This window comes from Pseudomonas sp. MDT2-39-1 (assembly GCF_054898085.1).
Genome location: NZ_CM142716.1, coordinates 6,338,033 through 6,388,641, shown reverse-complemented (window position 1 = coordinate 6,388,641; position 50,609 = coordinate 6,338,033). Strand labels below are relative to the sequence as shown.

Genomic DNA, 50,609 nt, shown 5'->3' with positions numbered 1-50,609 from the left:
CCATCCGACTATTCCTATTTTCAGCGACAAAATGTTTCGAGACTGACCCGGTTGTACGCAGATTTTGAAGCCCTCAATTCACCCCAGCTCCTCATTCTTGTGTCAGCACTCCAATCAGCTCCGAATACTCTGGAAACTGTACGCTGAGCTTCTGCCGATGACCCAACTCCATGTCGGCATAATCAAACCCAGGTGAAACCGATTCACTGATCAATCCGTATCCCGCCAATCCATCTGTCAGCCGCGAAGCTTTCCAGACACCGCCCGGTACGTGCAGCTGCAATTATTGCCCGGCAATAACGTCGCTGCCCATCACCACAGTTTTCCGCCGTCTGGAAAAATCAGGCTGTACTGAATTGCGTCTCCCAAACGGTAGTAATGCACGATGTCTGATTGGTTGAAATGAAAATGACCTGCCGGCGCATCTTTGGTCAGCAAATAGTAAATGGATGTCATCAGGTAACGCGGGCCGCTATCGGTTTCAACCATGGAATGGTGATCCGATTGGAAGGTTCTGCGATAGAAACCACCTTCCGTATGAGGCTCCAAATCCGGTGCTGCAATCAATCCTTCAGCGCCAGGAACAAGGGTTTTAAACACATTGCTGGTCATCTGGATTTAAGTTCGCTCAGGTAGTCCTTGCTGGACATCTTCGAGCTTGCGGCGGAATCATTTTTCTTTGTGCCTTTCTTGTCCTTTGCCATGGCCCAAACCTCACAGTCGCTGTGATCGCTGAGTTTAGTCCATGGTTAAAATTTTACAGGCGCCGAGGAAGCCGCTGAGAATTTGAAAAGGCAACGCAAAAAATGTGGGAGCAAACTCGCTCCCACAGGGATTGCATCAAACCGGCTGTTGCATCAACAACACTTCGGCCCGGCCTTGCTCCCGTAACGCGCTTCCTGGCGTTCCCGAAAGAACACTTCGTAGCTCATCACCGGTCTGTCCGGATGTTTGTTCTGCATATGTTCGACGTAGGTGTCGTAATCCGGCATCCCCACCATCAGGCGTGCGGCCTGACCGAGGTATTTGCCGAGGCGACTCAGGTCATTGAACATTGGCGCCCTCCTCCATCACGCTTGCGGCAGCGCCTGGAATGGCGCTTCTTTATCCGTACGCTCCTTGCTGCCCCAGGCGGCAATGCCGACCTTGAGCGCAAAGAACAGGATGCTGAAGACCACCAGCAGGAACAGCGCGGTGAGCGTTGCGTTGGTGTAGGCGTTGTAGATCACGTGATGCATCTGGTCGATGCTCTTCGCCGGAGCGAGGATCTGACCGTTGGCCAGCGCGTCGCTATATTTCTTGGCCAAAGCCAGGAAACCGATCGCCGGGTTGGCATCGAACAGCTTGATGAAGCCTGCGGTGGTGGTGCAGATCAGCAGCCATACCGCTGGCAGCATGGTCACCCAGACGTAGCGCTGGCGCTTCATTTTGATCAGCACAACAGTCGCCAACATCAGCGCGATACCGGCCAGCATCTGATTGGAAATACCGAACAACGGCCACAAGGTGTTGATGCCGCCCAGTGGATCGATCACACCCTGGTACAACAGATAACCCCACATCGCCACACAACCGGCGGTTGCGATCAGGTTGGCAGTCCAGGACTCGGTGCGCTTCAGGGATGGCACGAACGAGCCGAGCAAGTCCTGCAGCATGAAGCGTCCGGCACGGGTGCCGGCGTCAACCGCCGTCAGGATGAACAGCGCTTCGAACAGGATCGCGAAGTGGTACCAGAACGCCATGGTGTTTTCACCCGGCAGAACGTGGTGCAGGATCTGCGCGATGCCGACTGCCAACGTTGGTGCGCCACCGGCACGAGCCAGGATCGTGGTTTCACCGATGTCCTTGGCCACCGCTTGCAGCGCTTCCGGAGTAATTGCAAAACCCCAGCTGCTGACGGTCTGAGCAACCGAAACAGCATCCGAGCCGACAAGCGCCGCCGGGCTGTTCATGGCGAAATACACGCCCGGTTCGATCACCGAAGCCGCGACCATGGCCATGATGGCGACGAAGGACTCCATCAGCATGCCGCCGTAACCGATGTAGCGGGCATGGCTTTCGCTGGCCAACAGTTTCGGCGTGGTGCCGGAAGCGATCAGCGCGTGGAAACCGGAGACCGCGCCACAAGCGATGGTAATGAACAGGAACGGGAACAGCCCACCTTTCCACACCGGGCCGGTGCCGTCGATGAACTGGGTCAGTGCCGGCATTTTCAGGTCGGGCATGGTGATCAGAATGCCGATCGCCAAGGCCACGATGGTGCCGATTTTGAGGAAGGTCGACAGGTAGTCACGCGGTGCCAGAATCAGCCACACCGGCAATACCGCAGCGACAAAGCCGTAGCCGATCAACATCCAGGTGATCTGAATGCCAGTGAAGGTAAAGGCCTTGGCCCAAACCGGATCAGCGGCAATCTGCCCTCCGAGCCAGATCGAACCCAGGAGCAATAGCACGCCGACAATGGAGATTTCACCGATGCGGCCCGGACGGATGTAGCGCATGTAAATGCCCATGAACATCGCGATCGGGATGGTTGCCATCACCGTGAAAATGCCCCATGGACTCTCGGCCAGGGCTTTCACGACGATCAGCGCCAGCACCGCGAGGATGATGATCATGATCAGGAAGCAACCAAACAGCGCGATGGTCCCGGGGATGCGGCCCATTTCTTCACGGACCATGTCGCCCAGCGAGCGACCGTTGCGGCGGGTGGACATGAACAGGACCATGAAGTCCTGAACGGCGCCGGCCAGCACCACACCGGCAATCAGCCACAGCGTGCCGGGCAGGTAGCCCATCTGTGCGGCCAATACCGGACCGACCAAAGGCCCCGCGCCAGCGATGGCAGCGAAGTGGTGACCAAAAAGCACGTGTTTGTTGGTCGGCACGTAGTCCAGGCCATCATTATTGATGACGGCGGGCGTGGCACGATTGGGGTCGAGTTGCATCACCTTGGTGGCGATGAACAGGCTGTAGTAGCGGTATGCGACGAGGTAGATAGCGACTGCTGCGACTACGATCCAGAGGGCATTGATCGCTTCGCCGCGGCGCAGGGCCACAACACTTAGCGCAAACGCTCCCAGGACAGCCACGGCAAACCAGGCGAGGTGTTTAGCCAGACGGGGCATAGCGTGTCTCCTGCCGACAGCCAGTGACTGCGGCGGTAATTTTTATAATTGTGTCCGCGGTGCGGAGCTGGCCCAATATCCCCGCATGCCATCTACAAATAAATCCGCGTTACTACGTACGTGGCATCTACGTAGTTCTACGTAGATGCCCTGATATCCATGTGGGAGCGGGCTTGCTCGCGAAAGCGGTGTGTCATTCAGTATTTTTGCTGGCTGACACACCGCTTTCGCGAGCAAGCCCGCTCCCACAGGGTTTTGCATGTTGGCTGACAGACGTGACCGCCGCAGGTCATTCCGTCCAGCACCGCTACTGGACGCGCGTATCTTTGGCATATGATGCCGGGCCTTCGCCTTCCCTCGGTCCGGTCAGGAGCCAAGATGCAGCTCAAACACAAAATCGTCGCGCTCGGGATTCTGCCGCTGGTGTTGGCGATCGCCGTGATCTGCGCGCTGGTGATTTCCCTGAATCGCCAACTCGGCGATCAACAGGCGCAGCTGATCGAAGACAGCATTCTGGCCAGCAAGCGTGCCGAGCTGAAAAACTACGTGGAAATGGCGCAAAGCCTGATTGCACCGCTGTACGACGACGGCCACGGGGACGAGCACGCCCAGCAACAAGTGCTGGAGGAACTGCGCAAGCTCAGCTTCGGCATCAATGGCTACTTCTTCGTCTACGACCGCGAGGGTCGCAGCCTGATGCATGCGCGCCAGTCAGAGCTGGTGGGCAAATACCTGTGGGACATGAAGGACCCTCACGGTTTGCCAGTGATCCAGGCGTTGCTCAAAAGTGCGCAATCCGGCGAAGGTTTTCAGCGCTACGCCTGGAACAAGCCCTCCTCCGGCCAGGTAACCGACAAACTCGCTTATGTGGTGATGCTGGATCGTTGGGGCTGGATGCTCGGCACCGGCATCTACCTGGAAGACGTTGAGCGCGCCACCCAGCAGGCGCGTGACGAAGTAGCTCAAGGCATTCGCAAGACCATGTTGGCGATTGCCGCAGTGGCCCTCGTGGCCGTGCTGTTTGTCTTCGCCAGTGGCATGACGCTCAACGTCAGCGAGCATCGTCTGGCGGACAAAAAGCTGCAGCGCCTGACCCAGCGTATCGTCAGCTTGCAGGAAGAAGAGCGATCACGGGTTTCCCGCGAGCTGCACGACGGCATCAGTCAGGTGCTCGTCTCCATTAAGTTTCAGTTCGAACTGGCCAGTCTTCTGCTGGAGAATGACCAGGCGCAAGACAAGGGGTTGAGCACGCTAAAAGACGCCACGGCACGCCTCGGCGACGCGATTGGTGAAGTTCGCAGCCTCTCCCACGACCTGCGTTCGTCGCTGCTCGACACCTTGGGTCTGCCGGCGGCGATCGGCCAACTCGCCGCAGAATTCGAGCAACGCAGCGGGCTCACCGTGACTTACGACGATAATGAGTTCGACTGTGACCTGGTCGATGGCGCAGCGGTGTCGCTGTTCCGGATTGTGCAAGAAGGCCTCACCAACATCGAACGCCACGCACAGGCGAAAAACGTTTCGATTACCCTGCACGGGTCGCAAGAAACTGTGCGGTTGACGGTGGTCGACGATGGTGTCGGATTCAACGTCGCCCAAGTTGAACGTCGCCATGCGGGCATTGGCCTGCGTAATATCCGTGAGCGTGTCGAACATTTTGGTGGACGTTTCGACCTGATTTCGATACCCGGAAGAAGTGAGCTGGACGTGCTGCTGCCGATGAAAATGCCCGGCGCAAAACGCTGACTCAGCCCATTACAACAAGAGTGAATACCCGCGATGAACCTGCCCTACCCGATCCGCGTCGCCCTGGTCGACGATCACTCCCTGGTCCGCGACGGGATCAAAGCGTTGCTCGCGGTCATGGCGCCCCTGGAAGTGGTAGGCGAAGCCGAGAGTGGCGCGGATGCCATCGATATGGTCGGGCGCTGCCAGCCAGACTTGTTGCTGGTCGACATCAGCCTGCGCGACATGAACGGGCTTGAGCTGACCCGTGTGTTGCGCAGCCAGTACCCGTCGCTGAAGGTCTTGGTGCTGAGCATGTACGACAATTATGAATACGTCAGTGAATCGGTTCGCGCCGGCGCCAGCGGCTATGTGCTGAAGAACTCACCGTCGCGGGAAATCATTGCGGCGATCGAAGCCATCGCCAGTGGCGGCACGTTCTACAGCGCCGAAATCGCCCAGCGGCTGATTTCCGATAAAAGCACCGACAACGAGCTGACACCCCGTGAAAGCCAGGTGTTGTACAAGATGGCACAAGGGCTGAACAACAAGGAAATGGCCCGCGAGCTGGACATCAGCGTGCGCACGGTCGAAACCCATCGCCTGAGCATCCGCCGCAAACTCAACATCGACAAACCCGCGGCCCTGGTCAAATACGCGATCGATCACGGGATCATCACGCGCTAGCGAACAGCCTCACACCGTACCTGGAATGACGACCTTTGCCGTGCGGATAAACAACGCCCGCACCTTGTCCCAGAAGTTGCCCCCCAGCACAAAAAAGCTGCCGATCAGCATGGCGTCGCCCAGCACCTGCAACTGCCACAGGTTCGGTCTGAACCCAGCCCAGAATGTGTCGATGTAGGGTTCAAGAAAGGCCGAGATCAGCGGCAAACAAAACATCACGATACCGAGCCGATGACGAATCGGCCCTACTTCGGCATCGACAGACGGCGCAAGGCCGGACACGTAACCGAACAGCTTGCTTTTCAACTGCTGGAACCCGGCCTTGCCCATGACAGCAATGACGACGATCAGCAGGACTTTATTGCTGATGAACAAAACGCCGGTCAGCGCGGCGATTCTAGAGCCTGGAATGTCGAGCGCCGCGGCGATCGGCACCATCAGCCACGAGCCCAACATCAAGCAAATAATTGCGATGCCCACTTTGAAGCGCCAACCAGCGGAGTGGGGTTCAGCCTGACCTTGGGGGTTACTCATGAGTGTCCTGCCTATAAGTGATCGCAGAAGGTTTGAGGGTGCTTGAGAAGCTTAGCAGCCGGTTGCTCATTTGGACGGCTATGCTCCAGTGACCTTCCCTGGTTGGACGATACCCAATGCATCGAGGCCGTTCCCTGCTGAGGCTGCCAGGCCACCTCCTCTTGCTCGGCGTACTTGGCCTGAGTGGCTGTGTGAGGCTGGGACCGGACTTCCAGCCGCCGGGGGAAACCTGGGTCGAACAGTGGAACACCGCCGCCCTTGAACACGCCAGCCAACGCGGGACGAACCCGGATATTCGCCAATGGTGGCAGGTCTTCAACGATCCGCTGCTCAATCAGCTGATCGCCGAGTCGGATGCTCATAACGCCAGCCTGAAAATCGCCGGCCTGCGCGTGATGGAAGCCCGTGCCCAGTTGGGCATTGCGCAAAGCGGGCTGTACCCGCAGTTGCAGCAAGCCAGTGCTGACAGTCTGTACTTCAACCGCCGGCAATCCGGTGGCACCAATCCCCAGGACAGCCATTTCTGGCAATACAGCGCCGGCTTTGACGTTGGCTGGGAGCTGGACTTCTGGGGCCGTTTCAGCCGAGCCATCGAATCGTCCGACGCCAGTTACTTTTCGGCCCAGGCCAACTATGAAGATGTGCTGGTGTTGCTGCGCGCCCAGGTCGCAGACACTTACTTCTCGTTGCGCACCACCGAGGCGCGATTGCGCGTCGCCCGGGAGAACGCCAAACAGCAAAAACGCAATTTCGAGATCACCGAAAAGCTGTTCAACAGTGGGCAGCAAGCCGAACTGGACTTGCAACAAGCCAAAACCCAATACCTCGGCACGCTGAGCACCATCCCCAATCTCGAAGACCAGCTGCAACGAACCCGCAATGCCTTGGCCGTGCTGATCGGGCAACCGCCCGGCACGTTGCCGCAGGTGGCGGAGAACCAAGGGCTGATCCCGCTGGTCGATCGCGTCGTACTCCAGGATGTACCGGCCAATCTGCTGCTGCGCCGGCCCGATGTGCGTGCCGCCGAGCTGAGTGTCGCCGCCCAGTCCGCAATGATTGGCGTGGCTGAAAGTGATTTCTATCCGTCATTGACCTTGCTTGGCAGCATTGTCTGGTCGGCCGACACGCTCAACGGCACGTCCAGAAGCCTGGACCTGCTCGGCGGCCCCAGCCTGCGCTGGAACCTGTTCGACCATGGCCAGATCAGCAACAACGTGCGCGTCCAGGATGCGCGGTTGCAGCAACTGATCGAGACGTATCGCGACAAGGTCCGCCAAGCCGCGCGCGAAGCTGACGATGCCGCCACGGGCTTGATCAAATCGCTGGAGCGCGAGCGCATCCTGAGCGAGGCCGAAGTCGCCGCGAAACGCTCATTGGTACTGGCCAGCGCGCAGTACCGCGAAGGTTACTCAGACTTTCAGCGCGTGCTGGATGCGCAGCGCGCACTGCTCGAACAGCAGGACAACTACCTGGTCGCCCGCAGCAACGCCGTGAGCAATCTGATTGCCCTGTACAAATCCTTGGGCGGCGGTTGGTACAGCGCCCAGCCAAAAGTCGATGATGCCACCCGACAGCAGATGGAAAAACGCAGCGACTGGGGCGACCTGTTGAGCGAGCCCGTCGCCCCTCTGCCCCACAAGGTAAACAGCCATGAGTGAAGCCGCGCAGCCTGTCCCCGAGGCGCCCGCCCCCAAGCCTCCCGCGCCTGCCGCCGACCCGGCGAAAAAAGGCATCAAATGGGTGCTGTTCCTGATTCTCCTGAGCCTGGCGTGGTACCTGGCGGCCGATCGTTTCACACCTTATACGCAACAAGCGCGGGTGGGTGCCTTTGTCATTCCGGTCGCCTCGGAAGTCGCTGGCCGGGTGATCCGCGTCAACGTGCGCAACAATCAGGACGTCCAGGCCGGCGACGTGCTGTTCGAGGTGGACCCGCAGCCGTACCAGATTGCCGTGGATCGGGCGCGCGCAGACCTTGAATCGACACGTCGGCAGATCGGCGCCAGCACCGCCGGCATCGCCTCGGCGCAAGCCAACTTGCGGGCCGCGCAGGCCAATGAACTCAAGGCGAAACAAGACAACCAACGCCTCGAAGGCTTGTACCGCGAAGACCCTGGCACCATTTCCGTGCGCTTGCTCGAAGTGTCTCGCGCCAACCGTGAACAGGCCGTCAGTCAGGTCGCGGCCGCCCGTGCCGAAGTGCAACGGGCGCGCGAACAAGAAGGCGGCAGCGAGGAAGACAACGCTCTGCTGCGTAGCGCCGCCACGGCGCTGTCAAAAGCCGAGCTGGATTTGTCCAACACGCAGATCCGCGCACGTTCGGCAGGGCTGATCACCGATCTGCGCACCGACGCCGGGCAGTTCGCCGCGGCCGGTGGCCCGGTCATGACCCTGATTGCCATCCATGATGTATGGATCAGCGCGGACATGACCGAAAACAACCTCGGTCTGGTGAAAGTCGATACCCCGGTGGCGATCGTGCTGGATGCGCTGCCGGGCGAAGTGTTCGAGGGACGTGTGCGCAGTGTCGGTTACGGGGTCAGCGTCGGGCAGACACCCGCGCCAGGCACCCTGCCCGGCGTGCAAAACAGCCGCGACTGGCTGCGACCGGCCCAGCGTTTTCCGGTGATCATCGAGTTCTCCGACGACGCCCGAAAAGCCTTGCGCGACAGCCGTGCCATCCGGGCCGGCGGGCAGGCCGAAGTCATGGCCTTCCCCACCCAAAGCAACCCGCTGAACCCGCTGGGCCACGTGTTTGTGGGGTTTATGAGCTGGCTTTCGTATGCCTACTAAACACACGCCCCGGGAACAGCGCGCATTGCGACTCGCCACCGGTACGGCGTTGTGCCTGGCCGCCAGCTTCGGCCTGGGATTACCGATCCCCTTTCTGGCGCCGGTGCTGTGCCTGATCCTGCTGGCTTCGATCAATCGTCCGCTGCCGTTCAAGGCGGCCGTAGTGCTCGCTCTGACCGCGATGTTGACCACGGGCCTCGGCCTGTTGTTGATCCCGATCCTGCGTTATTACCCCGTCACTGGCGTACTGCTGATCGGCCTGAGTCTGTTCCTGGTGTTCCGTTTCGGTCTGCGCGGCGGCAATGCCCTGATCGTGACCTTCCTGGTGATTGGCCTGACCATGATCTCCTCGGCAGGCGTGGCCGAATTCGATCTGGCGGCGATGGTCATCGGTGCCCTCGTCAAGGGTTTGCTGCTCGCCGCTGCGGTAGTGGCGCTCAGTCACGGGTTGTTCCCGGATCCACCGAACGCCCCTTCCCCGCCGCCCGCGCCCCCCTTGCCCGCCGAAGAAGTCAGTCGAGTGGCGCTGCGTGCAACCCTGATTGTGTTGCCGACATTCCTGCTGGCGCTGGTCGACCCGGCCGGTTATCTGCCGATCATCCTCAAGGCCGTCAGCCTGGGTCAGCAAAGCTCCACGACCAACGCCCACAATGCCGGTCGTGAACTCGTCGGCTCAACCTTGCTCGCAGGCCTGTTGGCGATCCTGTTCTGGAGCGCCCTCAGCCTGTTTGTGCATCTGTGGATGTTCTATTTGTGGATGCTGCTGTTCAGCCTGGTGCTCGCGCACAAACTCTATGCCCTGAGCGCGACCCGGTTCCCCCCGGGGTTCTGGCTCAACACGCTGATCACGTTGATTATCCTGCTGGGGCAGTCAGTTCAGGACAGCATCGCCGGCAAGGACGTGTACACGGCGTTTGCAGTTCGGATGGGGTTGTTCCTCGCCGTCACGTTGTATGCCTGTTTGATGGTTCATCTGCTCGAGCAGCGGCCGCAAAAAGCTCAGGGATTAAACTGATAGCCCTTGCCTTGCAGGCAACTGCTGTACGCCGTTGAGGTGGTCGCGGCACTGGTTTTCTCTTGTGCCCGACGCTCCTGGCGCTGACGCGAACCGCCCACCACCGAGCCCGCCACCGCCGTCTCTTTGGCACGATTCTGCCGATAGTCCTGCTTCGTGTCGTCATCGACGCGATCATAAAACTCGTCATGCTGACGCCCGCGGACTTGGGCCCCAGCCGCTCCGGCGGCAGCACCCGCAACAGCACCGCGCACTCGCCCTCCGGAAGCAGGCTGCGCGGTCGACGCGGCCTGACTGGACGCGATGCTATTGCATTCATTGATGTCCAGCTGGGTCTGTTGCGAACTCTGCCCTTTCATCGGAACGACCGTTGCAGCCCAACCCTGGGTGCAGGCAACCGCCAACGCGATGCTCAGGCTGATGGATGACACCTTGCTCATAATGACCTCCAACGCAGCCTGTCACTCGGCAAAAAAAACTGGGTGGTAGACCGCTGATGACTGCTTCCGGGCTTGATTTGGCAACAAAGAAGTGTAGATCACGCGGCATCCACTCAGCGCGGTATTGCCTGATCCGGACGGTGAACAGGATTCTTTCCGATCGTTTTGGCGTGATGGCCTAACCTCATAGGTTGAGCGACCCACAACAAAGTCGAGCACTCCCATGCGTAATGCATTGAAGTTAATGATGTTCGTCGTGCTCACGCTGCTTGGAACCAATGGCGGAGCGCTGTCGGCCGCCGACCTGCCGGCGATGCCAACCCCTATGTCAGGCACTGCGCCTGTTGCAATCTCCCCAAGTGATCTGCAAGACCTGCAAATCCGCCTTGATCGAATCAAGCAACAGATTTCGCTGGCCAATAACCTGACCCAGATGGTCGGCCTGCAAGACTCCGTTCAGTTGTTTATCAATGACGTGAACAGCCTGCAGTCTTCTCTGCTGCCCGAGCAGAAGCAACTGCAAGCGCAACTGGATGTGTTGGGCCCGGTATCGCAGGAGGATGTCGCGTCCGAGAAAACGGATATTGCGACGCAAAGAGCCTTTCTCTCCGAACAAAAGACCAAAGTCGACTCCAATCTGAAAACTCTGGCGGCGCTCAGAAACAATGCCGCCGGCCTGATCATTCAAATCGCCGGCATTCGCCGCAGCCTGCTGGAAACCGAAGTCACGCTGCGCAGCGGCAGTATCCTGGGGCCGGGTTTCTGGGCGCCTTTGTTCAATCCGCTCAAGGAGGACCGCCAACGGCTGAGCGATTTCATCCAGCAGGCCTCCAGTGCAATCAAGGCCGCTTGGCAACCCGGCGAGCGCCTGTTTTCCGTCTTGTTGATCGTACTGGCCGTGGGCATCTGGTCTTGGGGCCGAAGAATCGCGGAGCGCGGGCTGACCTGGGTGTGCATTCATCGAATGCCGGAAGGACGTTTGCGGCGAAGTTCGCTCGCATTGGCTTCCGTCGTGGCCACGGTATTAGCCACCGCTTTTGCGATGCAATTGCTGTTTTATGCGCTGACTCGACAACTGCCGTTGACGCCCCTGATTCAGAACTTTGCCGATGAATTCGAAAAAGTCATCTTCCTCTGCATCCTGATTACCGGTCTGAGCCGGGCGCTGCTGTCGACGAAACATCCCTCCTGGCGACTGCCTGCGATCGCCGATCCCGTGGCACTGGCGATCCAGCCCTTCCCGAGGATATTGGCTGTCACGCTGCTGATTCTGGTAGGCCTGGCACAAATCACCAACGTCACTGGCATGAGCCCGCCCGCCATCCTCTTCGGCCGGGGTTTGATTGCGCTGGTGGTCACGCTGATTATCGGTACGTTGTTCCGGCGTGCCAGCAAAGTCCGCAGAGCCGTCGCTGCCACCGGAGAAGCGCCCGAATCGAGTACCACCGTCGCCGGCCTGATTTATTCATTCGCCGGTATCGCAATTGTTGTAGCGATGATTGCACTGCTGATCGGCTACATCTCTCTGGCACGATTCATCACCTACCAATTGGTCTGGGGTTTTATCATCCTTTCCGGCTTCTACTTGCTGATCCAGTTGTTCAGAGACAGCTGTGAGTACCTGTTTTCACCCAAGAGCCCCAGCGGCAAGGCGCTCAAACAATTGCTCGGGATCGGCGACGTGCGCCTTGAGCAAGTGTCGATCATTCTGTCCGGAGTCGGTCGCGCCGGTTTATTGCTGCTGTCGGTCATTTCACTGTTTGTCGGTGGCGTCGGCACAACGCTTGGGCAATTGTTCACCCAGACGTTCGCCATCCTCGGCGGCGATGGCCTGCGCAAACTGAACATCATTCCGGGCCACTTGCTGAATGCGCTGCTGGCCCTGTTCATCGGTATCTACCTGATTCGCTCACTGCGCCGATGGCTGGATAACGAGCTTCTGCCCAAGACAGACATGGACCCTGGCATGTGTGCCTCCCTCAGCACTCTGTTCGCCAATATCGGCTACGCCTTGGTGATTCTGCTGACGTTGTCATCCCTGGGCATCAAGTGGACCAACCTGGCGTGGATCGTTAGCGCCTTGTCGGTGGGGATCGGTTTCGGCTTGCAGGAAATCGTCAAGAATTTCGTCTCCGGGCTGATTCTCCTGACCGAACGCCCGGTCAAGGTGGGCGACCTGATCAGCATCAGCGGCGTCGAAGGCGACATCCGCCGCATCAACGTCCGGGCCACGGAAATACAACTCAGTGACCGCTCGATCGTCATCGTGCCCAACTCACAACTGATTTCGCAAAACCTGCGCAACGTCACCCTCGGCGGAAGCGCACAAGGGGTGGCGACACTTGAACTGGTGTTCCCGCTGGACATCGATCCCGAACAGGTACAAAACCTGCTGTACAGCACCTACGCCGAGCACGAAACCATCCTCGATAAACCGGCGCCGTTCGTTCGATTCAGCAAGCTGAGCCCCGAAGGCATCACGTTGACGGTCACCGGTTACGTCAGCAGCCCGAGAATCGTCGGCACGACCAAGAGTGATCTGTTGTTTGAAATTCTCAAACGGTTAGGTGCGGCTGGCATTGAACTGGCAAAACCGGCGGCTACGGTCTGAGATCAAAAGATCGCAGCCTCGTTTCACTCGACAGCTCCTACAGGGGAACGCGCACACCTGTAGCAGCTGTCGAGTGAAACGAGGCTGCGTTTAATGGCCTAGTTGATCATCCTGCTGTTGTAATCCCCCGCCAGCCCTTCAAGATGATTTTTGTATCGTGTCAGGAGCCTGGCCAGCCCGGCCTGGTTATACTCCAGGTTTTTCAGTGTCTCAAGGTGCATTGAAAACCCCCGCCACACACCCGCCACGACGATGATCTCTTCACCCGCGATCCTGCGTCGGCGGCATATTTCCACGACGGCGCTGATGTCGGAAAAGAGATCTTCGGCGGCCTGAAGCTCGTTATTGAGCCCTTCGACCAACCGCGCAATTGACTCAATCTCCAGGTCCAGATTGTTTCGCGAAGTCGCAAGCTGAGTGTATTTGATCCCGTCAGAGACAACTCCCAACACCTTCCTGACCAGTTCAATGCCCTGTTTGACGGCTTCCTTTTTCGGATTGGACATGTCCAGATCGTCCAGTGCTTTTGCGTCCGGAATGTAATTCTTGTACATGTCGGCCAGGTTGAACTCGCGAATCACGTCCTGCGCCTTGATCAGCGTGTCCCGCTGTTCCTCGCACGTCGCTTTATTGAGGTGGTGATCATTGAGTTGGGTCAGAATCCGGGCTTTGCGGTCTCGTGCGACCTTCAGCGGTTCATCCGCGCGCTCACCGATTTCGATCTTGTAAAGGCTTTGTACTTCACTCTCAAGCAGCCGCGAGCGCGCGATAAATTTCGCCTCGACGCCCTCCAGCATCGTATTGATGTTGCCTTTGACATTGGCCAGTTCGTCGGCCACCAGCGCCCGATCTTCCGGTGTCAGGTCATGTCTGGCCAAGGCGCCATTCAACTCATCAAGCACTTCAAACCCGTGTTGCCCGAAAGCGCTATTCAGTGCGGTCAGCAAGACCGGAAATGATTCACGCAGGGCGGTATCGATATTGTTCAAATACGCGACCACACGGTGGGCTCGCTCTTGCAGCACGTCCGGCCGTTCATTTCTGAAGTTCGCCAGCCTGGAGATGTCACGGATGGTTTGAATGATGTTTTTTAAGTCAATGACCGGAATAACCGGCGCGTCGATCGGCGTCACGTTGCTCATGGCAATAATCCTTTTGTCCGCTGGCAAATCAGTTGAAGGTTTTTTTGTATTCTTCGAGGGCTTCGTTAAACACCGACACCAAGTCACCAGCGGTGTTTTTGACGTCACGCCACGGATCGATCACCTGCGCGAATTCGGCGACAAATGAGGTCAGGCGCAGGGCGTTGTTGATGCGCCCGAACTGATCGGCTGATGAATCAACCTTGCTCAGAATGGTTTGCCACATCGTGTTCAAGATATTGAGTGCCGCTTCAGCGCCGGCCATGCGGATGCCGATATCACCGAAGTTGGACATGGAACTTTCGATGGCGCTCTGCAAGTTCTCTTTGCCACTGACGGCCAGCTCCAGCGCGTCGATTTCGGTTTTCAGGGCATTGCGCTCTTTACGGGCAGTCTCGGCTTTCGGGCCGAAGATCGAACCTGAAATCGGCCAGAAAATCGGCAGGCCTCCCGAGAACGACATGCCGACGTAATAGTCGTAATCCTTGTCGAGCTGGGTGATCCGTTCCTTCTTTTCCTTGATCGTTTCTTTGGTACTGGCGATGGACTCGAGCAAGTTGTTGCGTTCCATCAAGTCGTACTTGCCCTTCACTTCGGACTGCAAGCCAAAGACCCGTTTACCGCCGGACAACTCTCCGCCCGACAGCTCGATCTTGAAATTGGACAGGCGATCTTTCAGTTCCTGGGTCGCACTTTGCTGGCGTTTGATATCGACCTTCATCAGTTCGATGATTTCGGTTACGGCGGACGCCACTTCACCGTCGTCAGACGTATAGCGGATGCCTTCGAGATCGTTTTGGCTCATCTCGCCCAACGTCGTTCTGACGCGGTCCATGATGGGCATTTCCTTGATCACGGAAATGATTTCGCTACCACTGCTGACGATGTTTTTGGCAGCGGAACTCAGATCGATACTTTGCTGAACGATCTTGTTTTCCACCGCATCCCAGCTGGCGGCATGAATTCTGATTTTCTTGAACAACACCTGGATATCGCTGGGCTCCAGCCCGGCGATGTCCACGTGGGTGTACTTCAGGTATGACTCAACCTCCGGCAACTCGCTGGGCAGCGCGAGGCCTTTCTTTACATACTGTTTTATCTTGATCACGTCTTCTTTGGTAAAGATCCCGGCGCTGCGGGCCACGCCCGGAAACTCACCCGAGATAAGTTGAAGTACCGCTTTGGGAAGGTCATGGCTACTTTCTGATTCATTCAACTGCACAGTCATTTTGTTTGCCTCGGTTCGTTCAAATCGATACACAACTTGTATCGACGAGCAGAAACCTAGATGACCCTTGCGCGTGACTCAAATCAGCTTAAATACAATACAGATAGCGTAACCAATTGATTTTAAACAAATTAAAATCAGAAATGAAAAATCCTGAAACATCGAGCGACACTTGCAGGAAATGGACTACAGACGAGGATTATAGAAAACACCTGAACACGTACAAGAATTACAAGTTTGCAATAACCGCCTCTTTTAATAGTGCGATCAGCACTGACTATTGCGCTTGAGTGTTTCGCTCGGCAACGCTTTGAACAACGCTCGATAGCTGCTGGAAAACCGCCCCAAATGCCAGAACGACCAATTCATCGCCACTTCGGCAACGGTGGTGTCATTCGGTGTTCGAGCGAGCAATTCGCGGTGGGCGCTATTGAGTCGTCGCAGGCGCAGCCAATGGGTCGGCGTCATCCCGGTGAAGGCCTTGAACGCGTGCTGCAACTGACGCAGAGAAACCCCGGCCACCTGTGACAGTTCCAGCAGGTTGAGGGTTTCTTCCGGTGAGTCGGCGGCCCACTCACCGATGCGTTTCATCACCGCGCGTTCTTCGGTGCGGCGCTGCAGGCCGCCCCGATCGAGGCACACGCAGGCGTTGTCGAGGATGTACAGGCAGTCTTCGAGCAGTTGCTGAGTCAGCGCTTCTTTGCTGGGCGGGTCGAGTGTTCCGGCGAGCCGGGTCAAGGTGCCGCTCAACCAGCGGCTGAACAATGCGTTCTGCCCCGAGTTCAGCGGTGACATGAACAAGCCTTCCATCCGCGCGACATTCAAACCGTGACGCTGAACGAACTCCGGCCCGAACACCACAGCGATTTCCTGGTAGTTCTCCGGGGTGATCCAGATGTTGCGGCTTTCGCCATTCAACACGTACAGCGCGTTGTCGCTGCGATCGAAACAGAACGCCAGCGAACCCTGGGGCGCGCTGAAGTTCTGCTCGACCCGGGTGTTCATCTGCTCTTCGTAAATCTCCACGCCTTGCAGGTCGAGGTAGCGCACGCGCCCGGCGAAATGCCCCGGCGACATCTGCTGATAATGCTGGACCCAACCCGGCGTGGCGCGGATTTGCGCGGCGACATCGTCGGTGTTGAACGCTTGAACCTGGATCGGACTGGACGCTGACATGAAAGACCTTACGCACTCGTTTGGTGCGTTTTGGTGCTGCTTAAAGTGGATAGATGGAACCGCAAGGCTCGCCCAAGATAGTCGTCAACGCGTCTCAGGGGAAGTGTGTGGTGGATGAAACCGCCCTCCCCGGCGTTAATAAAACCAATAACGAGGTCTTTATGAATGCCCCTTTCGATCAGCTGTTCACGTGGCTGAAAGATCACAAGATTACCGAAGTCGAGTGTGTGGTCAGTGACTTGACCGGCATTGCACGCGGCAAAATTGCACCCACCAACAAGTTCCTGCATGAGCGAGGCATGCGCCTGCCGGAAAGTGTGCTTTTGCAAACGGTAACCGGGGACTTTGTCGACGACGACATCTACTACGACCTGCTCGACCCGGCCGACATCGACATGGTTTGCAAGCCCGTCGCGGATGCGGTGTACGTAATTCCATGGGCCATCGAGCCGACCGCCATCGTGATCCACGATACCTTCGACAAGTTCGGCAACCCGATTGAACTGTCGCCGCGCAACGTGCTGAAGAAAGTGCTGCAGCTGTACACCGACAATGGCTGGCGGCCGATCGTCGCGCCGGAAATGGAGTTCTACCTGACCCAGCGCTGCGAAGACCCGGACTTGCCGCTCAAGGCGCCGCTGGGTCGTTCGGGCCGTGCGGAAAGTGGTCGCCAATCGTTTTCCATCGACGCCGCCAACGAATTCGATCCGCTGTTCGAAGACGTCTACGACTGGTGCGAACTGCAAGGCCTGGACCTCGATACGCTGATCCACGAAGACGGCCCGGCGCAGATGGAAATCAACTTCCGTCATGGCGATGCGCTGGACCTGGCCGACCAGATCACCGTGTTCAAACGCACGATGCGTGAGGCGGCGCTCAAGCACAACGTCGCGGCGACCTTCATGGCCAAGCCGATTGGCGATGAGCCCGGCAGCGCCATGCACATCCACCAGAGCGTGGTCGACATCGCCACCGGGCAACCGATCTTCGCCAATGCTGACGGCACGATGAGTGAGCTGTTCCTGCACCACATCGGCGGTCTGCAAAAGTACATCCCGAAAGTGCTGCCGATGTTCGCGCCCAACGTCAACTCGTTCCGCCGCTTCCTGCCGGACACCTCGGCACCGGTCAACGTCGAATGGGGCGAAGAAAACCGCACCGTCGGCCTGCGTGTGCCGACCTCCACGCCGGATTCGATGCGCGTGGAAAACCGCTTGCCGGGGGCTGACGCCAACCCGTACCTGGCGATTGCGGCCAGTTTGTTGTGCGGTTACCTGGGCATGGTCGAACGCATCGAACCGAGTGCGGCAGTACAAGGCCGAGCCTACGAGCGCCGCAACCTGCGCCTGCCGATCACCATCGAGGACGCGCTGACGCAGATGGAAGAGTGCGAAACCATCGAGCGGTATCTGGGCGACAAATTCGTGCGGGGTTACGTCGCGGTCAAGCGTGCCGAGCACGAGAACTTCAAACGGGTGATCAGCTCCTGGGAGCGTGAATTTCTGATGCTCAGCGTCTGAAAACCACGCGAGATCACGCGTTCCCCTGTAGGAGCGAGGCTTGCCCGCGAAGAGGCCGGTACATTCAACATCACCGTTGACAGTCAGTCCGCCTTCGCGGGCAAGCCTCGCTCCTACACAGTCTAATAACAAAAGAGGTGTCGCTATGCGTCTATTGAAATCCATGGTGCCGGCCGCGCTGGCCGTGTTGTTCAGTGCCGTTGCCCAGGCTCAACCCACCGTCAGCGTCTACAACTGGACCGATTACATCGGCGAAACCACCCTCGTCGATTTCCAGGCCAAATCCGGGATCAAGGTGATCTACGACGTCTTCGATTCCAACGAAACCCTTGAGGGCAAATTGCTCGCCGGCCGCACCGGGTATGACGTAGTCGTGCCGTCCAACCACTTCCTGGCCCGTCAGGTGAAGGCCGGCGCGTTCCTCAAGCTGGACCGCGCGCAGTTGCCCAACTTCAAGAACCTCGACCCGAAACTGTTAGCTCTGCTGGAGAAAAACGATCCGGGTAACGCGCATTCCGTGCCGTACCTGTGGGGCACCAACGGCATTGGCTACAACGTCGACAAGGTCAAGCAAGTGCTCGGCATCGACCACATTGATTCATGGGCTGTGCTGTTCGAACCGGAAAACATCAAGAAACTCAGCCAGTGCGGTGTGTCGATGATGGATTCGGCCGATGAAGTATTTCCGGCGATCCTCAACTACATGGGCATGGACCCGCGCAGCGAGAACCCCGAGGACTACAAAAAAGCCGAAGCCAAACTGTTGAGCATCCGGCCTTACATCACCTATTTCCACTCCTCCAAGTACGTGTCGGACCTGGCCAACGGCGACATCTGCGTGGCTTTCGGCTACTCGGGAGACGTGTTCCAGGCCGCGAACCGGGCCAAGGAAGCCAAGAACGGCGTTAACATCGCCTACGCAATCCCGAAGGAAGGCAGTAATTTGTGGTTTGACCTGTTGGCGATTCCCGCCGATGCCGGCAACCCGAAAGAAGCCCACGCCTTCATCAACTACCTGCTGGGTCCGCAAGTGATTGCCAAGGTCAGCGCCTCGGTCGGTTACGCCAACCCGAACCCGGCCGCCAAGGAATACATGGACGCGGAGCTGGTGAACAACCCTGAGGTTTATCCACCCCAGGAAGTCCTCGACAAACTCTACATTTCGACCACCCCGCCTCAGGCGATCATGCGACTGATGACCCGTTCCTGGAGCAAAGTGAAGTCCAACAAATGAATAACGAACACGCACATTCCTATTACGCGGCGACAGCCAATAGCCTGACGCCCTACCCCACACTGGCCTTGGACCTTGTGGCCGATGTCTGCGTGATCGGCGGCGGTTTCACCGGCGTCAACACGGCGATCGAACTGGCTCAGCGCGGGCTCTCGGTGATTCTGCTGGAGGGCCGGCGGATCGGCTGGGGCGCCAGCGGGCGCAATGGCGGGCAACTGATCCGCGGCATCGGGCATGACGTCAGCGGTTTGACCCGGTATGTCGGTGAGGACGGCGTGCGCTATCTGGAGCGTGCGGGTATCGAATCGGTTGAGCTGGTGGGCAATCGCATCCGTGAACACGGGATTGAGTGCGACCTGCGCTGGGGATTCTGCGAGCTCGCAAACACCAAGGTGCAGTTCGCGGCGTTCAAAGCGGAGCGGCAAGGTCTGGCCGAGTCAGGTTACGGCCATGAAACCCGCCTGGTCGGGCCGGAGCAAATCCGCCAGCAAGTGGTGAATTCAGGCGTCTATGCCGGTGGTCTGATCGACATGGGCTCGGGCCATTTGCACCCGCTCAATCTGGTGCTGGGCGAAGCAAGATTGGCGCACTCCCTTGGCGTGCAGATCTTCGAGCAGAGCCCGGTACTGGAGTTGATCCATGGCAGCACGGTGCAGGTTCGTTGTGCGGGCGGCACGGTGCGCGCCGGCAGTCTGGTGCTGGCCTGCAACGCACACCTTGAAGAGCTCGAGCCGAAACTCAGTGGCAAGGTGCTCCCGGCAGGCAGCTACATCATCGCCACCGAGCCTCTGGCGCCTGAGGTTGCAGCGCAGTTGATCCCGCAGAACCTGGCGTTGTGCGACCAGAAAGTCGGCCTCGATTACTACCGGCTCTCGGCAGACCGGCGCTTGCTGTTCGGTGGGGCCTGCCACTATTCCGGGCGCGATCCGGCGGACATCACCGCGTACATGCGTCCGCAGATGCTCAAGGTCTTCCCGCAACTGCGTGACGTGCGCATCGACTATCAATGGGGCGGCAGGATTGGCATCTCCGCCAACCGTTTCCCGCAAGTCGGGCGCTTGAGTCAGCACCCGAACGTGTTCTACGCCCAGGGTTACTCGGGGCATGGGCTGAACGTGACGCATTGGTGCGCGAAGCTGTTGGGCGAAGCGATCCATACCGGGCACAGTCGAGGGTTCGATGTGTTCAGCGCCGTGCCGCACATGACCTTTCCGGGTGGGCCAATGTTGCGTTCTCCGCTGCTGGCGCTTGGGATGTTCTGGTATCGCTTGCGCGAACTGGTTGGCTGAGTTGATCGTTCCCACGCTCTGCGTGGGAATGCCTCTTCGGACGCTCCGCGTTCGGCTCTCGATGGGACGCAGAGCGTCCCGGGCTGCATTCCCACGCAGAGCGTGGGAACGATCACGATGACACGGTCTATCAGGCGATTGAGTCTTTCGATTTGCTCAATCGCGAGGCACTTCTATATTGAGGAGGTGCTCTGACTTTCCTGCGTCCTGGCGAGTGCGGCCTATGGCTACGACTGACCAACTGATCATCTGCGAGCACTGCGACTGCGTGTATGAAAAAGTCACGCTCGCCAAACATCAAAAAACCCTGTGCACACGCTGCGGCGGCGTGCTCCAGCGCTATAACGGCCTGACGGTGGAGCAACGCCTGGCGTTGACCTGGACCGCGTTGGTGTTATGGATCTTCGCCAATTTCTACCCGGTCATGAGCATCAGCCTCAAAGGCCTGAAAAACAGCGCAACACTCTGGGATTCGGTAATGGCCTTGACCCTGGGGCCGATCACGTTCATCGCCATGGTGGCGGCGATCGCGATGATCATCGCGCCGATTTTCCAACTATTGCTGCTGATTTGGGTGCTGAGCTTCGCCCTCGCCTCCCGACGCTCGCCCGCTTTCAAATTTTGCATGCGCTGGCTGGAAACCCTCAGGCCCTGGAGCATGCTGGAAGTCTGTTTGCTGGGGGCGATGGTCGCGGTCATCAAACTCGCCGGGCTGCTGGATGTACTGCCCGGCATTGGCCTGTTCGCCCTGGCCGTGCTCAGCCTGATGATGATCCGCATCGCCGGGCGCGATGTCCGCGACCTGTGGGACATCTTATGACAACGCCTCCGGTCGCCAGCGAACTCAACCTGTGCCTGTGCCATAGCTGCGGACTGGCCTGTGACATGACGATGGAACCCCACGAATGCGAGCGCTGCGGCGCGCCGTTGCATCGGCGCAAAAGCAACTCGCTGACACGCACCTGGGCCTACATGGTCACGGCCCTGGTGTTTTACATCCCGGCCAATCTGTTGCCGGTGATGAATACCAAAATGGTCGGCAACGGCGCCGATAGCACGATCATGAGTGGCGTGCTGGAGTTCTGGCAGCACGGCGCCTGGGATATCGCCCTGATCATTTTTATCGCCAGCATCGCGGTGCCGGGCATCAAGTTCGTCGCCCTGACGTTGCTGCTAGTCACGGTGCATCGCGACAGCCTTTGGGCGCGCAGGGAGCGATCGAAGCTTTACCGTTTTGTCGAGGTCATCGGTTACTGGTCCATGCTCGACGTGATCGTGGTGGCGCTGGTGGCTTCGCTGGTGAAATTTCAAGCCCTGGCCGATATCGAACCGCGCCCGGGCATTCTGTTTTTTGGTCTGGTGGTGGTGTTCACCATGCTGTCGGCGATGAGCTTCGATCCGCGAATGATCTGGGATAAAGAGCCGTCGGATAAACCACACAACGAGGAGGCCATGGATGAAGTCGCAAGTCACTGAAGGGACGCAAGCCCCCGGACAGGCCCCAATCAAGACTCGTCGTTTCAGCGTTTCGCTGGTCTGGATCGTGCCGATCATCGCTGTGCTGGTGGGCCTCTCTCTGGTGGTCCACAGCATGCTGCAGGAAGGCCCGACCATCACCGTCACGTTCAAGACCGGCAACGGCCTTACCGCCAACAAGACCGAGGTCAAATACCGCAACGTAGTGATCGGGCAGGTCTCGGACGTGGAGCTGAGCGGCGACCAGAAGAGTGTCAACGCCACGATCAAACTGGCCAAACAGGCTGAAAGCTTCACCCGCGAAGACTCGCAATTCTGGGTGGTGCGTCCGCGTATCGGTGCTGGCGGCGTGTCGGGCATCGACACCCTGCTTTCCGGCGACTACATCGGCGCCGATATTGGCCAGGCCAACAACCGCGCGAAGAACTTCAAAGGGCTGGAAAACCCGCCACCGATTACCTATGGCGAGCCGGGCAAGCGCTTTACCTTGCATACCCAGAACCTCGGGTCACTGGACATCGGCTCACCGGTTTACTATCGAAAAATCCCGGTCGGCCAGGTGGTCGCCTACGCCCTCGACCCTGACGGCAAAGGCGTGAACATCGACCTGTTCATTCACTCCCCCAATGACGCCTACGTCACCGAAAACACCCGGTTCTGGAACGCCAGCGGCATCGATGTCAGTGTCGGCGCCAATGGATTTGCGGTGAAGACCGAGTCGTTGTCATCGCTATTGGTCGGCGGCATCGCCTTCCGCGCGCCGGAATACAGCCCCGACGATAAACCGGCGGCTGAGGAATATGCCTACGAACTGTTCGCCGACCAGCAAACGGCCCTCGCCCCGCCCAGTGGCAAGGGGCAATACCTGAGCCTGCGTTTCGACCAGGCCTTGCGCGGGCTCAGGGTTGATGCACCGGTGGAATTCCTCGGCATGGAAATCGGCAAAGTGGTGGCGATCAATCTGGATTTCGACGCGAAGAAACGCAGCTTTCCGGTTAACGTCGGCATTGTGATCTATCCGCAGAAATTGGGTCAGGCGCACACCAAAATGCTCAAGGCGCTGAATCATGATCCCAATGATGAAGCCGCTGGCGTGCGGTTGATGGGCACGTTCATCGAGAACGGTCTGCGCGCCCAGGCCCGCAGCGGCAATCTGTTGACAGGCCAACTGTACATCGCGCTGGATTTCTACCCCAAGGCCGAGAAAGTCGCGTTCGATCCGAGCGCCCGTCCGGTCAGTATTCCGACCGTTCCCGGCAGCCTCGAACAGTTGCAGGAAAAACTCGAAGGCATGGTCAACAAGATCAACCAACTGCCCATCGAGCGGATTGCCGGCAATCTGGACAGCAACCTCGTCGAACTGCGCAAAGGTCTCGCCCAGTTCAACGCCAAGACCCTGCCGGGCGTGCAAACCACCCTGGCCGACGTCAGCAAGACACTGCAATCGGCCAGTTCGACCCTGGCCGAAGACTCACCGCAACGTGAGCAGTTGACCCAGACCCTGGACGAGCTCGGGCGCATGTCGCGCTCCTTGCGTGAGCTCTCGGATTACCTCGGGCGGCATCCGGAATCGCTGATTCGCGGCCGACCCAACAACGCCGCACCGATGGACCTGCAGGCGCCACCGCGCAATTGACCACAGGAGCAACACCCATGGCTTTTTCGCTGAAGATCACCTTGGCCACCGCGCTGCTGCTGCTCACCGCTTGCCGCAGTGATCCGATCCAGTTTCACACCCTGATGCCGGCGCAACTGAGCGCCAATTCGAGGAGCGGTGCCGCGGAGATTCAGATTGAAGGCATCAGCGTTCCGCCCCAAGTCGATCGGCCGCAGATCGTTATCCGCCAAGGCAACAGCGGCCTGGCGATTCTGGAAACCGAATGGTGGGCGGCCAGTCTGGTGGATGAGTTGCGCAGCGCCATGGTGGATCAACTGGTCAACAGCAATCCTGTGCGCAAACTGTCCGTGCGCCTGGATGTGCAGCGCTTCGACTCGATTCCGGGGCAATACGCTTTGATCGACGTCAAATGGCGCCTGCGCAATTTTGGCGAAAGCGATACCACGCTGGTGACCTGCCGCAACACGCTGCAGACACCTTCAGGGCCCAGGGTTGATGAATTGGTGGCCGCTCATCAGAACAACGTGAAGCGTTTGGCTGCTGCGATCAGTCAGGCCGCCGCGGGTGCTGCGAAAGGCTGCCCATCCAGTCAATGACGACATCGTTAGATTCAGATCCATCGGGCAAGGGGCCGAGGTGCTGCTAATCTGAATGAAAATGACATGTGTTAACGGTTTCTTTGACGTTAATTTCTCATTTCACGCTCTACATTCCCTGCGACTTGTACCATGCAAACGGTTCGCTTGATTTGCCAGCGAATTGACGTGCATGCCTTCTAAAAAGAACTGGAGCTGCCGACAGAATGGTCACCCCTACCCCTTCATTCCTCAAAATGGCCTTGCTGGCCACCGCACTGCTCAGCGCCGGACACGTATTTGCAGCCGACACCGACGGCATCGTGGTCTACAACGCGCAACACGAAAGCCTGACCAAGGCTTGGGTCGAGGGCTTCACCAAGGAAACCGGGATCAAGGTTACCGTGCGCAATGGTGACGATACCGAGATGGGTAACCAGATTGTGCAGGAAGGCGCCGCCTCCCCGGCCGATGTGTTCCTGACCGAAAACTCCCCGGCCATGGTGCTGGTGGACAATGCAGGGCTGTTTGCACCGGTCGCGCCGGCCACTCTGGAACAAGTCGATGCCGCTTATCGTCCGGCCCACGGCCAATGGGTTGGGATCGCTGCGCGCTCCACGGTGTTTGTCTATAACCCGAGCAAACTGCCTGAAGCCGACTTGCCAAAATCGCTGATGGATCTCGCAACTCCTGCCTGGAAAGGTCGCTGGGGCGCGTCGCCGGCCGGTGCCGATTTCCAGGCGATTGTCGCGGCCGTGCTGGAACTCAAGGGTGAAGCCGCAACGCTGGAGTGGCTCAAAGGGATGAAAACCAACTTCACCGCCTATCGCGGCAACAGCTCGGTGCTCAAAGCGGTGAATGCCGGACAGGTCGACAGCGGCGTGATCTATCACTATTACAGCTTCGGCGACCAGGCCAAGACCGGCGAAAACAGCAAGAACACCGCCCTGCACTACTTCAAACACAAGGATCCCGGTGCGTTTGTCAGCATCTCGGGCGGCGGCGTTCTGGCGTCCAGCCAACACAAGGAACAGGCCCAGGCGTTGCTGAAATGGATCACCGACAAGGACGGCCAGGACATTCTCAAGACCGGCAAATCGTTCGAATACGCCGTGGGCAAAAACGCCCAATCCAATCCAAAACTGGTGCCTTTGCAGCAGCTCGACGCCCCTGCGGTCGATGCCTCAAAACTCGACAGCAAAAAAGCCGTGGAGCTGATGACTCAGGCGGGACTGCTTTAAGTGATGCCTGAAACCCTGCCAACGGGTATCCCTGCCGCGATACCCGACAACCTGCGACGCCGCGCCCGTGGCGCCTTCGCCGGTCGCGGCGGCGCGTGGGTGATCGGTTTGTCGGTGCTGGTTTCGTTGCTGGCGCTGATGCCGATTGCCTTCGTCATCGGCGTGTCGATACAAACCGGCTGGGCAACGCTGGTGCCGCTGGTATTGCGCCCACGGGTCGGCGAGTTGCTGATCAACACGGTGTTGCTGGTGGTGATCACGATTCCCCTGTGCGTTGCCCTTGGCCTGGCCCTGGCCTGGCTGACGGAACGCACCAACCTGCCGGGTCGACGTGGGTGGTCGTTGCTGGCCACCGCGCCGCTGGCAGTACCAGCGTTCGTTCACAGCTATGCCTGGGTCAGCCTGATTCCACCGATTCATGGGCTGTTTGCCGGGGTGCTGGTCTCGGTGATCGCCTACTTCCCGTTCCTGTACCTGCCCATTGCCGCCACCCTGCGCCGGCTCGATCCGGCGATCGAAGACGTCGCCGAATCGTTGGGGTTCAAGCCCTGGGCGATCTTCTGGCGTGTGGTGCTGCCGCAACTGCGCCTGGCCATCTGTGGGGGTGCCTTGCTGGTAGGCCTGCACTTGCTGGCCGAATATGGCCTGTACGCGATGATCCGCTTCGACACCTTCACCACGGCGATCTTCGATCAGTTCAAATCCACCTTCAACGGCCCCGCCGCCCACATGCTGGCCAGCGTGCTCGCGCTGTGTTGTCTGGTCATGCTGACCGCCGAATCCGCCGCTCGCGGTACAGCGCGTTACGCCCGGCTCGGCTCCGGCAGCGCCCGTAAGCAGCGGGTGGTGCGTCTGGGCGCTCAAGCCTGCGTGCTTGGATTGATGCTGCAAATCACCACCTGCGCCCTGGCACTGGGTGTACCGCTATTCACTTTGGGCAAATGGTTGATCGCAGGCGGCACGCAAGTCTGGGACCTGGCCGAGCTCATGCCGGCGCTGGAACACACACTGCTGCTGGGGATCTGCGGCGCAGTCCTCACCACCTGCGCCGCCGTCCCAATTGCCTGGCTGTCGATTCGCTCACCGGGCCGGCTGCAACGATTGCTGGAGAGCTGCAACTACATCACCAGCTCGTTGCCCGGGATTGTCGTGGCGCTGGCCTTGGTGACCGTCACCATCCATTTCGCACGGCCGATTTACCAGACCACGGTCATGGTGCTGCTGGCGTATCTGCTGATGTTTCTGCCCCGCGCGTTGGTGAGCTTGCGTGCAGGTATTGCGCAGGCGCCGATAGAACTGGAAAACATGGCGCGCAGTCTCGGCCGTTCGCCTGCCCGGGCCTTGTGGCTGATCACCCTGCGCCTCGCCGCGCCCGGAGCTGCCGCCGGCGCCGCGCTGGTGTTTCTGGCGATCACCAATGAGCTGACCGCGACCCTGCTGCTCGCCCCCAACGGTACGCGCACCCTGGCCACCGGTTTCTGGGCCATGACCAGCGAAATCGACTATGCCGCTGCGGCGCCCTATGCCTTGCTGATGATTTTGCTGTCGCTTCCGTTGACCGGACTTCTTTATCACCAATCCAAACGAACGGCTGGCCGATGAACGCTCTAGAACTCGATTCAATCTACAAATCCTACGGCGCTCACAAAGCCCTGGAGAACATCAGCCTGTCGGTGCCCAGCGGCAGCCGAACGGTGATCGTCGGCCCGTCCGGTTCCGGCAAAACCACGTTGCTGCGGATGATCGCCGGTTTCGAGTTTCCGGACACCGGCAAGCTGTCGCTCAATGGCCAGACGCTGGTTGACGACACCCACGAAATCCCGGCGCATCAGCGTTTGATTGGCTATGTGCCCCAGGACGGTGCTTTGTTTCCGCACATGACCGTGGCCGCCAATATTGGTTTCGGGCTTTCGACCAAGGGCGAGGCCAAACACCAGCGAGTCGCCGAGTTGATGGACAGCGTCGCCCTGGATTCGAGCATGGCCAAACGTTGGCCCCATGAATTGTCTGGCGGCCAGCAACAGCGTGTGGCACTGGCGCGAGCCCTGGCGCAGCAGCCGCGACTGATGTTGCTGGACGAGCCGTTTTCGGCGCTCGATGCCGGCCTTCGGGGCGCTATGCGCAAAATGGTCGCCCGCCTGCTGACCGATGCCGGTGTCACCACCATTCTGGTCACCCATGACCAGAGTGAGGCGTTGTCGTTTGCCGATCAGCTGGCGGTGATGCGCGACGGTCGGCTGGTGCAGTCGGGGCATCCGCTGGATCTTTATCGTTATCCCGACGACGAACAAACCGCGCTGTTTCTCGGGGATGCCGTGGTCATGCCCGCCCGGATCGAAGCGGGTTGGGCCCATTGCGATCTGGGTCGCATACCGGTCAACAACCACCGGAACAACAAATCGGCGCAGATCATGCTGCGCCCCGAGCAGTTGCAACTGGTCAGCATCCAGCCCAGTCCGACCGAAGTCGCCGGGTGTCGCGCCGTGGTGACCGAACGGGATTTCAGCGGCAACACCTGCACCTTGACGGTGGAGTTGCAGCCTACCGCCGCAGGCGATCCGCACGGCCGATCATTGATGGTGCGCAGTTCGGGCATGTACGCGCCCCCCGCCGGCAGCGCGGTTCACGTTTCGACCATAGGCCATGCCCATGTGCTGAGCGAACCGTGAACGTCAAAGATCGAAACGGTCCACTGCCCGGCGCCGTTCGTTGTCGTCGCGTACATCGTAGTTGGCCGTCGTCTGGATGTTGCTGTGGTGAGCGAGCTTCTGCGCGATCGACAGGTCGTGCTCTTCGATCACCCGGGTAATGAACGAACGCCGAAAATCATGCGGCATGATTTTCAACCCGACCTGCGCACCGCGCTGCCGGGCGATGTGATAGATCGCGTGTTTGGTGATGCGCTCGCGGGTGATGTGGCTACCACGACGGATACGGTTGAACAGGAACGGGTCGTCCACCTCGCCTTCCTTGAGGTGCGAACGGCGCAGTTCCAGCCAAGCCTGCAGTTTTTCAAAGGCCCAGGCCGGGGCGTATTTGATCAACTGCTTGTTGCCCTTGGCGGTGACGTTTTCCTGGGCAACTGACAAACTTCACTCCGGCGTTGATCATGCTCGGCACGCTGCAAGTGATCGGCCTTACCGTGCTTTTCCGATCCCGCTGGCGCGCGCAAACATTGGCCTTTGGCGCGGTTCTGGCGCTTTGGTCGTTTGACATTCTGGTGTTCGAACCGGTTGAACGTCAGCTCTACGACGCTCAGTCTTTCAGCCGTGCAGCGTTAGCACGGGTGCAGAAAGACCCGGCGCCTCTGGTTCTGCATGGCATGGGCAAGGACGCTAAGGCGATCAAGTTCATGGTCAACATCGATCAGGATCTGCAACCGGTGTTTACCGAGTCAATCCACGAACTGGAAAGTCTTCAGGGGCCGCAGTGGCTGATGATGGATAAAAGTGACTACCGCACCCGGCAGGGCACGCCTTTGGGTGCGTTGCCGCCCGTGTTGAGCGGGCGCTTCGACAAAAACGATTACGTGTTGCTGCATTCCACTCTGTAGCACGTTACGCCCGCAGATTCGCTCTCGTCCTACCGGATACCCGGAAACGCCCTACATATACCCGAAGGCGTTTTCAATAAGGTGCCCCATCGACAAAAGGAGCGACACCTAAATGGCTAATCACGGCTATATGACCATCACAGGAAAGACTCAAGGACTGATATCGGCGGGTTGTTCAACTCAAGACTCAATCGGCAATAAATGTCAAACAGCGCATACTGATGAAATCATGGTGCTGTCTTACAGTCACAACATGTCCAACATAGGAAACATTAATAAGCCTACACACCGCCCGCTTGTCATCACAAAAAATGTCGACAAGTCATCTCCTTTACTCGCGCAAGCGCTATCCAGTAGAGAGGAAATTAGCTGTGCGATAAGTTTCTACCGAATTTCTTCGTATGGTCTTCAGGAGAAATTCTTCAGTATTGAAATTGAAGGCGGCATTATTGCCGACCTGACACTTGACATGCCCCACGTAGTTCTACAGAACGATGTCGAGCCTCAAGAGCACGTTGCTATTCGCTATCGCGAAATCACGTGGAGGCACCATCTGGCAGGAACCAGCGGATACGGATCCTGGGGAAATAACGAATGACACCGTTGAAGGATCGCTGCGAAGACAGTAGTTGCGATTACTGGGCCGTTAGTAAGGCGGCGGGCAATTTGACCAACCAGGCCTGTACGCTGGCTTCTCGACACCTGAAAGATGGCACGCTGCGCTTACAGTTCAAACGCGAAGTTTCTTATTACGCGAGAGGTATTGTTAATGATGTAGCGCAGGGGCGGAAAAGTGCTGAGCAGGGTCTCAAGGAGATCAAGAACGAACAGAGTAGTTTGCTGAGCCAGTCGTGGGAAGTTGCCAAAAAAGGCGCGGGCGCGGTTGCGGGAGGGATGCAGATATTGACAGGTGCTGGGATTTGCTACGGCTCAGCGGGTACTTTGTGCCTTTTTCTTGGTGGACCGATGATGCTCCATGGTGCGAATAATGTTTATGAAAATGGCCGTAACCTATTGGAGGACCGCACTGATACGGAGGGGCCGACCCGCAAGGTTTATCAAGCGATAGCTATGGGTGTTGGACAGACTGAAAGAGAAGGCAATATTGCGTATGGGTCGTTGGATATTGGGATGTCAGTGTATGGACTTACTCGAACTGTACTAAAACCGGATGCTTGGCGATTGTTTAGATATATCAAAACGGACTACATACGCGCATACAAAACCATGGCACCTCAAGCACTGATACTGGAAGGGCAGACCACCCTTCAGACAGGAAGGCAAGTATATGAAGAGCTGGAAAAATGATTGTTTGGCTTTTTCCATTAATAGCAGTCTGCTCCGTTAGCGCAGCCTATTCTCTAAAAAAACGCTTGTCTGGCGAAGACTTAAATCATACAAAACTGTATGCAGGTCTTGCATTCAACGGCCTATTCGTAGTGCCTTATATAGATATCGTTCAAGCTAACGACTTCCCACTTCTAGGTTATCGACCAGACATAATTTCGGAATATCCGTTTATTGGCTGGATTGCATTTACATGTATTTTTCTTCACTCATTTGCATGCCCCGTGAAGTGGAAGATTAAATGTTGACTCTCGAAAAAGTAATTGCTGCAGCGACAATGTATTTATTTATTCTTGCCTGCTCCGGCTTTCATACAGCATGGATCTCACTATTAATAGTTTATTTTTTCGAAATGGACGTTTTTGCGGCAAGAGTAGTGGTAATTATGTGCTTTGTTGTTGTGTCAGGCTTCGGCTTGAAAATTATGCCAAAAAAGCTTCGAAAGCTTGACGGAAAATAAAGTCTTTACTCCCAGTAGCCCCTCATCCGCCCCCCTCAAATCGACCTTTAACGCTTGTGCGCAAACGCCTTCACCAACGGACTGCGCAGGGTGTTATGGCGCAGGATCAGATGGAACGGCGTGTCGAAGTGAATCGATGCGGGGCGAAGGGCGCGCAGTCCTTCCACGACCATGGCGGCGGCGTAATGCTGCGGAAGGAAACCGAGAAAGCGTCCGGTCTCAATCAGCAGCGCCACAGCTTCGACTGGGGTTGCCGAGGCGGACAAGCCGCCGTACACGGCAAAGTTGAGCTTGTCGCGGTGGATCGCATGGCGGTGGTTGATTCACTCGTAATCCTTGAATACGTCGCCGCCAATTTATGCGTCTGGCACCGAGAACAGCGGATGACCGAACGCGCAGTAAACCTGCGAGCGTTCTTCGTACAACGAGTAATAATCAAACGCTTCGCGCTTCTGATAAACCGGGACAATCCCTGCCACTAACCGCCCCTCTACAACGCCTCGTTCCACTTCATCCAGTTGCGACGCCTGAAGTTGAAACCTTACTTGGGGCGACGCGGTTTGTTCGCAGAACTGGGGGTTTCCAGCAGCTGGTTTATTCCCGGCATCGTCGCCGAGGAAAACCCCGAGCACATTCGGACCATCCAGGCTGGCGGGCATGAGATTGCCTGCGCAGGCTATCGCCATCAGAACTACGACACCCTGAGCCTCACTGAGCAAAGCGCCGAGATTGCCAAAGGCTGCGAGGCATTAACCGCGCTGACGGGCCAGCGGCCGACGGGGTTTCGCATCCCGGCCGGTAACGGTGCGCCGGGTTTCATCGAGGCATTGAAGGATCACGATATTCGCTGGTCCTCATCCTGGCGCGGCGATGATTTGCCATTCGCTCATCCGACGGCACCCGACGTCATCGAGTTGCCGTTGCACTACGAACTGGAAGACGAACCCTACTTCGCCTTCAACCTCAGCCCGGCCGTACCGCCGACGCAATCGCGGATCGCTTCTTACAGCCACACCTTGGGCAACCTGCAAATGGACTTCGCCGGATTTCACCGCTTTGGGCTGTGTTATGTGCTGCGACTGCACCCGGAGATCATTGCTACGCCTGGGCGGATTGGCGTGTTGCGTGGGTTGCTTGAGGGGATTCAACAGCACGATGACGTGTGGATTGCACAGGTGCCGAGGTCGCTCAATGGTGGGGTGAATCGGCGCTGCCTGTGACCGAGGACCATCCGGCGGCCGTGTATGAGTGGCATTACCGGGATTACCTCGTATGAATGAGCGGATGCAGCGACTATCTGGCTCTACGATCAGCTCTGAGATCATTAAATAAGGACATTTGCACCACCGTGGCCACTTACTCGCTCGTAATCCGCCGGTTGATGATCGTTTCGCTGACCATCGTCGTCAGTCGCGCCATCACCAGCCCGCTGCTCACGTTGTTCCTGAGCAACAAGCTCGGCCTCAACCAACAGGACGTCGGCTTGCTGCTGGGCATCGCGGTGTTCATCGCCACCCTGCTCGCGCTCTACGGCGGTTACATCATCGACCGCCTCGAGAAGCGTCGGCTGCTAATCCTCGCCATGCTCTCCAGCGCCATCGGTTTCGTGCTGCTGACCTTCGCCGAAAACCTCTACCTGACCACCGCCACCCAGGTGATCACCGAAACCGCCTCGGCGCTGTTCCTGATCGGCTCGAAAGCGATCCTCAGCGAAAACCTGCCCATGGGGCAGCGCGCCAAAGCCTTTTCGCTGCGCTACACCCTGACCAACATCGGCTACGCCACCGGCCCGATGCTCGGCGTGGTGATTGCCGGCGTGTACCCGATCGCGCCGTTCCTGATGGCCGGCGGCATCGCGTTCTTCAGTATTTTCCTGATGATCGGGGTCCCCAAGGACTCGGCCCCGACACCCGTGATCGGCCAGCCCCAGAGTTTTCTCAAGACGCTGATCACCCTGAAGAACGACCGCACGCTGATCATGTTCACCTGCGGTTGCCTGCTCAGCACCGTGGTCCACGGCCGTTCACCCTGTACCTGTCGCAATACCTGCTGGTGACCCATGACTCCTAGCGCGCTGGAAACGATGGCCGCCCTGCTCGCGTGCAACGCCATCAGCGTGATCCTGCTGCAGTACCAGATCGGCCGTTTCCTCAAGCGCGAACAACTGCGTTACTGGATTGCGGGCGGCACCAGCCTGTTTATCGTCGGGTTGATCGGCTTCAGTTTGGCCGACAGCCTGGTGAGCTGGTGCGTGGCGATGTTCATTTTCACCCTCGGTGAAATGATCATTTACCCCGCCGAATTCCTCTTCGTCGACACCCTGGCCCCTGAAGAACTGCGCGGCAGTTATTACGGCGCACAAAACCTCGCGGCCCTCGGCGGTGCGCTAAGCTCGGTGATTTGCGGATTTCTGCTGATGCACACGCCCGCACCCACGATGTTTTATGCCTTGAGCGCGCTGACGGCCATGGGCGGGTTCCTGTGTTTCATGAGTGGTCGCCGAATCGCCTTACAGCAAAAATAATGCACTCAAACTGCATTTATATGAATTTGTCAGCATCGGGAATGAATGGCACACTGTGCCCCGTTCCTCCCCCAATAGTTGGAACACCTTCAAAGGCTTTCTGGGTTTCCCAGCTAAGCCTTTTTTTTGCATAGCTTTTTGCCAACGGATCGTCTGCCTCATGTTCGCTCGCTGGTTACCTGCCGCCATCAACACCCGTCCATCCGAATGGAGCCGCGCCGCCATCGGCATGTCCCTGGGCACGATGCTCAGCGTCTGGATTTGCGCACAGGTGTTCGGCATGGAAGTGGCCCAGCATTTGATCGGGCCGTTGGGCGCATCGGCCGTGTTGCTGTTCGCGGTCTCCTCCGGCGCGCTCGCCCAGCCGTGGTCGATTCTTGGCGGATATTTGAGCGCCGGCGTCGTGTCGCTGCTGGTCGCTCACGTACTCGGACGAACCCTCGGCAGTGCATGCCTGGCGGCGGGCATGGCGCTGGTTCTGATGTGCTGGTTGCGTTGCCTGCATCCGCCAGCCGGAGCACTGGCGCTGCTGTTGGTATTGGCAGATCCGGCGACCATCGCGCTGGACTGGAAAGCCCTCGGCCCGGTGATGCTCGCTGCAATGACCATGCTGCTCAGCGCCCTGGCGTACAACAACCTGACGCGCATTCGCTACCCCAAACGTGCCAGCGAACCGGTGGCCGTGGTGCCGGCCGATCAACCGCCGATCGAAAGCCAGGCCATCACCGCTCAGGACTTGAAACTGGCCTTGGCCGACATGGAAGCGTTCTTCGATGTCACCCCGCAAGACCTAGAACAACTGATCCATATCAGTGAGTTGCATGCCAAACGTCGCAGTATTGGTGAGGTGTTGTCGCGTCGCACATAGCGTTCCTGGGATCGACGCGGATGCCCTGGCCCGAGTCAACTAGCGAACTTACAGGCACACCGCGTAATCCGGATTTACGACTGCTGCGCAGCCGAGCGGGAGCAAGCTCCCTCGCCACAGGTAAGTGCACCCGCACAGGTAAGTGTTCTTCTCTGAATTTACGCTAACCCTGCGGGCACGTTATCCAGCACCCGATTCGCCGTGATCTCCGCCATCATGATGCTGTTCGAAATACCCAAAAGCGCGTAACGCGATTCACCCTCCAGATGATCCACCAACTGGTGCACCATCACATCGACCGAGGCCAGCGTCTCGACCAGGTAAACCGCCAGGGTTTCGGTCGTGGCTTCTGTGTCTACGGAAAACAGGGTACTGCGTGTTCGCGGGGTGGCTTTGATGTCGGCGTGGGACGGGAAGTGGAAGTCGAGCGCACGCTCGGCGGCCTCGTTGAGTTTTTTGGAATCGGTGGATTCGTAGGGGGAAACGTCGTCCGTTTCGGGTGGGTTGGGTGTTGGTTTGAACATTGGTGAAACTCCTCTCATCGTATATGGGAGCCTTCAGCCTTTCGCTACCAAACGAATGGGTGGTGGCCATGCACAGGTTGGTAGACCGGGATGTGAGGAGACCGGCGCGCCCGAAGACGCCCTGTGCATGACCACCATAAAAAAGAGACGAAAAAACGCCGTAAATGGTGATGCTTAGCACCTCACATGAAACCCGGGGCTACCAAACCCCCATCGCTGTTCTTCAGCAACGGGGAAACGATAAAACCCTGGCCCAAGGCGCACAAGCCGGCGGATTCTGGCGCAGTCGTAGGTAACGGCGCAAGGATGTGTAGCCTGAGAGAGTGTCTGGAGATGTCTATTAAACATCTCCGTTTAATAAACCCCTGGGCTGAAACAGAAGCGTTCTTCGATGTCACCCCGGAAGACCTTGAATAACTGATCCATATCAGTGAGTTGCACGCCAAACGTCACAGTATTGGTGAAGTCCTTAGCCAAAGTTCCTCGCGGCACAAATCCCTGTGGGAGCGGGCTTGCCCTCGAAGAGGCACTGTCAGTCAACATTGATGCTGGATGACACTCCGTCTTCGCGAGCAAGCCTGCTCCCACATTAAGCCATGCAAATATGCAGGAAGCACCTGCACATATCCCGGTTGTACATCACAAATTTGCACTGGTACGATCCGGGATCGCTCGCGCGCGAGCTTCTCTATAAAGAACAATAAAAGCAGGGAGTTAGTGATGACTGCTCAGGTTTCATCGAAGGGGACTTCGTCCATGGATGCCACGCAAAACGAAGTGCTGGCCGAGGTTCGCAACCACATCGGTCACCTGACCCTCAATCGCCCCGCCGGCCTCAATGCCATTACCCTCCACATGGTCCGCCACCTGCAGCGTCAGCTCGACGCCTGGGCGCAGGATTCGCAGATTCACGCCGTAGTCTTGCGCGGTGCTGGCGAGAAAGCGTTCTGTGCCGGCGGCGATATTCGCTCGCTGTATGACAGTTTCAAAAGCGGCGACACGTTGCACGAAGATTTCTTCGTCGAGGAATACGCCCTCGACCTTGCCATTCACCACTACCGCAAACCAGTGCTGGCCTTGATGGACGGCTTTGTCCTGGGCGGCGGCATGGGCCTGGTGCAAGGCGCTGACTTGCGAGTGGTCACCGAGAAAAGCCGCCTGGCGATGCCGGAAGTGGCCATCGGTTATTTTCCGGACGTCGGTGGCAGCCACTTCCTGCCACGGGTCCCCGGTGAACTGGGGATTTATCTCGGTGTCAGCGGCGTGCAGATCCGCGCGGCCGATGCGCTCTATTGCGGTCTGGCCGACTGGTACCTGGAAAGCGCCAAGCTGGGCACCCTCGACGAGCAACTTGATCAGCTCGAATGGCGCGAAACGCCGCTCAAGGACCTTCAGGGCCTGCTGGCGAAATTCGCGGTGCAACAACTTCCCGATGCACCGCTGAGCGCCTTGCGCCCGGCCATCGATCACTTCTTCGCCCTGCCTGATGTGCCGAGTATTGTGGAGCAACTGCGTGAAGTAACGGTCGCCGACAGTCACGTGTGGGCCACGACCACCGCCGACCTGCTGGAAAGCCGTTCACCGCTGGCCATGGGCGTGACCCTGGAAATGCTCCGTCGTGGTCGGCACTTGAGCCTGGAAGACTGCTTCGCCCTTGAGCTGCACCTGGACCGTCAGTGGTTCGAGCGCGGCGACCTGATCGAAGGCGTACGCGCCTTACTGATCGATAAAGACAAGAAACCGCGCTGGAACCCGCCGACCTTGCAGGCGCTGGACGCCGAGCACGTCGCGAGTTTCTTCAGCGGTTTTGACCAGAGCGGGAACTGAGCCATGCACGATATCGAATTGAGCGAAGAACAAGTCATGATCCGCGACATGGCCCGGGACTTTGCCCGCGGCGAAATCGCGCCCCACGCACAAGCCTGGGAAAAGGCCGGCTGGATCGATGACGGTCTGGTGGCGAAGATGGGCGAACTCGGCCTGTTGGGCATGGTGGTGCCTGAAGAATGGGGCGGTACCTATGTCGACTACGTCGCCTACGCCCTGGCAGTGGAAGAGATTTCGGCCGGTGACGGCGCCACGGGCGCACTGATGAGCATTCACAACTCCGTGGGCTGCGGACCGGTGCTCAACTACGGCACTGAAGAACAGAAACAGACCTGGCTGCCGGATCTGGCCAGCGGTCAGGCCATCGGCTGCTTCTGCCTGACCGAACCCCAGGCCGGTTCCGAAGCCCACAACCTGCGCACCCGCGCTGAACTGCGCGACGGCCAGTGGGTCATCAACGGCGCCAAGCAATTCGTCAGTAACGGCAAACGGGCGAAGCTGGCCATCGTGTTCGCGGTGACCGATCCGGATCTGGGCAAGCGCGGAATCTCGGCATTTCTGGTGCCGACGAACACTGCGGGTTTCATCGTTGATCGCACCGAACACAAAATGGGTATTCGGGCGTCCGATACCTGCGCGGTAACCCTGAGCAACTGCACGATTCCCGAAGCCAACCTGCTGGGTGATCGCGGCAAAGGTTTGGCCATCGCCCTGTCCAACCTCGAAGGCGGACGCATCGGCATCGCCGCGCAGGCGTTGGGGATTGCTCGTGCCGCGTTCGAAGCGGCGCTGGCTTATTCCCGGGATCGGGTGCAGTTCGACAAGCCGATCATCGAGCACCAGAGCATCGCCAACCTGCTGGCCGACATGCACACCCGGCTGAACGCGGCGCGTTTGCTGATCCTGCACGCCGCGCGGTTACGCAGCGCCGGCAAGCCGTGCCTGTCAGAGGCCTCGCAGGCAAAGCTGTTTGCGTCGGAAATGGCCGAGAAGGTCTGCTCGTCAGCGATGCAGATTCATGGCGGGTATGGGTATCTGGAGGATTACCCGGTGGAGCGCTATTACCGGGATGCGCGGATTACGCAGATTTATGAAGGGTCTAGCGAGATACAGCGGATGGTGATTGCCCGCGAGTTGAAAAATTATCTGGTGTAAGCCCTAAAAGCTTCGCGGGCAAGTCGGATCGCCGCCCGCTCGCTCCTACAGGGGAATGCATATCCCCGTAGGAGCGAGGCTTGCCCGCGAAGGCGTCGGCGAGAACGCTGAATTACTTACCCTGGAACTCGGCCTCACGCTTGGCAATAAACGCCGCCATCCCTTCCTTCTGATCCTGCGTCGCAAATGCCGCATGGAACACCCGACGCTCAAAGCGCACGCCTTCGGACAGGCTCACTTCAAACGCGCGGTTGACGCTTTCCTTGACCATCATCGCAATCGGCAGCGACTTCTTGGCGATCAACGCCGCTACTTTCAGCGCTTCTTCCAGCAACTCATCCGCCGGTACGATCCGCGCGACAATCCCGCAGCGCTCGGCTTCTGCCGCATCGATCAAGCGCCCGCTCAGGCACATTTCCATGGCCTTGGCCTTGCCCACGGCGCGGGTCAGGCGCTGGGTGCCGCCCATACCCGGCAATACGCCGAGGTTAATTTCCGGCTGACCGAACCGGGCGTTGTCACCGGCCAGGATGAAGTCGCACATCAGCGCCAGTTCACAGCCACCACCCAGGGCGAAACCGTTGACCGCGGCGATGATCGGCTTGCGGCGGTTGGCCACGCGATCGCTGTCGCTGAACAGGTCGTCGAGGTAGATCTGCGGGTAGGTCAGCTCGGCCATTTCCTTGATGTCGGCACCGGCGGCAAAGGCTTTTTTCGAGCCGGTCAGCACGATGCAGCCGATGTTCGAGTCGGCTTCCAGGCCATCGAGGGCGTGGTTCAGTTCGCTGACGATTTGCGCATTCAACGCGTTCAGCGCTTGCGGACGGTTGAGGGTGATCAGGCCAACACGACCGTGAGTTTCCAGCAAAATCGTTTCGTAACTCATAACTAACTCCTGTTTTGCAAAAAGCTCGATCTCTGTAGCAGCTGTCGAGTGAAACGAGGCTGCGAGCTGTCGATCTGGCTCATTAAAACAACAACAAAAGATCGCAGCCTCGTTTCACTCGACAGCTGCTACAGGTTTCTTTCAGAGGTTGCGCGAAATGACCATGCGCTGAATATCGCTGGTGCCTTCGTAGATCTGGCACACCCGCACGTCGCGGTAGATCCGCTCCAGCGGGAAGTCGTTCAGGTAACCGTAACCGCCGAGGGTTTGCAACGCAGAGGAGCAAACCTTCTCGGCCATTTCCGAGGCGAACAGTTTGGCCATCGACGCTTCGACCAAGGCCGGTTTGCCACTGTCCCTTAATGCCGCTGCGTAATGCACCATTTGCCGGGCAACGGCGATTTGGGTTGCCATGTCTGCCAGGCGGAACGCTACCGCCTGGTGTTCGATGATCGGCTTGCCGAAGCTCTCACGCTCACGGGCGTAGTCGCGGGCCGCTTCAAACGCAGCGCGGGCCATGCCCACCGATTGCGAGGCGATGCCGACACGGCCGCCTTCAAGGTTAGCCAGGGCGATCCGGTAACCTTCGCCCTCCTCACCCAACCGATTGGCCACCGGGACTTTCACGTCTTCGAACAGGATCTGACAGGTGTCGGAGGCGTGCTGACCGAGTTTGTCCTCGACCCGTGCGACTTTGTAGCCCGGCGAATCAGTCGGCACGATCAGCGCCGTGATACCACGCTTGCCGGCACTCGGGTCGGTGACGGCAAACACTATCACCACCCCGGCGTTCTGCCCGGAGGTGATGAACTGCTTGCAGCCGTTGAGCACGTAGTGATCACCGTTCAACTTGGCGCGGGTTTTCAGGCCGCTGGCGTCGGAGCCGGCCTGCGGTTCGGTCAGTGCAAAGGCCCCAAGCATCGCGCCACTGGCCAATGGCTTGAGGAAGCGTTCTTTCTGATCGTCGTTGCCGTACTTGAGAATCGGTACGCAACCCACTGAATTGTGCACGCTCATGATGGTCGAGCAGGCGCCATCACCGGCCGCGATCTCTTCCAGGGCCATGGCGTAGGCCAGGTAGCCAGTGTCGCAACCGCCCCACTCTTCTGGCACCAGCATGCCGAAGAAACCCAGTTCGGCCATCTCGCCGATGGCTTCCTTGGGAAAGCGATGCTCGCGGTCCCACTCGGCGGCGAACGGTTTCAGCCGTTCCTGGGCAAACTGCCGGGCCGCGTCGCTGATCTGAAGTTGTTCGTCATTGGGAATCATGCCAAATCCTTAAAATTTGAGCCTGCATGCGAGGACCTGTGGGAGCGGGCTTGCTCGCGAAGGGGCCCTGTCAGTCAACCTTGATGTTGAATGACACACCGCATTCGCGAGCAAGCCCGCTCCCACATTGGGATATGCGTCAGCCTTAGTAGAGGCATTCCACGGCCATGGCCGTGGCTTCACCGCCGCCGATGCAGATCGCCGCAACGCCGCGTTTCAGGCCTTTCTGGCGCAGGGCCGAGAGCAAGGTCACAAGGATCCGCGCGCCAGACGCACCAATCGGGTGGCCCAAGGCGCAAGCGCCGCCGTGCACGTTGAGTTTCTCATGGGGAATTTCCAGGTGAGTCATGGCAGCCATGCCGACCACGGCGAAGGCTTCGTTGACTTCGACCAGATCGACTTCGTCCAGCGACCAGCCGGTTTTCTTCATCAGCCGCTTGATCGCGCCGATCGGTGCCACCGGGAACAGGCCCGGCGTGTCGGCGAATGCCGCGTGGCCATGGACCACCGCCAGTGGTTTGAGGCCGCGTTTGTCGGCTTCGGAACGACGCATCAACACCAACGCCGCCGCACCATCGGAAATCGAACTGGAGTTGGCCGCTGTCACGGTGCCGCCTTCACGGAACGCCGGTTTCAGCGAGGCAATCTTGTCCAGTTTGGCTTTCGGTGGCTGTTCGTCGTTGCTGATCAGCACCTGCTCTTTGCCGACAGTCACGGTCAACGGAACGATTTCGTCCTTGAAGCTGCCGTCCTTGATCGCCTGCTGCGCGCGGGTGGTCGAAGCGATGGCGAACGCGTCCTGGGCTTCGCGGCTGAAACCGTTGGTTTCGGCGCAATCCTCGGCGAAGGTGCCCATCAGGCGGCCTTTATCGTAGGCGTCTTCCAGGCCATCGAGGAACATGGAATCGAGCACGCGGCCATGGCCCATGCGGTAACCGCTGCGGGCGCGGTCCATCAAGTACGGCGCGTTGGACATGCTTTCCATGCCGCCCGCCACCACCACATCGGCGCTGCCGGCGACGAGCATGTCGTGGGCCAGAATCGCCGCTTCCATGCCCGAGCCGCACATCTTGTTCAGCGTGGTGCAACGGGTCGATTTATCCAGCCCCGCACCCAATGCGGCTTGCCGCGCCGGGGCCTGACCGAGGCCTGCGGGCAGTACGCAGCCAAACAGCACTTCTTCGACCGATTCAGGGGCGATACCGGCGCGCTCGACCGCTGCTTTAATCGCCGCCGCACCGAGTTGCGGTGCGGTCAGGCTTTTCAGTTCGCCCTGGAAAGCGCCCATCGGGGTGCGGACGGCGCTGACGATTACGATGGGATCGTTGACAATAGTCATGACAAATCTCCTTACTTGGCGGCCATGCGCAAGGCACCGTCGAGACGGATCACCTCGCCATTGAGCATGCTGTTTTCAATGATATGCCTGACCAGCGCGGCATACTCGTCCGGTTTGCCCAGGCGCGGCGGAAATGGCACGCCGGCCGCCAGGGACGCGCGGACTTCCGGGGTCATGCCGGCCATCATCGGGGTTTCGAAAATGCCGGGGGCGATGGTCATCACGCGGATGCCGAAGCGCGCCAGTTCGCGGGCGGCGGGCAAGGTCAGGCTGACGATCGCGCCTTTCGACGCGGCGTAGGCAGCCTGGCCGATCTGGCCATCGTACGCCGCCGCCGAGGCAGTGTTGATGATCACGCCGCGCTCGCCGTCGGCATCTGCTTCGGTTTCGGCGATGGCCGCCGACGCCAGACGCAGCATATTGAAGCTGCCGATCAGGTTGACGTTGATCACCTGGCTGAAACTGGCCAGCGCGTGCGGGCCGTTCTTGCCGAGGATCTTCTCGCCACGCACGATGCCGGCGCAGTTGACCAGCCCGTTGAGGCCGCCGAAGGCTTTCACCGTCGCCTGTACCGCGGCTTCGGCGGCGGCTTCGTCGCTGATGTCTGCCACCACGCTTTGCGCGCCGAGACGTTCAGCCTGGGCCGCAACGGCTTCGGCGTTCATGTCCACGAGCATCACTTTGGCGCCGGCCGCGACCAGCATTTCAGCGGTGGCTGCACCGAGGCCCGACGCACCGCCGGTGACGAGAAAAACCTTGTTTTCGATCTGCATCATTGTGTCCTTGATTCAAGCTTGAACGTTCTTCGCGGCGGCCTCTTGAGCCTTGGCGATTTCCTGGTTGCGCAAGATAAAGCGCTGCAATTTACCGCTTGGGGTTTTCGGCAACTCGCTGACAAATTCGATTTCACGCGGGTACGAATGCGCCGCCAGACGCTTGCGCACGTGTTGGCGCAGCTCTTCGGCGAGTTCCGGCGCGGCGCGGTATTGCGCGCTGAGCACGACGAAGGCCTTGACCAGCTCGGTGCGCTCCGGATCGGGCTTGCCGACCACCGCCGCCTCGACCACCGCCGGGTGTTCGATCAGCGCGCTTTCCACGTCGAACGGGCCCACTCGATAGCCGGAAGTGGTAATCACGTCATCGCTGCGGCCGACGAAACTGATGCTGCCGTCCGGGTTCCACTCGACGGTGTCGCCGCTCAGGTAATAGTTGCCGACGAAGGCTTTGGTTGGCGCGCCTTCATAACCGGCGAACCAGCACATTGGCGACTGGGTGCGGTCGATGGCCAAGATCCCTGGCTGGCCGACGCCGAGTTCTTTGTATTCGTCGTCGAGCACCACGATGCGGTGGCCCGGCGAAGCAAAACCGGCGGCGCCCATGTGGATCGGGTGTTCAATGCCGTGGTGATTGCACAGGACCATGCCCAGTTCGGTCTGACCGTAATGGTCGTGAATGACCACGCCGAGGTTGTCGGCGAACCAGCGGATCACTTCCGGGTTCAGCGGCTCGCCGGCGCTGCTGACAATGCGCAGCTTGCCTTTGATCGACTTGGCGAATTCGTCGCCACCAGCAATCAACAAGCGGTAGGCCGTCGGTGAGCCGGTGAGGTTGGTGATCCCGTATTTGTTGATCACCCGGCAGGTGCTTTCGAGGGTGAACGGGCCGTCGTAGAAGGTGATCGGATGCCCCATCGCCATCGGCCCGGTGACGCCGAAATAGATGCCGTAGGCCCAGCCCGGATCCGCCACGTTCCAGAACGCGTCTTCGGGACGCAGGTCCACGGCGTCGCGTGTGTAGCTCTGGAAGGCGACGATGGCCTTGAGCGGAACGGACAAGGCTTTCGACGGGCCAGTAGTGCCCGAGGTGAACATCAGCAGGAACGGGTCTTCGCCGGTCAGCAGCACCGGTTCGCACTCAGTGGAATAATTGGCCAGTTCGGCCCAGAAGCTGTAATCGCCACGGACAATGCCTTGGCCCTTTGGACCGGCGACGGTAACGATAGTCGGACAGTCCGCGACTTCAGTGAGTTTTGAGCGATTAACCGCGTCGGTGACCACCACTTTGGCCCCGGAGCAGGTGAGGCGGTGCTCGATGGCTTTCGGGCCGAAGGCGGTAAACAGCGGCTGATAGACCGCGCCGATGCGCCAGGTGGCGAATACGGTGATCAGCAATTCGATGTTACGTGGCAGCAGGCCGGCCACCTTGTCGCCTTTCTTCACGCCTTGGGCCAGGAGGAAATTGGCAAACCGCGCGGCTTTGTCTTGCAGCTCGCTGAAGGTGTACGTCGCGCTGGCGCCATCGCGGCCTTCCCAGAACAGCGCAATGCGCCCCGGCAAGGCGTGCCGGTCGCAACACTCGACGCAGGCGTTGAGGGCGGTCAAATCACCCGCGAGTGCGGCGTCGACGGTGTGCTGATAATTGAACTGTGACGTGGCAGACAAGTAATCACGCATTGCCAGAATCCCTCTGTATTTTTATTAGGTTGGGGGAACCGTAAAAACCACAGAAATACTCGCCCCGCGCGGGGATCGGGGCAATGGTCAAAGCTATCAAGTTGTCTGACTGGTTTGGCCAAGGTTTTAGAAGTGTGTCGTCTGGACTGGCGCCTTCGCGGGCAAGCCTCGCTCCTTGTATGTTGACCCTGATTCCAACGAGAGAGGTTACGCTTAAGGATTCATACAACAGCAAGTGCGTTTCTGGGGGAGGCCGATCGCTCCTGAAGGCAGGATTTGCTCCTGACCTTGTCTGTAGAGAGGCCCCCCCGCCTCATTGCCCACCACGAAGAGTATCGAGAAGCCGACAAGTCGGACTTCGCATTACAAGGTTGCAGTGGCATGAAGTTCGAGGTCGGGGGAACCAGGAGCAATCTTACCGAAAATCAGGGAAGTGAAAACCATGAATACTCATGTCGGCATAGACATTGGTGCCCGCACGTCTGCTATGGGATGGCGGCAGAACGGTAAAACATCAGGCCAGTGGGACATTCAGCACACCCCCAAGGGGCGTAAGGCTGCCGTGACCAAGATGTTGGGCCTCAAACCGCTGAGCGTGGTCATGGAGGCCACCGGCATTTACTACCTGGACCTGGCGATAGAGTTGCATGCCGCCGGCTTACCGGTCTCGGTGATCAACCCCAAAAGCTTCCATAACTTTGCCAAGCTGATGCTGCAAAACAGCAAAACTGACCAGATTGATGCTCAGTTGCTGGCCGAGTATGGCGAACGTATGGCGCCAAGACTTTGGGTGCCACCTACCGCAGATCAACTGATGCTGCGTGCGATTGGGCGCCATATCAACCGGCTGATTGGCCATCGGACCCGAGCCAAGAACGAGTTGCACGCACTACAAGCGACGCAAACGAGCGTTGAGCTGCTGATCGAGGATGAAAAAGATGCGATTGCAGCGCTAGACACACGGATTGATCGTTTGAAGAAGGCTGCACGCGAGGCCATCGCCAAATGCCCGGATCTGAGTTTGCAGTTTCGCTGCATGATGGCTGCACCCGGCGTGGGAGAGGCCTCGGCCATCGCAGCACTGGCTGAGTTGACGACACTTCCTGTGACGCTTAAATCGGCGCAGGTAAGCCGTTATGCAGGACTCGATGTAAGGCTGACCCAGTCAGGCACCAGCGTGAACCGGCCAGGGCGAATGTCCAAATGCGGCAACGCGTATTTACGGGCAGCGATGTTCATGCCGGCAATGACGGCAATTCGCTGTGATGAGAATGTGAAAGCCTTTTACGAGGCGCTGGTAGCCCGCGGCAAGAAGAAAATGCAGGCCATCGGAGCAGTGATGCGTAAATACCTGACCGGGTTATGGGCATGCATGCGTTCTGGAGAAGAATTTAATACGGCCAAGCTTTTTAGCGAAAAACATCTCGCGAAAGCTTGACCGTGAACAGAGTATCTACAGGTTTTGTGTTGTTCACTAAAACCACACACCCTCCTGTAGGAGCGAGGCTTGCCCGCGAAGAGGCCCGCCCTATCAACACAATCCCCGGATCAGTGGGCCTCGTTAAGGATCAAACTCCGGTAATGCCCAGGATTGGACCCCGACCACTTGCGAAACGCCTTATAGAACGAGCTGGCATCAGCAAACCCCAGCCGCGTAGCGATTTCGGCAAAGCTGATGTGTGGCTCGGCCAACCACACAATCGCCAACTCCTTGCGCACGCTGTCCTTGAGCCCCTGATAAGTCTGCCCTTCTTCCGCCAAACGCCGGCGCAAGGTCGAGGCCGACATGCACAGCTGTTGCGCCAAGGGCTCGGTCTCTGGCCACTGCTCGGCGGGCAACTGGCGCAAGTCATGCTTGATCCGGCTCGCCAGGCTCTCCGGGTCGCGGTACTTGACCAGAATATTCGCCGGCGCGTGGGCCAGGAACCGCTTGAGCTCTTCAGGGCTGCGTTTGATCGGCAGGTCCAGGCAATCAGCGGAGAAAATCATCCGTGTGCGTGGCCGGTCGAAACGCAGGTTCTCGGAGAACATCACTTGATAGTCATCGCAGAAATCCGGTGCCGGGCAGCGCAACTCAATGGCCAGGATCGGAATCCGCCGCCCTGCCAGCCAACAGGCAACGCCGTGAACGATCATCCAGTAGGTGAAATAGGTGAAGGCGCGGCGCGGGTCCTGATCGTCTTCCAGCAACACGATCTCCGCCAGGCTTTGCTGGTGAACCAGCTGCGCGGGCATGCGTTCAAGCATCAACGACAGAAAACTCAGGCCAGACGTCAGGCCGGCCGCCAGGCTCGGCTGGATCATCGAGCTGCGACAGAGAAACTCAAGACTGCCGGATTTTAGCTTGCGAGGGTCCATGCCAAAAAACTCATCATCCCCGCGCCGGGCGAGCAAGCGCCATAACCGCGCATACGCCGTGGCCGGCACTCGGGCGTCGCTGGTTTGCAGCAGTGCCGGATCGATACCGACCTTATTCAACACCTCGTCGGTGGCGGCTCCGGGGGCGCAACTTTGCAACAGTGCTTCGCGCACCAGTTGAATGGCGATGGTGTCTTTTTCCGACATTGAGCGGGGCTCGGCTTTGCTGTTTGATCTGCCGGCCATCTTAGGCAGCACAGGATAAAAAGCCAGTCCTGCCGCACTTTGTGGCTCAATTACGCGCTTCAGCGGCCGATAGGAAGAGCCTGCGTATTGATTGAAAAGGGAGCTGGACGGGTTATGACGGTTGCATTGAGCTGTTGGGATGTACTCGGCCTTGAGCCGGATGCCGATTTGCGCAGCGTCAAACGCCGCTACGCACAACTGCTCAAGCAAAACCGCCCGGACGACGATCCTGATGCATTTCAACGCCTGCGTGAGGCCTATGAACAGGCCATTGACTGCGGTCGCCCGGCGCCCTCGGTCATCATCCCTGCCGAACACAGTCCTGTAGCCGTTAACCACGGGACTGGGTGGCAGTGTGCTGCGCAGCTACTGGAAGGCCTGACGCTGCAGGGGCTTGATGAGGCGTGGGCCAAGGCCGGCAACGCCGAGTGCGCGGGGGCGTTCGAAGAGCAATTACTCGAGCATTGTCTGGAACCGACACCGTTGGCCGAATCTTTGACCGAGTGGGCGCTTGAACACCTGGATTGGCTGACACCCTGGCAAAGCCCCGATCTGCCACAGCGTTCGACCCTGCGCTTGTTGGATCTGGTGTTCGCGCGTACTGAAAAGTCTCTTGCACGACAGTTGCGCCCGGGCAACGACCCGCAATTCTGTCAGCACGTCTATGTCCTGAGCCTGGCCCCGTGGATGGAGTCGCTCGAGCGCCGCGAGCGTTTCAATCAGTTGCTCGCGGCGGTGCTGCTGGGCAACGATTACTTTTCCTGCGAAGTATTCGACGCCGTCTGCAAAATGCAGGACTGGAAGGACAGCGGCACTTTTGAGCAACGCTGCCCGCCCATTTACTGGTCAAGGCTGCAGGAACGCAACATCGCCCAGATCTTTCTCGAGGAACAGCAACGACTGGCACGGCAGACCGACCAGACGCCACGCAGTCGTGCTGCGCGGTTACTGCTGACGCCGATGTCATCGGAGCAGAGTCGTCAGTTCACCCGGTATTTCCTCAAGGATGACTGGACCGCTTGTGAGGATCTGAGTGAAACCCTGCGCGATCAATACCCTCGGTTGTACGGTCAGCTGCCAGCGGCAATGCCATCTATTTGGCGTGCGCTGAAAAAACGTTTCGGCCCAGGCCTGATCAGCTATGTGCAAATGGAGAACCTGAAATCTATCGGTCTGGTACTGGCGATCATCCTCGCCATGCTCGTCCCGACGTTCTACTTCAACGCACAGATGGTCGGCCGGAATCAAGGATTGCAACCTTTCCCCGAGAGGTTGTGCAGCGGCCTGCCCGTGCCGGTGGAACACTGCCGACTGCCAGAGACGAAAGCGCAGTGGTACCCAAAAATCCAGGCGACAGATAAATGAAGACCAGAACTCAACTCATCATCCTGGGTCTTGTTGTCGTGGGTCTCTCTGAGTTTTTAAAGCCGATTGATGCTTTGGTCCCCTTGCAAACCCGTTTGCGTGGTCAGTCGGTGGAGGTGCTGAATCAAAGTCGCAGCCTGGCCTCGCTGGTCGAGTGCATCAATCAGGTCGATGAGCCCTGGCGTCGAAGCTTTTGGGCCTATCAGGCACGTGACGCCACGTCACAGGCTTCGCTGCTGGAACTGCAGCGTCGATACCCGGCCTTGTTCAATCCTCGTTACGGTGACGACCTGTCGCGCGACAGTGACGGTCATAAACTGCGCTTGGCGCCATGCTTGCCGCAAGCGAAGGCGCGACTTGCATTGCACGAACATCTACCCGAAGAGGAGCGTGCCGCGCTTTATTACGCCGAGGCGTTAAACGCGATGGACCAGCAAGTAATCAGGCTCGACTTTGAACATAGTCTGTTCATTCGCAACAACTGGAAGCCGACCAATATCAAGGATACGTTTCTGCCAGCCGCTGAACGTTTGACCGACGCCTCTGACAAGCTCCGCCCGGTTGTTGAGCAAAAGGACCGGGAGCTACGCACGGTTCAGCTGACGCAACTGTACGAACGTTTTGGCAAGGATGCTCACTGGCATGTCCTGCGCTTTATGCTCGAAGTGCGGGACACCTTCAGCGAGGTCAAAGATCTTGCCGATCGCCAAGTCCTCGATTCGGCCACCCTCGCGGCAGCCCATGAGCGAATGGATGTGCAACTGGAGCAAATGCGTACCTACCTGGCGGCTAATCCGTCTACGCGCTCGACTTACAACGTTCATAGGCTCTGGCAAAGCGCCGATCCGTTTACCGTTGCCTGGCTGAAGTCGATGCAAACTCTGGTCGATGACTGGAATCGACACGCCCCGCCGCGTCAACTGAGTGACGATTTCGACAGCCTTACGCTTGGCTACGATCGACTGATGGAAGAATACAATCGTTGGGCCGGCATCACTTTCTAGACTGAGCTAACGACATTGCATGCTGTTCAGGTTAGGTTCAGGTAAATGTCAATGAATGCCATTTGGGAATGAGTGTCATTATGTTACAAATTAGCACCCTATCTAATCTCGAGACGGTGCTGAATGCTTGTTCCTTTTCTGATCATGCTGCGCGAAGGCATTGAAGCCGCGTTGATCGTTGGCATCATCGCCAGCTACCTCAAGCAGACCGGCCCTGGCCAGTGGATGCCAGCCGTGTGGATCGGCGTTTTCCTCGCCGTGACACTGGCCCTGCTGGTGGGCGGTGGTCTGGAACTGGTCAGCGCCGAGTTTCCGCAGAAACAACAGGAACTGTTTGAAGGCGTGGTCGGCCTGGTGGCCGTCGGCATTCTCAGCTCCATGGTGTTCTGGATGCGCAAAGTGGCGCGTTCGATCAAGCACTCGCTGCACGTCTCCCTCGATCACGCGCTGACCGGCTCCAGGCATCAGGTGACCGCACTCATCGCCATGGTGTTTTTCGCCGTGGCTCGGGAAGGACTGGAAACGGCTTGAAGAAGTGGCGGCCACCAAGATTTCCGGTGAAGAAGATCGCTACAGCCACACCGACCTGTATGACTTCCAGGGCAACATCGACGGCGCGAAGAAAATCGTCGACCTGTTCCGTCCGCAGATCGAGAAGCAGGACGCGGCGTTTATCGCCAAGGTCGACAAGAACTTCGCCAGCGTGAACAAGATTCTGGCCAAGTACAAAACCAGGGAGGGTGGTTTTGAGACGTATGACAAGGTGAAAGAGAACGACCGGAAAGCGTTGGTTGGGCCGGTGAATACGTTGGCTGAAGACCTTTCTACGTTGCGTGGGAAGCTGGGTTTGAATTGACGTTTTTTTAGCGTCTGTGCGGGCCTCTTCGCGGGCAAGCCTCGCTCCTACGGATCTCTCCGACCTGTAGGAGCGAGGCTTGCCCGCGAAGGCATTATCACAGTTACCAATATTCCTCCTGGCTCACCCGACTCGCGCTAACATCCTTCGCCAATAATAAAAGCTCACGGAAGACTCACCATGACCACCCCTGCCTTCGACCTGCGCCCACTCATGGTCGCCAACATGGCCTGTTCCATGTCGATGATGGCGTTCGTTTCCCTGATCGGGCCGATCGCCCGAGTGTTGGGCCTGGCCACTTGGCAGGCCGGGGCCGCGGTGACGGTGTCCGGGGTGATCTGGATGTTGCTCGCCCGCCCTTGGGGCCAGGCCAGCGACCGCTATGGTCGGCGACGGATTCTGTTGATCGCCACGGCCGGTTTCACCCTCGCCTACTGGGCCTTGTGCCTGTTCATCGACGCCTCGTTGCGGTTTCTTCCGTCAGCGCTGTTGGGGTTTATCGGATTGATGATCGGGCGCGGCCTGATCGGCGTGTTCTATGCGGCGATTCCGGTCGGAGGCAACGCGCTCATCGCCGACAACATCGAGCCGCAACACCGTGCCAAAGCCATGGCCGCCCTGGGCGCGGCCAACGCCTGTGGTCTGGTGATCGCCCGGCGATCGCGGCGTTGTTGTCGCGCTTCAGCCTGAGCTTGCCGTTCTATGCCATGGCGATCTTGCCGTTGCTGGCGTTCGTGGTGCTGCGCTACAAGCTCAACGGTCAGGAACTGCACCTGCGGCAAGCGCCGCGCAAGGTTCATCTGAACGATCCACGGTTGCGTCGGCCGATGGCGGTGGCGTTCGTGGCGATGCTGTGCGTGTCGATTGCGCAGATCACCGTTGGCTTCTTCGCCCTCGACCGACTCGGCATGAGCCCGGCTGACGCCGCGCAAACCGCTGGCATCGCATTGACCATGGTCGGGTTCGCACTGATCTGTTCGCAATTGGTGGTGCGTCGGCTCGAATGGCCGCCGCTGCGGCTGATCCGCGCGGGCGCACTGGTGGCGGCCGTGGGTTTTGCCGGCAGCATCCTGGCGGATACCGCGTGGGGTTTGTGGCTGTGCTTTTTCGTGTCGGCGGGCGGGATGGGGCTGATCTTTCCGTCGT

The 50,609-nt window shown here is 58.8% G+C and carries 39 protein-coding genes and 10 pseudogenes (1 of these 49 cut by a window edge); 32 read left to right on the top strand and 17 right to left on the bottom strand.

Features of this window, described 5'->3' with window-relative positions; all coding sequences use genetic code 11:
* Positions 1 to 91: 91 nt before the first annotated feature.
* The 3 genes and pseudogenes from ACYZTM_RS29550 to ACYZTM_RS29540 all read right to left on the bottom strand — a co-directional run bounded on the left by ACYZTM_RS29550 (position 92) and on the right by ACYZTM_RS29540 (position 3,128).
* A pseudogene (locus tag ACYZTM_RS29550) lies at positions 92 to 612 on the bottom strand (cupin domain-containing protein).
* Positions 613 to 857: 245 nt separating this feature from the next.
* Positions 858 to 1,055 carry a YbdD/YjiX family protein gene (locus tag ACYZTM_RS29545; protein WP_461986223.1) on the bottom strand — a complete coding sequence of 66 codons (198 nt, stop codon included), beginning with the start codon at positions 1,053 to 1,055 and terminating at the stop codon, positions 858 to 860.
* A 15-nt stretch (positions 1,056 to 1,070) separates the two neighbouring features.
* Positions 1,071 to 3,128, bottom strand: coding sequence for a carbon starvation CstA family protein (locus tag ACYZTM_RS29540; RefSeq protein WP_461986221.1), 2,058 nt, complete (start codon positions 3,126 to 3,128; stop codon positions 1,071 to 1,073).
* Between the two features lie 378 nt (positions 3,129 to 3,506).
* Between ACYZTM_RS29540 and ACYZTM_RS29535 the strand changes: the two genes are divergently transcribed.
* Complete coding sequence (locus tag ACYZTM_RS29535; protein WP_461986219.1) at positions 3,507 to 4,874, top strand: cache domain-containing protein; 1,368 nt, start codon at positions 3,507 to 3,509, stop codon at positions 4,872 to 4,874.
* Between the two features lie 33 nt (positions 4,875 to 4,907).
* Positions 4,908 to 5,540 (top strand): response regulator, encoded by a 633-nt coding sequence (locus ACYZTM_RS29530; protein ID WP_461986217.1) that lies wholly within the window; start codon positions 4,908 to 4,910, stop codon positions 5,538 to 5,540.
* A 9-nt stretch (positions 5,541 to 5,549) separates the two neighbouring features.
* On the opposite strand, the gene ACYZTM_RS29525 is transcribed toward ACYZTM_RS29530, so the two are convergent.
* The gene (locus ACYZTM_RS29525) at positions 5,550 to 6,074 is read right to left on the bottom strand and encodes a transporter suffix domain-containing protein (RefSeq protein WP_461986215.1); all 525 of its coding nucleotides are present in this window, start codon (positions 6,072 to 6,074) and stop codon (positions 5,550 to 5,552) included.
* A gap of 116 nt (positions 6,075 to 6,190) precedes the next feature.
* Between ACYZTM_RS29525 and ACYZTM_RS29520 the strand changes: the two genes are divergently transcribed.
* The 3 genes from ACYZTM_RS29520 to ACYZTM_RS29510 are packed head-to-tail and all read left to right on the top strand — an operon-like array spanning position 6,191 to position 9,879.
* Entirely contained in the window at positions 6,191 to 7,732 is a 1,542-nt protein-coding gene (locus tag ACYZTM_RS29520; RefSeq protein WP_461986213.1) for an efflux transporter outer membrane subunit, read from the top strand.
* Positions 7,725 to 8,864 (top strand): HlyD family secretion protein, encoded by a 1,140-nt coding sequence (locus ACYZTM_RS29515; protein ID WP_461986211.1) that lies wholly within the window; start codon positions 7,725 to 7,727, stop codon positions 8,862 to 8,864. The genes ACYZTM_RS29520 and ACYZTM_RS29515 overlap by 8 nt, the downstream gene beginning before the upstream one ends.
* On the top strand, positions 8,854 to 9,879 hold the full coding sequence (locus ACYZTM_RS29510) for a DUF2955 domain-containing protein (protein ID WP_461986209.1): 1,026 nt from the start codon (positions 8,854 to 8,856) through the stop codon (positions 9,877 to 9,879). Before ACYZTM_RS29515 ends, ACYZTM_RS29510 begins: the two co-directional genes overlap by 11 nt.
* Here ACYZTM_RS29510 and ACYZTM_RS29505 read toward each other — a convergent pair.
* Positions 9,864 to 10,319, bottom strand: a complete 456-nt coding sequence (locus ACYZTM_RS29505; RefSeq protein WP_461986207.1) for a hypothetical protein — start codon at positions 10,317 to 10,319, stop codon at positions 9,864 to 9,866. The genes ACYZTM_RS29510 and ACYZTM_RS29505 overlap by 16 nt on opposite strands.
* A gap of 223 nt (positions 10,320 to 10,542) precedes the next feature.
* On the opposite strand from ACYZTM_RS29505, the gene ACYZTM_RS29500 reads away from it, so the two are divergent.
* On the top strand, positions 10,543 to 12,930 hold the full coding sequence (locus ACYZTM_RS29500) for a DUF3772 domain-containing protein (RefSeq protein ID WP_461986205.1): 2,388 nt from the start codon (positions 10,543 to 10,545) through the stop codon (positions 12,928 to 12,930).
* Positions 12,931 to 13,028: 98 nt separating this feature from the next.
* On the opposite strand, the gene ACYZTM_RS29495 is transcribed toward ACYZTM_RS29500, so the two are convergent.
* The 3 genes from ACYZTM_RS29495 to ACYZTM_RS29485 form a co-directional block, all read right to left on the bottom strand.
* Positions 13,029 to 14,072 (bottom strand): alpha-xenorhabdolysin family binary toxin subunit B, encoded by a 1,044-nt coding sequence (locus tag ACYZTM_RS29495; protein WP_461986203.1) that lies wholly within the window; start codon positions 14,070 to 14,072, stop codon positions 13,029 to 13,031.
* A gap of 28 nt (positions 14,073 to 14,100) precedes the next feature.
* Positions 14,101 to 15,300 carry an alpha-xenorhabdolysin family binary toxin subunit A gene (locus ACYZTM_RS29490; RefSeq protein WP_461986201.1) on the bottom strand — a complete coding sequence of 400 codons (1,200 nt, stop codon included), beginning with the start codon at positions 15,298 to 15,300 and terminating at the stop codon, positions 14,101 to 14,103.
* 267 nt (positions 15,301 to 15,567) lie between these two features.
* Positions 15,568 to 16,476, bottom strand: coding sequence for a helix-turn-helix domain-containing protein (locus ACYZTM_RS29485; protein ID WP_461986199.1), 909 nt, complete (start codon positions 16,474 to 16,476; stop codon positions 15,568 to 15,570).
* A 161-nt stretch (positions 16,477 to 16,637) separates the two neighbouring features.
* Between ACYZTM_RS29485 and ACYZTM_RS29480 the strand changes: the two genes are divergently transcribed.
* From ACYZTM_RS29480 to ACYZTM_RS29435, 10 genes are all read left to right on the top strand, one after another.
* Positions 16,638 to 17,996: a glutamine synthetase family protein gene (locus ACYZTM_RS29480; RefSeq protein ID WP_461986197.1), complete on the top strand. Its 1,359-nt coding sequence runs from the start codon at positions 16,638 to 16,640 to the stop codon at positions 17,994 to 17,996.
* A 145-nt stretch (positions 17,997 to 18,141) separates the two neighbouring features.
* Positions 18,142 to 19,230 (top strand): polyamine ABC transporter substrate-binding protein, encoded by a 1,089-nt coding sequence (locus ACYZTM_RS29475; RefSeq protein WP_131062154.1) that lies wholly within the window; start codon positions 18,142 to 18,144, stop codon positions 19,228 to 19,230.
* Complete coding sequence (locus ACYZTM_RS29470; protein WP_461986195.1) at positions 19,227 to 20,519, top strand: NAD(P)/FAD-dependent oxidoreductase; 1,293 nt, start codon at positions 19,227 to 19,229, stop codon at positions 20,517 to 20,519. Before ACYZTM_RS29475 ends, ACYZTM_RS29470 begins: the two co-directional genes overlap by 4 nt.
* Positions 20,520 to 20,742: 223 nt before the next feature.
* Entirely contained in the window at positions 20,743 to 21,339 is a 597-nt protein-coding gene (locus tag ACYZTM_RS29465; RefSeq protein WP_461986193.1) for a paraquat-inducible protein A, read from the top strand.
* Positions 21,336 to 21,995, top strand: a complete 660-nt coding sequence (locus ACYZTM_RS29460) for a paraquat-inducible protein A (RefSeq protein WP_131062151.1) — start codon at positions 21,336 to 21,338, stop codon at positions 21,993 to 21,995. The genes ACYZTM_RS29465 and ACYZTM_RS29460 overlap by 4 nt, the downstream gene beginning before the upstream one ends.
* The gene (locus tag ACYZTM_RS29455; RefSeq protein WP_131062150.1) at positions 21,976 to 23,631 is read left to right on the top strand and encodes a PqiB family protein; all 1,656 of its coding nucleotides are present in this window, start codon (positions 21,976 to 21,978) and stop codon (positions 23,629 to 23,631) included. The genes ACYZTM_RS29460 and ACYZTM_RS29455 overlap by 20 nt, the downstream gene beginning before the upstream one ends.
* Positions 23,632 to 23,648: 17 nt before the next feature.
* The gene (locus ACYZTM_RS29450) at positions 23,649 to 24,209 is read left to right on the top strand and encodes a PqiC family protein (protein WP_131062149.1); all 561 of its coding nucleotides are present in this window, start codon (positions 23,649 to 23,651) and stop codon (positions 24,207 to 24,209) included.
* A gap of 206 nt (positions 24,210 to 24,415) precedes the next feature.
* Positions 24,416 to 25,429, top strand: coding sequence for an iron ABC transporter substrate-binding protein (locus tag ACYZTM_RS29445; protein ID WP_461986190.1), 1,014 nt, complete (start codon positions 24,416 to 24,418; stop codon positions 25,427 to 25,429).
* A 3-nt stretch (positions 25,430 to 25,432) separates the two neighbouring features.
* Entirely contained in the window at positions 25,433 to 27,031 is a 1,599-nt protein-coding gene (locus tag ACYZTM_RS29440) for an ABC transporter permease (protein WP_461986188.1), read from the top strand.
* A complete protein-coding gene (locus ACYZTM_RS29435; RefSeq protein ID WP_461986186.1) occupies positions 27,028 to 28,098 on the top strand; it encodes an ABC transporter ATP-binding protein in 1,071 nt (356 codons plus the stop codon). The genes ACYZTM_RS29440 and ACYZTM_RS29435 overlap by 4 nt, the downstream gene beginning before the upstream one ends.
* A 3-nt stretch (positions 28,099 to 28,101) precedes the next feature.
* Here the strand turns inward: ACYZTM_RS29435 and ACYZTM_RS29430 are convergent.
* Positions 28,102 to 28,497: pseudogene (locus ACYZTM_RS29430) on the bottom strand (tyrosine-type recombinase/integrase); the annotation flags it as partial.
* Between the two features lie 23 nt (positions 28,498 to 28,520).
* Between ACYZTM_RS29430 and ACYZTM_RS29425 the strand changes: the two are divergent.
* From ACYZTM_RS29425 to ACYZTM_RS29410, 4 genes and pseudogenes are all read left to right on the top strand, one after another.
* Positions 28,521 to 28,982 (top strand): annotated as a pseudogene (locus tag ACYZTM_RS29425) (glycosyltransferase); the annotation flags it as partial.
* Positions 28,983 to 29,094: 112 nt separating this feature from the next.
* On the top strand, positions 29,095 to 29,580 hold the full coding sequence (locus ACYZTM_RS29420) for an Hcp family type VI secretion system effector (RefSeq protein ID WP_131062145.1): 486 nt from the start codon (positions 29,095 to 29,097) through the stop codon (positions 29,578 to 29,580).
* Entirely contained in the window at positions 29,577 to 30,290 is a 714-nt protein-coding gene (locus ACYZTM_RS29415) for a DUF4225 domain-containing protein (protein ID WP_461986183.1), read from the top strand. Before ACYZTM_RS29420 ends, ACYZTM_RS29415 begins: the two co-directional genes overlap by 4 nt.
* A gap of 280 nt (positions 30,291 to 30,570) precedes the next feature.
* A complete protein-coding gene (locus ACYZTM_RS29410) occupies positions 30,571 to 30,789 on the top strand; it encodes a hypothetical protein (RefSeq protein ID WP_165557489.1) in 219 nt (72 codons plus the stop codon).
* A gap of 33 nt (positions 30,790 to 30,822) precedes the next feature.
* Here ACYZTM_RS29410 and ACYZTM_RS29405 read toward each other — a convergent pair.
* Positions 30,823 to 31,343: pseudogene (locus tag ACYZTM_RS29405) on the bottom strand (LysR substrate-binding domain-containing protein); the annotation flags it as partial.
* Positions 31,344 to 31,349: 6 nt separating this feature from the next.
* On the opposite strand from ACYZTM_RS29405, the pseudogene ACYZTM_RS29400 reads away from it, so the two are divergent.
* From ACYZTM_RS29400 to ACYZTM_RS29390, 3 genes and pseudogenes are all read left to right on the top strand, one after another.
* A pseudogene (locus ACYZTM_RS29400) lies at positions 31,350 to 32,065 on the top strand (polysaccharide deacetylase family protein); the annotation flags it as partial.
* Positions 32,066 to 33,313, top strand: a pseudogene (locus ACYZTM_RS29395) (MFS transporter).
* 160 nt (positions 33,314 to 33,473) lie between these two features.
* Positions 33,474 to 34,181, top strand: a complete 708-nt coding sequence (locus tag ACYZTM_RS29390; protein ID WP_461986181.1) for an HPP family protein — start codon at positions 33,474 to 33,476, stop codon at positions 34,179 to 34,181.
* A 158-nt stretch (positions 34,182 to 34,339) separates the two neighbouring features.
* Here ACYZTM_RS29390 and ACYZTM_RS29385 read toward each other — a convergent pair whose 3' ends face one another.
* Entirely contained in the window at positions 34,340 to 34,705 is a 366-nt protein-coding gene (locus tag ACYZTM_RS29385; protein ID WP_461986179.1) for a DUF6124 family protein, read from the bottom strand.
* 369 nt (positions 34,706 to 35,074) lie between these two features.
* On the opposite strand from ACYZTM_RS29385, the pseudogene ACYZTM_RS29380 reads away from it, so the two are divergent.
* From ACYZTM_RS29380 to ACYZTM_RS29370, 3 genes and pseudogenes are all read left to right on the top strand, one after another.
* Positions 35,075 to 35,179: pseudogene (locus tag ACYZTM_RS29380) on the top strand (HPP family protein); the annotation flags it as partial.
* Between the two features lie 246 nt (positions 35,180 to 35,425).
* On the top strand, positions 35,426 to 36,532 hold the full coding sequence (locus tag ACYZTM_RS29375) for an enoyl-CoA hydratase/isomerase family protein (protein ID WP_131062143.1): 1,107 nt from the start codon (positions 35,426 to 35,428) through the stop codon (positions 36,530 to 36,532).
* Between the two features lie 3 nt (positions 36,533 to 36,535).
* Positions 36,536 to 37,687, top strand: coding sequence for an acyl-CoA dehydrogenase family protein (locus ACYZTM_RS29370; protein WP_131062142.1), 1,152 nt, complete (start codon positions 36,536 to 36,538; stop codon positions 37,685 to 37,687).
* A gap of 112 nt (positions 37,688 to 37,799) precedes the next feature.
* Here ACYZTM_RS29370 and ACYZTM_RS29365 read toward each other — a convergent pair whose 3' ends face one another.
* The 5 genes from ACYZTM_RS29365 to ACYZTM_RS29345 form a co-directional block, all read right to left on the bottom strand.
* Positions 37,800 to 38,573, bottom strand: coding sequence for an enoyl-CoA hydratase (locus ACYZTM_RS29365; protein WP_461986176.1), 774 nt, complete (start codon positions 38,571 to 38,573; stop codon positions 37,800 to 37,802).
* Positions 38,574 to 38,714: 141 nt separating this feature from the next.
* Positions 38,715 to 39,842 (bottom strand): acyl-CoA dehydrogenase, encoded by a 1,128-nt coding sequence (locus ACYZTM_RS29360; RefSeq protein ID WP_461986174.1) that lies wholly within the window; start codon positions 39,840 to 39,842, stop codon positions 38,715 to 38,717.
* A gap of 145 nt (positions 39,843 to 39,987) precedes the next feature.
* Complete coding sequence (locus tag ACYZTM_RS29355; protein ID WP_461986173.1) at positions 39,988 to 41,181, bottom strand: acetyl-CoA C-acyltransferase; 1,194 nt, start codon at positions 41,179 to 41,181, stop codon at positions 39,988 to 39,990.
* Between the two features lie 11 nt (positions 41,182 to 41,192).
* Positions 41,193 to 41,954: an SDR family NAD(P)-dependent oxidoreductase gene (locus ACYZTM_RS29350; protein WP_109631732.1), complete on the bottom strand. Its 762-nt coding sequence runs from the start codon at positions 41,952 to 41,954 to the stop codon at positions 41,193 to 41,195.
* 15 nt (positions 41,955 to 41,969) lie between these two features.
* Entirely contained in the window at positions 41,970 to 43,634 is a 1,665-nt protein-coding gene (locus ACYZTM_RS29345; protein WP_461986171.1) for an AMP-binding protein, read from the bottom strand.
* Positions 43,635 to 44,076: 442 nt separating this feature from the next.
* Here ACYZTM_RS29345 and ACYZTM_RS29340 point away from each other — a divergent pair, with 442 nt between their 5' ends.
* The gene (locus ACYZTM_RS29340; protein ID WP_131063537.1) at positions 44,077 to 45,072 is read left to right on the top strand and encodes an IS110 family RNA-guided transposase; all 996 of its coding nucleotides are present in this window, start codon (positions 44,077 to 44,079) and stop codon (positions 45,070 to 45,072) included.
* Between the two features lie 110 nt (positions 45,073 to 45,182).
* Here the strand turns inward: ACYZTM_RS29340 and ACYZTM_RS29335 are convergent, their stop codons facing one another.
* Positions 45,183 to 46,199, bottom strand: a complete 1,017-nt coding sequence (locus ACYZTM_RS29335) for an AraC family transcriptional regulator (protein ID WP_461986169.1) — start codon at positions 46,197 to 46,199, stop codon at positions 45,183 to 45,185.
* Positions 46,200 to 46,352: 153 nt separating this feature from the next.
* Between ACYZTM_RS29335 and ACYZTM_RS29330 the strand changes: the two genes are divergently transcribed.
* The 5 genes and pseudogenes from ACYZTM_RS29330 to ACYZTM_RS29310 form a co-directional block, all read left to right on the top strand.
* On the top strand, positions 46,353 to 47,603 hold the full coding sequence (locus ACYZTM_RS29330; RefSeq protein ID WP_461986167.1) for a J domain-containing protein: 1,251 nt from the start codon (positions 46,353 to 46,355) through the stop codon (positions 47,601 to 47,603).
* On the top strand, positions 47,600 to 48,607 hold the full coding sequence (locus tag ACYZTM_RS29325) for a hypothetical protein (RefSeq protein ID WP_461986165.1): 1,008 nt from the start codon (positions 47,600 to 47,602) through the stop codon (positions 48,605 to 48,607). The genes ACYZTM_RS29330 and ACYZTM_RS29325 overlap by 4 nt, the downstream gene beginning before the upstream one ends.
* Before the next feature lie 123 nt (positions 48,608 to 48,730).
* Positions 48,731 to 49,132 (top strand): annotated as a pseudogene (locus ACYZTM_RS29320) (FTR1 family iron permease); the annotation flags it as partial.
* Between the two features lies 1 nt (position 49,133).
* A pseudogene (locus tag ACYZTM_RS29315) lies at positions 49,134 to 49,463 on the top strand (imelysin family protein); the annotation flags it as partial.
* Between the two features lie 180 nt (positions 49,464 to 49,643).
* A pseudogene (locus ACYZTM_RS29310) lies at positions 49,644 to 50,609 on the top strand (MFS transporter) (it continues 203 nt past the right edge of the window).

Coding starts and splice junctions, on each gene's coding strand:
- ACYZTM_RS29545 (WP_461986223.1), bottom strand. CDS start 1,055: ATGTTCAATGACCTGAGTCGCCTCGGCAAATACCTCGGTCAGGCCGCA.
- ACYZTM_RS29540 (WP_461986221.1), bottom strand. CDS start 3,128: ATGCCCCGTCTGGCTAAACACCTCGCCTGGTTTGCCGTGGCTGTCCTG.
- ACYZTM_RS29535 (WP_461986219.1), top strand. CDS start 3,507: ATGCAGCTCAAACACAAAATCGTCGCGCTCGGGATTCTGCCGCTGGTG.
- ACYZTM_RS29530 (WP_461986217.1), top strand. CDS start 4,908: ATGAACCTGCCCTACCCGATCCGCGTCGCCCTGGTCGACGATCACTCC.
- ACYZTM_RS29525 (WP_461986215.1), bottom strand. CDS start 6,074: ATGAGTAACCCCCAAGGTCAGGCTGAACCCCACTCCGCTGGTTGGCGC.
- ACYZTM_RS29520 (WP_461986213.1), top strand. CDS start 6,191: ATGCATCGAGGCCGTTCCCTGCTGAGGCTGCCAGGCCACCTCCTCTTG.
- ACYZTM_RS29515 (WP_461986211.1), top strand. CDS start 7,725: ATGAGTGAAGCCGCGCAGCCTGTCCCCGAGGCGCCCGCCCCCAAGCCT.
- ACYZTM_RS29510 (WP_461986209.1), top strand. CDS start 8,854: ATGCCTACTAAACACACGCCCCGGGAACAGCGCGCATTGCGACTCGCC.
- ACYZTM_RS29505 (WP_461986207.1), bottom strand. CDS start 10,319: ATGAGCAAGGTGTCATCCATCAGCCTGAGCATCGCGTTGGCGGTTGCC.
- ACYZTM_RS29500 (WP_461986205.1), top strand. CDS start 10,543: ATGCGTAATGCATTGAAGTTAATGATGTTCGTCGTGCTCACGCTGCTT.
- ACYZTM_RS29495 (WP_461986203.1), bottom strand. CDS start 14,072: ATGAGCAACGTGACGCCGATCGACGCGCCGGTTATTCCGGTCATTGAC.
- ACYZTM_RS29490 (WP_461986201.1), bottom strand. CDS start 15,300: ATGACTGTGCAGTTGAATGAATCAGAAAGTAGCCATGACCTTCCCAAA.
- ACYZTM_RS29485 (WP_461986199.1), bottom strand. CDS start 16,476: ATGTCAGCGTCCAGTCCGATCCAGGTTCAAGCGTTCAACACCGACGAT.
- ACYZTM_RS29480 (WP_461986197.1), top strand. CDS start 16,638: ATGAATGCCCCTTTCGATCAGCTGTTCACGTGGCTGAAAGATCACAAG.
- ACYZTM_RS29475 (WP_131062154.1), top strand. CDS start 18,142: ATGCGTCTATTGAAATCCATGGTGCCGGCCGCGCTGGCCGTGTTGTTC.
- ACYZTM_RS29470 (WP_461986195.1), top strand. CDS start 19,227: ATGAATAACGAACACGCACATTCCTATTACGCGGCGACAGCCAATAGC.
- ACYZTM_RS29465 (WP_461986193.1), top strand. CDS start 20,743: ATGGCTACGACTGACCAACTGATCATCTGCGAGCACTGCGACTGCGTG.
- ACYZTM_RS29460 (WP_131062151.1), top strand. CDS start 21,336: ATGACAACGCCTCCGGTCGCCAGCGAACTCAACCTGTGCCTGTGCCAT.
- ACYZTM_RS29455 (WP_131062150.1), top strand. CDS start 21,976: ATGAAGTCGCAAGTCACTGAAGGGACGCAAGCCCCCGGACAGGCCCCA.
- ACYZTM_RS29450 (WP_131062149.1), top strand. CDS start 23,649: ATGGCTTTTTCGCTGAAGATCACCTTGGCCACCGCGCTGCTGCTGCTC.
- ACYZTM_RS29445 (WP_461986190.1), top strand. CDS start 24,416: ATGGTCACCCCTACCCCTTCATTCCTCAAAATGGCCTTGCTGGCCACC.
- ACYZTM_RS29440 (WP_461986188.1), top strand. CDS start 25,433: ATGCCTGAAACCCTGCCAACGGGTATCCCTGCCGCGATACCCGACAAC.
- ACYZTM_RS29435 (WP_461986186.1), top strand. CDS start 27,028: ATGAACGCTCTAGAACTCGATTCAATCTACAAATCCTACGGCGCTCAC.
- ACYZTM_RS29420 (WP_131062145.1), top strand. CDS start 29,095: ATGGCTAATCACGGCTATATGACCATCACAGGAAAGACTCAAGGACTG.
- ACYZTM_RS29415 (WP_461986183.1), top strand. CDS start 29,577: ATGACACCGTTGAAGGATCGCTGCGAAGACAGTAGTTGCGATTACTGG.
- ACYZTM_RS29410 (WP_165557489.1), top strand. CDS start 30,571: ATGTTGACTCTCGAAAAAGTAATTGCTGCAGCGACAATGTATTTATTT.
- ACYZTM_RS29390 (WP_461986181.1), top strand. CDS start 33,474: ATGTTCGCTCGCTGGTTACCTGCCGCCATCAACACCCGTCCATCCGAA.
- ACYZTM_RS29385 (WP_461986179.1), bottom strand. CDS start 34,705: ATGTTCAAACCAACACCCAACCCACCCGAAACGGACGACGTTTCCCCC.
- ACYZTM_RS29375 (WP_131062143.1), top strand. CDS start 35,426: ATGACTGCTCAGGTTTCATCGAAGGGGACTTCGTCCATGGATGCCACG.
- ACYZTM_RS29370 (WP_131062142.1), top strand. CDS start 36,536: ATGCACGATATCGAATTGAGCGAAGAACAAGTCATGATCCGCGACATG.
- ACYZTM_RS29365 (WP_461986176.1), bottom strand. CDS start 38,573: ATGAGTTACGAAACGATTTTGCTGGAAACTCACGGTCGTGTTGGCCTG.
- ACYZTM_RS29360 (WP_461986174.1), bottom strand. CDS start 39,842: ATGATTCCCAATGACGAACAACTTCAGATCAGCGACGCGGCCCGGCAG.
- ACYZTM_RS29355 (WP_461986173.1), bottom strand. CDS start 41,181: ATGACTATTGTCAACGATCCCATCGTAATCGTCAGCGCCGTCCGCACC.
- ACYZTM_RS29350 (WP_109631732.1), bottom strand. CDS start 41,954: ATGCAGATCGAAAACAAGGTTTTTCTCGTCACCGGCGGTGCGTCGGGC.
- ACYZTM_RS29345 (WP_461986171.1), bottom strand. CDS start 43,634: ATGCGTGATTACTTGTCTGCCACGTCACAGTTCAATTATCAGCACACC.
- ACYZTM_RS29340 (WP_131063537.1), top strand. CDS start 44,077: ATGAATACTCATGTCGGCATAGACATTGGTGCCCGCACGTCTGCTATG.
- ACYZTM_RS29335 (WP_461986169.1), bottom strand. CDS start 46,199: ATGTCGGAAAAAGACACCATCGCCATTCAACTGGTGCGCGAAGCACTG.
- ACYZTM_RS29330 (WP_461986167.1), top strand. CDS start 46,353: ATGACGGTTGCATTGAGCTGTTGGGATGTACTCGGCCTTGAGCCGGAT.
- ACYZTM_RS29325 (WP_461986165.1), top strand. CDS start 47,600: ATGAAGACCAGAACTCAACTCATCATCCTGGGTCTTGTTGTCGTGGGT.